44 protein-coding genes (1 of these 44 running past the window's edge) are annotated in these 50501 nt (G+C 34.3%); 24 read left to right on the forward strand and 20 right to left on the reverse strand.

The window, feature by feature from the left end; all coding sequences use genetic code 11:
• On the reverse strand, positions 1 to 461 hold the 5' portion of the coding sequence (locus AC5YGG_RS14070) for a C1 family peptidase (RefSeq protein ID WP_496145098.1). 742 nt of this gene lie to the left of the window's left edge; only the first 461 of its 1203 coding nucleotides appear in the window; it begins with the start codon at positions 459 to 461; its stop codon lies off the left edge, out of view.
• Positions 462 to 788: 327 nt separating this feature from the next.
• Here AC5YGG_RS14070 and AC5YGG_RS14075 point away from each other — a divergent pair, with 327 nt between their 5' ends.
• The 8 genes from AC5YGG_RS14075 to AC5YGG_RS14110 all read left to right on the forward strand — a co-directional run bounded on the left by AC5YGG_RS14075 (position 789) and on the right by AC5YGG_RS14110 (position 8538).
• Positions 789 to 2807 carry a vWA domain-containing protein gene (locus AC5YGG_RS14075; protein WP_496145099.1) on the forward strand — a complete coding sequence of 673 codons (2019 nt, stop codon included), beginning with the start codon at positions 789 to 791 and terminating at the stop codon, positions 2805 to 2807.
• A gap of 117 nt (positions 2808 to 2924) precedes the next feature.
• The gene (locus tag AC5YGG_RS14080; protein ID WP_496145100.1) at positions 2925 to 3428 is read left to right on the forward strand and encodes a GbsR/MarR family transcriptional regulator; all 504 of its coding nucleotides are present in this window, start codon (positions 2925 to 2927) and stop codon (positions 3426 to 3428) included.
• A gap of 181 nt (positions 3429 to 3609) precedes the next feature.
• Positions 3610 to 3975, forward strand: a complete 366-nt coding sequence (locus tag AC5YGG_RS14085; RefSeq protein WP_496145101.1) for a hypothetical protein — start codon at positions 3610 to 3612, stop codon at positions 3973 to 3975.
• A 5-nt stretch (positions 3976 to 3980) separates the two neighbouring features.
• Positions 3981 to 4793 carry a DCC1-like thiol-disulfide oxidoreductase family protein gene (locus tag AC5YGG_RS14090; RefSeq protein WP_496145102.1) on the forward strand — a complete coding sequence of 271 codons (813 nt, stop codon included), beginning with the start codon at positions 3981 to 3983 and terminating at the stop codon, positions 4791 to 4793.
• Between the two features lie 38 nt (positions 4794 to 4831).
• Entirely contained in the window at positions 4832 to 5323 is a 492-nt protein-coding gene (locus tag AC5YGG_RS14095; RefSeq protein ID WP_496145103.1) for an SRPBCC family protein, read from the forward strand.
• 55 nt (positions 5324 to 5378) lie between these two features.
• Positions 5379 to 6083 carry a YqjF family protein gene (locus AC5YGG_RS14100; RefSeq protein WP_496145104.1) on the forward strand — a complete coding sequence of 235 codons (705 nt, stop codon included), beginning with the start codon at positions 5379 to 5381 and terminating at the stop codon, positions 6081 to 6083.
• A 59-nt stretch (positions 6084 to 6142) separates the two neighbouring features.
• Entirely contained in the window at positions 6143 to 7042 is a 900-nt protein-coding gene (locus tag AC5YGG_RS14105) for a TIGR01777 family oxidoreductase (RefSeq protein WP_496145105.1), read from the forward strand.
• Positions 7043 to 7092: 50 nt separating this feature from the next.
• A complete protein-coding gene (locus tag AC5YGG_RS14110; protein ID WP_496145106.1) occupies positions 7093 to 8538 on the forward strand; it encodes an alpha-L-fucosidase in 1446 nt (481 codons plus the stop codon).
• A 54-nt stretch (positions 8539 to 8592) separates the two neighbouring features.
• On the opposite strand, the gene AC5YGG_RS14115 is transcribed toward AC5YGG_RS14110, so the two are convergent.
• The gene (locus tag AC5YGG_RS14115; protein WP_496145107.1) at positions 8593 to 9492 is read right to left on the reverse strand and encodes a hypothetical protein; all 900 of its coding nucleotides are present in this window, start codon (positions 9490 to 9492) and stop codon (positions 8593 to 8595) included.
• Positions 9493 to 9809: 317 nt separating this feature from the next.
• Between AC5YGG_RS14115 and AC5YGG_RS14120 the strand changes: the two genes are divergently transcribed.
• The 3 genes from AC5YGG_RS14120 to AC5YGG_RS14130 all read left to right on the forward strand — a co-directional run bounded on the left by AC5YGG_RS14120 (position 9810) and on the right by AC5YGG_RS14130 (position 12771).
• Positions 9810 to 10073, forward strand: coding sequence for a hypothetical protein (locus AC5YGG_RS14120; RefSeq protein ID WP_496145108.1), 264 nt, complete (start codon positions 9810 to 9812; stop codon positions 10071 to 10073).
• A 227-nt stretch (positions 10074 to 10300) separates the two neighbouring features.
• The gene (gene lpdA, locus AC5YGG_RS14125; protein ID WP_496145109.1) at positions 10301 to 11689 is read left to right on the forward strand and encodes a dihydrolipoyl dehydrogenase; all 1389 of its coding nucleotides are present in this window, start codon (positions 10301 to 10303) and stop codon (positions 11687 to 11689) included.
• Positions 11690 to 11970: 281 nt separating this feature from the next.
• Positions 11971 to 12771, forward strand: a complete 801-nt coding sequence (locus AC5YGG_RS14130; protein WP_496145110.1) for a patatin-like phospholipase family protein — start codon at positions 11971 to 11973, stop codon at positions 12769 to 12771.
• Between the two features lie 115 nt (positions 12772 to 12886).
• Here AC5YGG_RS14130 and AC5YGG_RS14135 read toward each other — a convergent pair whose 3' ends face one another.
• From AC5YGG_RS14135 to AC5YGG_RS14185, 11 genes are all read right to left on the reverse strand, one after another.
• Entirely contained in the window at positions 12887 to 13327 is a 441-nt protein-coding gene (locus tag AC5YGG_RS14135; protein WP_496145111.1) for a hypothetical protein, read from the reverse strand.
• A 246-nt stretch (positions 13328 to 13573) separates the two neighbouring features.
• Entirely contained in the window at positions 13574 to 14278 is a 705-nt protein-coding gene (locus tag AC5YGG_RS14140; protein WP_496145112.1) for an ABC transporter ATP-binding protein, read from the reverse strand.
• A gap of 80 nt (positions 14279 to 14358) precedes the next feature.
• Complete coding sequence (locus tag AC5YGG_RS14145) at positions 14359 to 14916, reverse strand: hypothetical protein (protein WP_496145113.1); 558 nt, start codon at positions 14914 to 14916, stop codon at positions 14359 to 14361.
• Between the two features lie 451 nt (positions 14917 to 15367).
• Positions 15368 to 16372 (reverse strand): hypothetical protein, encoded by a 1005-nt coding sequence (locus AC5YGG_RS14150; protein ID WP_496145114.1) that lies wholly within the window; start codon positions 16370 to 16372, stop codon positions 15368 to 15370.
• A gap of 2 nt (positions 16373 to 16374) precedes the next feature.
• On the reverse strand, positions 16375 to 17469 hold the full coding sequence (locus AC5YGG_RS14155) for an SH3 domain-containing protein (protein ID WP_496145115.1): 1095 nt from the start codon (positions 17467 to 17469) through the stop codon (positions 16375 to 16377).
• Between the two features lie 45 nt (positions 17470 to 17514).
• Positions 17515 to 18642, reverse strand: a complete 1128-nt coding sequence (locus AC5YGG_RS14160) for an SH3 domain-containing protein (RefSeq protein WP_496145116.1) — start codon at positions 18640 to 18642, stop codon at positions 17515 to 17517.
• 10 nt (positions 18643 to 18652) lie between these two features.
• Positions 18653 to 20992: a hypothetical protein gene (locus AC5YGG_RS14165; protein WP_496145117.1), complete on the reverse strand. Its 2340-nt coding sequence runs from the start codon at positions 20990 to 20992 to the stop codon at positions 18653 to 18655.
• Positions 20993 to 21001: 9 nt separating this feature from the next.
• The gene (locus AC5YGG_RS14170; protein WP_496145118.1) at positions 21002 to 21631 is read right to left on the reverse strand and encodes a DUF4280 domain-containing protein; all 630 of its coding nucleotides are present in this window, start codon (positions 21629 to 21631) and stop codon (positions 21002 to 21004) included.
• The gene (locus tag AC5YGG_RS14175; protein ID WP_496145119.1) at positions 21624 to 22643 is read right to left on the reverse strand and encodes a hypothetical protein; all 1020 of its coding nucleotides are present in this window, start codon (positions 22641 to 22643) and stop codon (positions 21624 to 21626) included. Before AC5YGG_RS14175 ends, AC5YGG_RS14170 begins: the two co-directional genes overlap by 8 nt.
• 121 nt (positions 22644 to 22764) lie before the next feature.
• A complete protein-coding gene (locus AC5YGG_RS14180; RefSeq protein ID WP_496145120.1) occupies positions 22765 to 23460 on the reverse strand; it encodes a LytR/AlgR family response regulator transcription factor in 696 nt (231 codons plus the stop codon).
• Entirely contained in the window at positions 23453 to 24517 is a 1065-nt protein-coding gene (locus AC5YGG_RS14185; RefSeq protein ID WP_496145121.1) for a sensor histidine kinase, read from the reverse strand. Before AC5YGG_RS14185 ends, AC5YGG_RS14180 begins: the two co-directional genes overlap by 8 nt.
• 181 nt (positions 24518 to 24698) lie before the next feature.
• On the opposite strand from AC5YGG_RS14185, the gene AC5YGG_RS14190 reads away from it, so the two are divergent.
• Entirely contained in the window at positions 24699 to 25829 is a 1131-nt protein-coding gene (locus tag AC5YGG_RS14190; protein WP_496145122.1) for an acyltransferase family protein, read from the forward strand.
• Between the two features lie 180 nt (positions 25830 to 26009).
• On the opposite strand, the gene AC5YGG_RS14195 is transcribed toward AC5YGG_RS14190, so the two are convergent.
• Both AC5YGG_RS14195 and bla read right to left on the reverse strand, forming a co-directional pair.
• Positions 26010 to 27047, reverse strand: coding sequence for a serine hydrolase domain-containing protein (locus tag AC5YGG_RS14195; RefSeq protein ID WP_496145123.1), 1038 nt, complete (start codon positions 27045 to 27047; stop codon positions 26010 to 26012).
• A 4-nt stretch (positions 27048 to 27051) separates the two neighbouring features.
• Positions 27052 to 27951 carry a class A beta-lactamase gene (bla, locus tag AC5YGG_RS14200; RefSeq protein ID WP_496145124.1) on the reverse strand — a complete coding sequence of 300 codons (900 nt, stop codon included), beginning with the start codon at positions 27949 to 27951 and terminating at the stop codon, positions 27052 to 27054.
• 175 nt (positions 27952 to 28126) lie between these two features.
• Between bla and AC5YGG_RS14205 the strand changes: the two genes are divergently transcribed.
• The 3 genes from AC5YGG_RS14205 (at position 28127) to AC5YGG_RS14215 (ending at position 31243) form a co-directional block, all read left to right on the forward strand.
• On the forward strand, positions 28127 to 29095 hold the full coding sequence (locus tag AC5YGG_RS14205) for an alpha/beta fold hydrolase (RefSeq protein ID WP_496145125.1): 969 nt from the start codon (positions 28127 to 28129) through the stop codon (positions 29093 to 29095).
• Positions 29096 to 29388: 293 nt separating this feature from the next.
• Entirely contained in the window at positions 29389 to 29943 is a 555-nt protein-coding gene (locus tag AC5YGG_RS14210) for a hypothetical protein (protein ID WP_496145126.1), read from the forward strand.
• Between the two features lie 31 nt (positions 29944 to 29974).
• Positions 29975 to 31243: a retropepsin-like aspartic protease gene (locus tag AC5YGG_RS14215; RefSeq protein WP_496145127.1), complete on the forward strand. Its 1269-nt coding sequence runs from the start codon at positions 29975 to 29977 to the stop codon at positions 31241 to 31243.
• 138 nt (positions 31244 to 31381) lie between these two features.
• On the opposite strand, the gene AC5YGG_RS14220 is transcribed toward AC5YGG_RS14215, so the two are convergent.
• The 3 genes from AC5YGG_RS14220 to AC5YGG_RS14230 all read right to left on the reverse strand — a co-directional run bounded on the left by AC5YGG_RS14220 (position 31382) and on the right by AC5YGG_RS14230 (position 36163).
• Positions 31382 to 32845, reverse strand: coding sequence for a RagB/SusD family nutrient uptake outer membrane protein (locus tag AC5YGG_RS14220; protein WP_496145128.1), 1464 nt, complete (start codon positions 32843 to 32845; stop codon positions 31382 to 31384).
• Positions 32846 to 32853: 8 nt separating this feature from the next.
• Entirely contained in the window at positions 32854 to 35808 is a 2955-nt protein-coding gene (locus AC5YGG_RS14225; protein ID WP_496145129.1) for a SusC/RagA family TonB-linked outer membrane protein, read from the reverse strand.
• A 202-nt stretch (positions 35809 to 36010) separates the two neighbouring features.
• Positions 36011 to 36163, reverse strand: a complete 153-nt coding sequence (locus tag AC5YGG_RS14230; RefSeq protein ID WP_496145130.1) for a hypothetical protein — start codon at positions 36161 to 36163, stop codon at positions 36011 to 36013.
• A gap of 535 nt (positions 36164 to 36698) precedes the next feature.
• On the opposite strand from AC5YGG_RS14230, the gene AC5YGG_RS14235 reads away from it, so the two are divergent.
• The 6 genes from AC5YGG_RS14235 to AC5YGG_RS14260 all read left to right on the forward strand — a co-directional run bounded on the left by AC5YGG_RS14235 (position 36699) and on the right by AC5YGG_RS14260 (position 43652).
• Complete coding sequence (locus AC5YGG_RS14235; RefSeq protein ID WP_496145131.1) at positions 36699 to 38201, forward strand: amidohydrolase family protein; 1503 nt, start codon at positions 36699 to 36701, stop codon at positions 38199 to 38201.
• Between the two features lie 233 nt (positions 38202 to 38434).
• Positions 38435 to 39469: an acetoacetate decarboxylase (ADC) gene (locus tag AC5YGG_RS14240; protein ID WP_496145132.1), complete on the forward strand. Its 1035-nt coding sequence runs from the start codon at positions 38435 to 38437 to the stop codon at positions 39467 to 39469.
• 26 nt (positions 39470 to 39495) lie between these two features.
• Positions 39496 to 40857 carry an aldehyde dehydrogenase gene (locus AC5YGG_RS14245; protein WP_496145133.1) on the forward strand — a complete coding sequence of 454 codons (1362 nt, stop codon included), beginning with the start codon at positions 39496 to 39498 and terminating at the stop codon, positions 40855 to 40857.
• Positions 40858 to 40939: 82 nt separating this feature from the next.
• Positions 40940 to 41875: an NAD-dependent epimerase/dehydratase family protein gene (locus tag AC5YGG_RS14250; RefSeq protein ID WP_496145134.1), complete on the forward strand. Its 936-nt coding sequence runs from the start codon at positions 40940 to 40942 to the stop codon at positions 41873 to 41875.
• 64 nt (positions 41876 to 41939) lie between these two features.
• Positions 41940 to 42851 carry a helix-turn-helix domain-containing protein gene (locus AC5YGG_RS14255; RefSeq protein ID WP_496145135.1) on the forward strand — a complete coding sequence of 304 codons (912 nt, stop codon included), beginning with the start codon at positions 41940 to 41942 and terminating at the stop codon, positions 42849 to 42851.
• A 105-nt stretch (positions 42852 to 42956) separates the two neighbouring features.
• A complete protein-coding gene (locus tag AC5YGG_RS14260; RefSeq protein WP_496145136.1) occupies positions 42957 to 43652 on the forward strand; it encodes a type 1 glutamine amidotransferase domain-containing protein in 696 nt (231 codons plus the stop codon).
• A 327-nt stretch (positions 43653 to 43979) separates the two neighbouring features.
• On the opposite strand, the gene AC5YGG_RS14265 is transcribed toward AC5YGG_RS14260, so the two are convergent.
• Positions 43980 to 45458: a contractile injection system tape measure protein gene (locus AC5YGG_RS14265; RefSeq protein ID WP_496145137.1), complete on the reverse strand. Its 1479-nt coding sequence runs from the start codon at positions 45456 to 45458 to the stop codon at positions 43980 to 43982.
• 43 nt (positions 45459 to 45501) lie between these two features.
• Positions 45502 to 45822 carry a hypothetical protein gene (locus tag AC5YGG_RS14270; protein ID WP_496145138.1) on the reverse strand — a complete coding sequence of 107 codons (321 nt, stop codon included), beginning with the start codon at positions 45820 to 45822 and terminating at the stop codon, positions 45502 to 45504.
• A gap of 558 nt (positions 45823 to 46380) precedes the next feature.
• Between AC5YGG_RS14270 and AC5YGG_RS14275 the strand changes: the two genes are divergently transcribed.
• The 3 genes from AC5YGG_RS14275 to AC5YGG_RS14285 form a co-directional block, all read left to right on the forward strand.
• Positions 46381 to 46962 carry a Pvc16 family protein gene (locus tag AC5YGG_RS14275; protein WP_496145139.1) on the forward strand — a complete coding sequence of 194 codons (582 nt, stop codon included), beginning with the start codon at positions 46381 to 46383 and terminating at the stop codon, positions 46960 to 46962.
• Positions 46963 to 47015: 53 nt separating this feature from the next.
• On the forward strand, positions 47016 to 48737 hold the full coding sequence (locus AC5YGG_RS14280; RefSeq protein ID WP_496145140.1) for a phage tail sheath C-terminal domain-containing protein: 1722 nt from the start codon (positions 47016 to 47018) through the stop codon (positions 48735 to 48737).
• 81 nt (positions 48738 to 48818) lie between these two features.
• Positions 48819 to 50501: phage tail sheath family protein (locus AC5YGG_RS14285; RefSeq protein WP_496145141.1), on the forward strand; the 1683-nt coding region annotated here is incomplete at its 3' end.

The raw sequence follows: 50501 nt of genomic DNA on the forward strand, positions 1-50501 counted from the left end.
TTCAGTTTTCCTTGCATTTCCTTGAAATTATTGGTGGTTTGCCCAGGTTTTAATCCTGAATAAACATCCTGAGGAACTGCACCGTATTTTTTGTACATATTAATTACATCATGTAATTCTCCTCCGTCACCCCAGCTGATAGCACCGTTATTTAATACATATAACTTCGCTTTATCATGATAAGAGTTTCTTGCAGTAAAAATTTCAGCAAGATCTACAGGTTTTTTGCCCATTCTCTGCATTTCAGATTCAAGGAAAGAATTTCCTGAGTAGCTCCAGCAAGTTCCTGATGAACCCTGGTTCTTTACAGAAGTAGCTCCAACGTCTTTTAACGTTGTGAACTGAAAATTAGCATTTTGTGAGTGGTTGTTTTTTAACTTATTGATTAAGTCATCTTGGGCAAACATCATACTTCCTGCAGACAAAACAAAAAGTAATGATGCAATTTTCGCGTTTTTCATTACTATAAAAAGATTATTTGTATTAATAGTCGTTCATATTACAGATTTGTTACAACAGGAAAAGTTAAATTTAAAATGAAAGTTTTTTGTTGAAAGATGAAAAAGCTGAGAATGACTTATAAGGCTTAGAAAGTAAATGATGAATTGAAATTTATGGAAGGACATGAATGATAGTGTATTGCAGAGTAAACATGAAATCAGTTTTTGTTTTCTGCTCTATTCTTTTTCTTTGCTACTTTCTAATACTAAAGAGGGAAATTTTTATTTTTTTAAATTATTTATAGGGTTTAGATAAATTTTAATAATTTCCCCCAGAAATTTATAACCATGAAAAAAACTATTATAACCGTTTTAGGGCTTATCTTGTTGGTAAGCTGTAAAACTCAAACTGTTTCAGAACCATCCTCAAAAACTACAAAATACAGTATACGAAAAGATAAAGATCAGGATGGTATCCCCAATAAAGAAGATCATTGTCCTGAAGTAGCAGGTTTAGCTGAGTTTAATGGCTGCCCGGATACAGACGGAGATGGAATAGCTGATAAAGACGATAGCTGTCCGGATGTAGCAGGACCATCTGAAAATAATGGTTGTCCTTGGCTCGATACCGATGGAGACGGAGTGATTGATAAAGATGACGCGTGTCCTACAGTCACAGGACCTCCTGAAAATAATGGCTGTCCATGGCCCGATACCGATGGAGACGGAATTTTAGACAAAGATGATGCTTGTCCTACTGTTCCGGGACCTCCTGAATATAATGGCTGCCCGAAACCAAAATCATTGGTTGCTCTGGAGATCAACAGTTCAACGAGGACCTCAAGACCCAATACTAAACAAGGAAAAAACAATAATAGACAAGAAAGAGAAGTAAGAATCGTTAAAGAAACGATTAAAAATGGCGCCAAAAAAGGTAATTATAAAATTAATTACAATGACGAAGAATATGCATCGTTAGTAGAAAACCCATTTGAGCTGACGAAAAATCAACCTTTGTCAACCTTCTCTATTGATGTAGATAATGCTTCCTATTCCAATATCAGAAGAATGATCAATTATGGAAGTAAGGTCGACAAAAATTCGGTAAGGGTAGAAGAGATGATCAATTACTTCACTTATGATTACCCACAGCCGAAAAATGATCAGCCATTCTCTATTAATACAGAATATAGTGATGCTCCTTGGAACTCTAATCACAAATTATTAAAAATAGGACTTCAGGGCAAAAAAATGTCTATGGATAATCTTCCGCCCTCTAATATTGTGTTCCTGATAGATGTATCAGGTTCTATGGATGCTGAAAATAAACTACCACTTTTAAAATCATCCCTCAAAGTCTTATTAGATCAGCTTAGACCTCAGGATAAAGTAGGAATTGTAGTGTATGCCGGAAGTGCCGGAGTGGTATTGCCATCTACTTCCGCTGCAGAAAAAGAAACCATTATCAAAGCTTTGAATACATTACAGGCTGGAGGAAGCACTGCCGGAGGAGAAGGTATTGAACTGGCTTATAAGCTGGCTCAGGAAAACTTTATCAAAGGAGGAAACAACAGAGTTGTATTGGCTACAGATGGAGATTTTAATGTGGGACCGTCTTCTACAAGTGATCTCGAATCTTTGATTGAGAAAAAAAGAGAAACCGGAATTTTTCTTACCTGTCTTGGGTATGGAATGGGGAATTATAAAGACAGCAAAATGGAAACACTTGCCGATAAAGGAAACGGAAACTATGCCTATATCGATAATATGCAGGAAGCGAATAAGTTTTTGGGCAAAGAATTTACGGGCAGTATCTACACTATTGCTAAAGATGTGAAAATCCAGATCGAATTCAACCCTACGTGGGTGAAGTCATATCGATTAATTGGGTATGAAAACAGAAAGCTTAGAAATGAAGACTTTATTGATGATAAAATAGACGCCGGTGAATTAGGAAGTGGTCATACTGTTACAGCTTTATATGAAATTATTCCTGTGGATGTAGAGTCTGAATTTCTTCCAAAAGTAAATAAGTTAAAATATTCTGCCGTTTCATCAAATACAAAAAAATATGATGACGAGCTTGCTACTGTAAAATTCAGATATAAAAAACCGGATGGAGATACAAGTATGGAGATCAGTGAAGTGATTAATAAAACAGAAGTACCTTCCGAGAAGATAAGCCCTGATTTTAAATTCGCATCATCCGTAGCATGGTTCGGATTGGTTTTAAGAGACTCAAAATTAATTAAAGATAAAGATCTTAATACTATAAGTACACTTGCAAAAGAAGGGAAAAGCGATGATAAAGAAGGATATAGAAGTGAATTTATGAGATTGGTAGAAACTTATAAATCTATTAAGTAACCATAATAACAGGCATTCACATCGAATGTCTGTTTTCTTTTAAAATTAATTTTCAAAAATTATTGAAAATTCAAAAATTATCATTACATTTGTATCAGGAATTTAAAGTAAAACAACATGCAACTTTCAGAAGCCAAAGAAAAATACATTCAAACCTGGGGAACCTTTGCTACCAATTGGGGAATCAATCGTACAATGGCACAGGTACATGCATTGCTTTTGGCAAGTGGAAAACCATTATCTACAGACGAAGTAATGGAACAGTTGGAAATTTCAAGAGGGAATGCCAATATGAATCTTCGGGCTCTGATCGATTGGGGAATTGTCAGAAAAGAATTTATAAAAGGTGACAGAAAAGAATACTTCGTTGCCGAAAAAGATGTTTGGTATTTGTTTAAACAAATCACTAAAGAACGAAGAAAGAGAGAAATAGAACCGGTAATTTCCTTTCTGGAAGAACTTAAAAATATTGAAGATAACGATACGGAAGAAGCTCAGGAATTTATCAAGCTCATGAATGATTTCAGTTCTGTAACCGGTAAAATCAATAATATCATGGATTTGGCTATAAAAAGTGATGATCACTGGCTGGTAGGCAAAATTACCAACCTGCTAAAATAGAACAGAAAGGATGAAAGTCCTTTTTTATTTCAATTAAACTTTCAAAAATTATTGAAAATATAATATTTTTAAAATGTTTGAAAAATGAAAACATTAATCTTTAAGATCTGGATGTACATTACCTTCCGATCAAAGCATAAAAGAACCAGAGGAGATTTTCTTAACCTTTAAAATAAATACCATGAAAAATTTTATTAAATATGATCTTTATGTACAGCTATTCTTCCTTATAATCGGATGTCTTGGCATTGCCATTAAAGGCTGGGATGGATGGATATTGTTTTACTTGATTGTGGGAATTCCTCAGCTAATCAGTTTTTTTATCAAAATTTTTTTAAAAATCAAAATATCACGACTTTTCCTGATTTATGGAATAGCAATACTGCCGGTTTGGATTTCTATACTCTTTATAATAACAATTGGAGCTGATTATCCTATTACAACTACTCCAGCATATATTATTTTAATGGCGGCATTTTTCTATAGTCCTTTTATGGCATTATTGTACATTATTGAAAGTCATAATATGTACCAATCTTTAAAATAAATACCATGAAAACACTCAAAAATCACACATTGATCTACGACAGCGAATGTCCAATGTGTACTATCTATTCTAAAGGTTTTACAAAATGCGGAATGCTTGATGAAAATGGAAGAGAAGCCTTTACAGAAATATCCGTCAGAAATAAAAATCTGGTAGATTTTAACCGGGCAAAAAACGAAATTGCTTTGGTAGATCATGATCATAATACGGTTATTTATGGTCTGGATAGTTTACTTGCCATTATCGGAAATTCCTTTCCTTTACTGGAAAAAATGGCAAGAATACAGCCTTTGTATTGGTTTTTCAAAAAGCTCTATTCTTTTGTGTCTTACAATAGAAAACAGATCATTCCATCTGCAAAAGATAATACAGATCAATCCTGTGTTCCGGATTTTAATTTAAAATACAGATTAAGTTATATCACATTTGTTGTATTATTTTCAGCTTATATTTTAAATCTGTATACTGCGAAAATGGGAATGAATTTTACATCCAGTTTCCTAAGAGAACTGGCAGTCTGTTTAGGACAGATTTTTTGGCAAACTCTCTTTTTAAAAGCGTATTTAAAAGATAAAATCTGGGATTACCTTGGGAATATGATGACCGTTTCTCTAATAGGAACATTGCTCTTAATTCCAGCCTTATTGACCAGTTTCAGTTTGAGCTTTTATATAATTTACTTCGCAATCATAGTATTAACCATGTTTTTGGAACACTTAAGAAGATGTAAAATATTAAAACTGAATTATTTTCCTACCATCTCTTGGATATTATTTCGAATGACTGCCTTGGCAATCATTATTCTCCTAACTATTTAAAAACAACTCAGATAAAACTGAATAAAACCTTTGTCACCATGTCTAGAATTTATTTAGAAACCTATATTAATGCAAATATTCAAATTGTTTTTGATTTAGCACGAAATATTGATCTGCATCAGAAATCTACCTCCAGAACGAATGAAAAAGCAATTGCAGGACGAACATCAGGCTTAATTGAAGAGAATGAAACCGTAACCTGGCGGGCAAAACATTTAGGAATATATCAAACCCTTACTACGAAAATTATCAGTATGGATAAACCTCATCAGTTTACCGACGAAATGCAGAAAGGAACATTCAAATCCCTTCATCATCAGCATATTTTTAAAAGAATCGAAGGAAAAACCCTGATGATCGACATCTTTGATTTTGAATCTCCACTGGGACTAATAGGTAAAGCTTTCAATAGGATCTTTCTCAAAAATTACATGAAAAAATTCCTCCTTGAAAGAAACAAATTAATAAAAACCACCGCAGAATCCACAACAATGAGTCACAACTTGACGACTTACTCCAGGATAGGTTAAAATTCTATCAACCTAATATCATAACATATCACCAAAACCATCAAATAAAAGCATCATGAATTTTTTAAAAGCAGAATGGAGAAAATTAGCCATCATTAATTACGAAATCAATCCTGATATATTGCAGAAATACCTTCCTGAAGGAACAGAACTGGATTTTTATAAAGGAAAATGTTATGTGAGCTTAGTAGGCTTCATGTTTTTAAATACAAAATTATTAGGGGTACCCATTCCTTTCCACCGCAATTTTGAAGAAGTAAACCTCAGATTTTATGTCAAGAAAAATGAAAATGGAATCTGGAAAAGAGGAGTGGTATTTATTAAAGAAATCGTTCCGAAACCAGCTTTGAGCTTTGTAGCAAATTCAGTTTACAAAGAAAATTATCATACGATGCCAATGAAAAATGTGATCCGTGAAAAAGATGATGAATTGTTGATCAGATATTCATGGAAAGATAAAAGCTGGCATTCTATTGAGATAAAAGCAGAAACCAACGCACAGCCGATGGAAGAAAATTCAGAATTTGAATTTATTACAGAACATTATTGGGGATTCACCAAAAAAGAAGATAAAACATCTGAATATGAAGTTTGCCATCCGAAATGGGACTGTTATCAGGTGAAGGAACATCAGCTTGATATAGATTTTCATAAGATCTACGGTAAAGAATTTGAATGTTTGAATGATCAGATCCCAATTTCAGTAATGCTGGCTGAAGGTTCTGAAATAGAAGTGAAAACGAAAAAATATACTATCTAAAACAATAATCAGATTTAAAGCAAACAACATCTTATTTCTGAATTTAAAAATCAACAAAGATGAAAATCATCATAGCCGGAGGTACCGGATTCCTTGGCGAAAATTTAAAGACATATTTTACGGAGAAAGGAAATCAGGTTTATATCCTTACCCGTAAACCTCAACATGAGAATGAAATCTATTGGGACGCAAAAACAATAGGTGAGTGGAAAAGCGTACTTGAAAAAGCAGATATTCTGATTAATCTTACAGGAAAATCTGTTGACTGTCGCTATCATAATAAGAACAAACAGGAAATATATTTTTCAAGAATCAACAGTACGAAAATATTACAGGAAGCTATAGATCTTTGTACCGAAAAGCCAAAAGTGTGGTTGAATGCAAGTTCTGCCACGATTTACGTACATTCAGAAAAACATTTGAATACAGAAAACGATGGAATTACCGGTGATGATTTTTCAATGAACATCTGTAAAAGCTGGGAAGCGGAATTTTTTAAAAGTAAAAATGAAGAAATAAGAAAAGTTGCACTTCGAACTTCTATAGTGCTTGGTAATAATGGTGGCGCATTTCCAAAATTAAAAACGATTACAAAACTAGGTTTAGGCGGAAAACAGGGCAGGGGGGATCAAATGGTAAGCTGGATACATATAGAAGATTTTTGCAATGCTGTAGATTGGATCATTCGGAATGAAACCATCGCCGGACCAGTAAATATAACGGCTCCGGTTCCGATATCCAATGAAATGATGATGTATGAATTGAGAAAACAATACAAGGCTCCTTTTGGGCTTAATGCACCGGTGTGGCAGCTTGAAATAGCTTCCATATTTATGAAAACCGAAACAGAATTATTACTGAAAAGCCGCAATGTTTATCCTGAAAAATTAATAAAAAGTGGATTTAAGTTTTCCTTTCCGACACTGGAGGAAACGATTTATAATCTGTTAAAAATCTAATATTTGTGGATGTGTAAAAGGATAATTAAATTAGCAAAAACTACTTTTACATGCTTATCAGACAAATAGCTAAGACCACATTCCTTTCTCTTACTCTTTCCGGCTCAGTGATTTTTTCACAGGCACACAATGTTTCCGAAGGATATCAGAAACCTACAGACCCTCTTGTTGTTCAGAACTTAGAAGAATGGCAGGATCTTAAGTTCGGACTCTTTATGCATTGGGGAACTTATAGCCAGTGGGGAATTGTAGAAAGCTGGAGCTTATGTCCTGAAGATGAATCCTGGACGCAAAGAAAACCAGAACATGGAGCATCTTATAATGAATATGTAAAGAATTATGAAAAACTTCAGACCACTTTCAATCCATCTCAGTTTAACCCTAAGAAATGGGCAGATGCAGCAAAAAAGGCAGGAATGAAATACGTAGTTTTTACAACAAAACATCATGACGGTTTTGCCATGTTTGATACAAAAGAATCGGATTATAAAATAACATCATCCAAAACACCTTTTTCACGTAACCCGAAAGCAGATGTAACGAAGGAAATTTTCAATACATTCAGGAAAGACGGATTTAAAATTGGAGCTTATTTTTCAAAACCGGATTGGCATTCTGACGACTACTGGTGGTCTTATTTTCCACCGAAAGACAGAAATGTCAATTATGATCCAAAGAAATATCCTGAAAAATGGAACCGTTTTAAACAATTCACCTTCAATCAACTGAACGAAATTACTTCCAACTACGGGAACATCGATATTTTATGGCTGGATGGAGGCTGGGTCCGCCCTTTTCATACCATAGACCCAAAAGTAGAATGGCAGCGTACCATTAAAGTAGAACAGGATATTGATATGGATAAAATAGGTACTATGGCAAGAAAAAACCAACCAGGGATTATCATTGTAGATCGTACCGTTACCGGAAAGTGGGAGAATTATGTCACTCCAGAGCAGGCTGTTCCCGAACATCCACTTTCTATTCCCTGGGAAAGCTGTATTACAATGGGAGACTCATTTTCCTATGTTCCTAATGACAACTATAAACCTTCACAGAAAATCATTGAAACGCTGATCAAAATTATCTCAGGAGGCGGAAACTATCTCATGAATATTGCTCCCGGACCCAATGGAGATTATGATGCTGTGGTTTACGAAAGGCTGAACGAAATTTCAGAATGGATGAATAAGAACCAATCCGCTGTTTTTGCTACCAGAAGTGTTGCCCCTTATCACGAAGGAAATATCTACTATACACAAAGCAAAGATGGCAATACAATCAATGTTTTCCACCTTAATGAAACTTCAGAATATCATGCACCCGCTGAGATCAATTTCTCCCTTCCCGAAGATTTTAATCCAAAATCATTAACAATTCTTGGAATATCCTCTAATAAAATACAATGGGAAAAAGCAGGGAATAAGATCAAAGTAAAACTTCCGGAAAGCAGAAAGAACTTAAAATATGCTACCGTAATCCAGATACAGAAATAAAAAAGAGCAGAATATGAATCCCGCTCTTCAATGAATTATAAAAACTGAAAGCTTTTAATACTTTCTGGCTAGCAGTACGTTCAATAGGAATGTACCAGCCCAGTTACTGTTGGTACCTCCTTCCGTACCCATAAAATCTACACGCGCGACAGATACTGTAAGTCTGGTTTTTCCACCTACATTGGCTAAACTTACAAATGAAGCGGTAAATACATCAGGGTAACTTGAATTGTTTCCAGCCGTAAGGATAGGATACATATTGGTTACATTAAATGCCGGTCCCTGATATTCATAGACAAGAGTCATTCTGCTGCTTTTTGTAAAACCAGTAGTAATTGGTGTAGCATTTACAGCTCCGAATGATGAACTTACAGATGTCTTACTGATGATCCACCATGTGTCAGCCCCAGTTCCGGTATCAAAAGAGGTATTGGCATGATTGGTCCAGTCAGCAACCGCAGTACTCGCATTATTGTGAGGTGGGATAGTAAGCTGTGCTCCATAAATTTCAACATTACTTGGCTTGGGAAGAACTGTGAAAGATAAATCCCACGTTCCGCCGCTGGAATTACTGTTGTTAACCACTTCTGCATAAGCACCCAAAGGAATCACAAAAGAAGAAACAGGCGTGTTATCTATTCTCAGCGTATTACCACCTGTTGCCTGTAGAGTAATGTTTGATGTGGAAATATTTTTGATCTTATAGATCCTTCCCGTATAGCTTGTGGTTCCACTTCCGATAGCAGGAAGTGTAAACGTTGCGTTACCTGTTCCGTTGTATGTAATATAATGGTCAGTTGCCAGAATATTATATGACGTTGCTGTCACTTGTTTATAGCCTGCACCTAATGACCCATTGACAGCTAAAGTACTGTTGGGATTAGAGGTATTAATACCTACCTGTGCGTTTAAAAATACTCCTGCAAATAAAAGAATTGAGATGTGCCTTTTCATTTTTTATTTTTTTAGTGGTTCTATTATAAAATTATTAAAAAAATACATTACAAACATCTTTTATTATTAAATATTAATTAAATAAATCTGTTTAATGATTTTATTCTTTATGCAAGCCCTTTTTCAGGTGCTGTATAATAATGTAACTCCTATTATAGTGATAATCTTATTCTTTTTTTACTTTTTTTATTATGTCATAATATCAATATTCCCTCAGATTTTTATAAATAATGGTATGATATATGTTTATTTATAGGTAAACCTGAATGAACTTACTGGTTAATTAATTAGTTATATCCATCAAAATATTAAACATTATGAAAAAGTTACTTATTTCAACCTTGTTATTATTAGGTTTATCAACAAATGTTTTTGCTCAAAAACATCCGCCTGCTCCGCCACATCCGGCAAAAAGTGAATTAATCAATCTAAAAGCGAAGGAGTTGGATAAAAAATACAATACTGAAAAGAAACTGATCCTGAATCACCCGCTTGCAACCAAACAAATGAAAAGAGATCAGATGAAGGCTTTAAATAAAAGATATCAGGAAGAAAAACGATTGCTTAGACAAGCGAAATAATGCAGATTTATTACACTTATTAAAATTTGATGAGTAAATTTTCACAAAGATAATTTTACGAAATCTATATTTTAAAATAATTTTTATTGAAAGAGAATGCTTTTTGTGTTCTCTTTTTTTGTTGAAAATTAAATGAAAATGGCTTATTGATGGATTTAAAGTTCAATTTTCAGAAACATGAAACATCCAATATTTTTCCTTAAATTCGCATAAAAATTTTTAAAGTAATGAATTACGATATTATTGTCATTGGAAGTGGTCCTGGTGGATATGTTACTGCGATCAGAGCAGCACAATTGGGTTTCAAAACCGCAATTATCGAGAAAGAAAACTTAGGAGGAATTTGCCTTAACTGGGGATGTATTCCAACTAAAGCTTTATTAAAATCTGCTCAGGTTTTTCATTATATCAACCATGCTGAAGATTATGGATTAAATAAAGTAGAAGCAAGCTTCGAATTCCCGAATGTTATTCAGAGAAGCCGTGGTGTTGCCAGCAAAATGAGCAAAGGAATCGAGTTCTTGATGAAAAAGAACAAGATTGACGTAATTCTGGGTACTGCAAAAGTACAAAAAGGTAAAAAAGTTTCTGTTACAGATAAAGACGGTAAAGTAGTAGAACATACTGCAAACCATATTATCATCGCTACAGGAGCTCGTTCAAGAGAGTTACCAAACTTACCGCAAGATGGTAAAAAAGTAATTGGATACAGACAGGCATTATCTCTTCCTGAGCAGCCAAAATCTATGATCGTTGTAGGTTCTGGAGCTATCGGAGTAGAATTTGCTGATTTCTATAATACAATGGGAACTAAAGTAACTGTTGTAGAATTTATGCCAAACATCGTTCCTGTAGAAGATGAGGAAATCTCTAAACACTTAGAGAAATCTCTGAAAAAATCTGGAATCGAGATCATGACAAACGCTTCTGTAGAAAGCGTAGATACAACAGGAGAAGGAGTAAAAGCTAATGTTAAAACTGCTAACGGAAACGTTACTCTTGAAGCGGATATCTTATTATCTGCTGTAGGTATTGCTGCTAACATCGAAAACATCGGTTTAGAAGAAGTAGGAATCCAGACAGATAAAGGAAGAGTATTAGTAAACGAATGGTATGAAACTTCAGTACCTGGTTACTATGCAATCGGTGATATCATCCCAACTCAGGCATTAGCTCACGTTGCTTCGGCAGAAGGTATTACTTGCGTTGAGAAAATCAAAGGTATGCACGTTGAGAAAATTGACTATGGCAATATCCCTGGATGTACGTACTGTCACCCTGAAGTAGCTTCTGTAGGTCTTACAGAAAAACAGGCTAAAGAAAAAGGATATGAAATCAAAGTGGGTAAATTCCCTCTTTCTGCAAGTGGTAAAGCTACTGCAAACGGAAATACTGACGGATTTATCAAAGTAATCTTTGATGCTAAATACGGAGAGTGGTTAGGATGCCACATGATCGGTGAAGGAGTAACTGATATGGTTGCTGAAGCTGTAGTTGCAAGAAAACTGGAGACTACAGGTCATGAGATCATCAAATCTATCCACCCGCACCCAACAGTATCTGAAGCAATCATGGAAGCAGCAGCAGCAGCTTATGGAGAAGTGATCCACATCTAATCTGATATACAGAATTTTATATAAGAAAAGCCCGGAGATATCCGGGCTTTTTTCATTGGGTAACATTCCTAAACATTTAATAAGAAGTGAAAAATTAAACCAGACAGGTTTCCAAAACCTGTCTGGTTTTTCTGTTTTGTATAATAATCTGGAAATAAAAGTATAAGCCTATTCCTTACTATTAAAGGCTTTTACTCCTACTTTTGTTAAAATAAATTTAAATTAAGCATATTTACTAAAATTAATAGCATTATCTCATCATGATTCCTTACATTTATTCTATGAATTTTGAGAAAGTAGGACTTGTTTTGTCAGGTGGCGGTACCAAAGGAATCGCTCATGCGGGGGTATTAAAATTCTTGAAGGAGAAAAATATAGAAATAGACATACTTTCTTGCTGTAGTGCGGGATCTATTGTAGGATGTCTACATGCTGTAGGAAAGACTCCGGAGGAAATCATGGAGTTTTTCAATTCAGTGTATTTCTTCAATTGGAAACATTTTGCATTCAATCAGCCGGGGTTAGTTTCCTCAGTGATTTTCAGAAACTATCTTAAACCTATTTTTCATGATATGAAATTGGGTGATTTGGATATTGAAGTAAAAATTGTAGCCACAGAGCTTGTTTCCGGAACTCAGAAGATTTTTGATAAAGATTTTGAAGTGGTGGATGCTATTATTGCTTCCTGTTCCATTCCAGGAATTACAACGCCTTATATCATTGGAGATGAAATGTATTGTGATGGAGGAGTACTTAATAATTTTCCTGCGGATATTATCCGGGACGATTGTGATAAACTTATTGGAGTTTTTGTATCACCACCTAACGATGCAAAGATTAAGGATCTGAATTCTATAAAAGCAATTGTTTCCCGCTCTTATGATCTTCTTTCATATAGAATAGAAAGAGTAAAATTCGATTACTGCGATTGGTTTATTTCCTCTCAAAAACTATCTACTTACGGAACTTTTGAACGAGGTAAGGACAGATTGGAACAAATATTCAATATCGGATATAAAGCAGCAAAAGAAAGCTACGATGACAGCCGATTCTTTATAGAACTGAGACAATCAGGAACATAAATAAAAAGAAAACTGAAAGAGAAAAGTTCTAGGAATAAATCAAATTATAGATTTACGGCTATGTTTTGATTAGGAACCACCTTTCTTCCAGCTTTCTATCTGAACTAAACTTATATTAATTTTTAACGACCAGCCCGTCCTGACGTACAATCTCGCGATCATTGGTATCATAGACAACCAGCGTATATGGTGCTTTTTTGGCAGAATTAGTTAAATAATTTCTCCAAACCTGATAATTATGACCTTCATTATTAAAATTTATATAATAATTGCCTCCAGTTCCATCAGAAATCATTTCTCCGTCACTGATGATCATACTAGGCTTAGCCGTAATTTTTGTATTCGCATTCCAGGATTGATATAGATATTTTCCGTTAGGCTGTTTATCAATTCTTATTTTAAATTTCTTGGTTTTAATGATGACCGTTTTCGGTACCTGTTGATTCACCGAGTTGGTGACAGATGTTTTGATTTTTAAATCGTTTGAGGTTTCCTTAGCATAAGCAAAAGAAAACTGAGCTAAAGTGAAAGTTCCTAATAAGAGATACTTAATCATACTATAATGGTTATTGGTTGAATGATTAAAACCTCATCAAATATAAAGCCAATGTTTTGTGAGTGAAGAACAATCTTATGTTCAGCCTTATGACCGGATTTTTACGATTTTATGAATAGTATAACTGAAATCCTACAGAAAGGCAAGGTTTATTAGATTTAAACTTATAATTTGCCTTTTTGTAGGATTTAATATTATATAAAATAAAAATTTTTTTTACCTCGTTTTTGAGGTGAAGATATATTTTTATTTGGCAACGGCAGTATAGCTTGCGAAAGCTTCTTCCAGGCTATCAAATTTTCCTTTAAATTCATCAATTGGGCAATCCTGAAGAATATTTCCTTTATGAATAAGAATAACCCTTGAACAAAGCGCTTCTACCTCCTGCATGATGTGTGTAGAAAGTAAGACCGTTTTCTGCTGTCCGATTTCTTTTATAACGTTTCTGATTTCCAAAATCTGGTTAGGGTCAAGCCCATTCGTTGGCTCGTCTAGAATTAATAAATCCGGCTGATGAATAATAGCCTGAGCCAGTCCTACACGTTGTTTATATCCTTTTGAAAGTTGACCGATTTTTTTTGATTTTTCCGGGGTAATGCCTACCAGTTCAATAACCTCATCTACTTTAGATTCAGGGATTTTATGGATGTTGGCAACAAACTGAAGATATTCTTTTACGTACATTTCCAGATAAAGCGGATTGTTTTCGGGAAGAAAACCTATTTTTTTCTTGCTTTCAATTTCATGCGTTGAGATATTCAGCCCATTAAAGATTATTTCACCTTCGTCAATTTTCAATGCGCCTACTATGGATTTCATTAATGTAGATTTTCCTGCACCGTTAGGTCCGAGAAGACCAATGATCTCATTGCTATCAATGGATATATTGATGTTGTTTAAGGCAGTCTGTTCACCGAATTTCTTGGTTAAATTAATTATCTGAAGCGGCATAATTTTTAATGTCTTTCTGCAAAAATAAAATAAAAAAACTCATTCTATTGAATGAGTTTCGCAATATTTTTAAAATATAATTATTTTCTTGCTTTTTTCTTAGTTCCTGAAGCTGGTGCTGCTGTAGAAGCTGTATTTGAGCCCCCTTTATTAGCACTGCCCTGAATGACTGCTGGCTTATCGTACATGGAATACTTTCCGTTTGTTCTTCCGAAGATTTTGTCAACCTGTTTTTGTGTTAAAAACTGAGATTTTCCAACATATTTTCGGTTTTTATTAATGTACTGAATAAATTGTACGGTTGGCTGACCGTAATTTTTTTCATAGTGAAGTTCAATAATATCATTGGGAAGTTCCAAAACTATATTTTCCTCAGGAGCAGATATAAAACCATCGCTGATGAGCTTATATAATCCGGAAACATCTCCATTCAGATTTTGAAATGAAAAGGCTCTGATCGTATTCAGGTTGCTTGTGTTCAGGTCTTGATAATTGACAGTAAATTTGTCTTCTTTTTTATATAAACCAACGGAGTTGTCTTTTCCGATTTCCACCAAACTTTCATTTTTCAATACTTTAATCTGAGAGAAAACTGAAATACCGAACATACATGTAATAAGTAGAATTATTTTTCTCATAGAATGAATTTTAATGTTTTATCAAATTGGTGCACATAAACTTACGAATAAAAAGGCTAAAAAGCAATTTTGTTCGTTTACACAAAAGTAATACTTTTTTTTAATATCTATTAGAAATTGACGATAAGCAGATGCTTTCTGATTTCCTTATATAATGGGTTGTAAATCATTTTTTTATTGCTGATTTCATGAAAATATTTCTACTTTAAGTTGTATAGTATTTTAAATATTATGATAAATGCAATGCATTGAAAAACAGGAAGTAAATTACTATTCAATGAATAATAATTAAAAAATTTTGTGAATCATGTTAAAAATAAAATTTTAAAATAAAAAACGATAAAATGTAATAAATTTTTAGTTTATAACTTGGTTATTTACATTACTAAGGACTTTGCTCCATATTCAATAATATCTGGTGATAGATTGTCATTGTGATATTGTTTCCATATCATTTGGTTGTAATAATATCAAACTTATAAAATACATAAGGTCGTTTAGACTTTTCCCGTGCTGAATTGGTTAAATTTTCCGCAGCATCAATATAAACTGATTCTCCATAATATTTATTCTCTTTTTTGGTAAGCTTGAGAATTAATTTTTGTCCATTTCCAGATACATTTTTTGAAGGAGAAGTATCACTCTCATTTTTTTCATATAACTTTAATGTATTTCCAGAAATATTATAATCACAATCATAATTTATAGAATAACCACCAGGAGCTTCAGATGGAAACTCACTTTCCATTCTAGAATCGTTAATATATTTTATTTCATTTTGGGTTATTTTAATTTCATACCAACCAATCCTGTCTTTTATTTCTTGATATGTAGATAGTTCCGAATTATCTGAATTAATATAAATTCCTTCCCAATTTTCTAATGATGAAGCTTCTTTGTTTTCTTCCTTTGTATTTGATTTTGAAACAATATTTTTTCTCCAGGTCTGTTCATTCAGATTTTGATTCTCATTAAGTATATTTATTGAATCAATTAAAATCCACTTGTTTTGTTTATCGTCAAATGTATAAGCTTCTTCTTTATATTTCGATTTTTCATAATAGGAAGGATCTGCTTTGGCGTAATTAAGGTATTGCTTATCTATTAAAAAAAGATATATTTTGAACTCTTTTTTGTATTCAGCAATGGATAAATTATTCACTCTGGTAGTTTGGGAACTTATTTGTTCATCCGAAATAGGTTGTTTCTTCTTTTGCACAAGATAAATAATAACATTTCCAAAATTATTATTCCCTTTTGGATCATAAATACAACCGTAATCAGCAGTTAGGAAATAATCTTCATCATAAGAGTAATCACTACACTTTAAAAGTTTATCAAAATTGAGTTCTTTCTGATTTGTTGTTTTTTGAGAATTATTTGTTTGTGCATTGTCTTTACAACTCAATAGAAATAAGCCAATTAGAAAAAAGATTATATTTTGCGATTTAAACATATTTATTTTATTCTGCTTTTATGGATATAGCCTTGTTTTCCATCTTTTGTTTCAATAAGCCACCAATCTCCATTTTGATCTAACACATTTACTTTTTCTCCTGATTTTATTTTTTGTAAAACTTCGGAAGTTGTATTTTTATCTTTTCTAAGATTGGTATAACCATCGGGATCCTGAATAGTATATGATTCTGCAGTTTCTTGCTGATTAAATGTATTGTAGGCTTCAGTGGCATTTTTGATTAGGGGATCATTATAAAAGTTGGTGCTTTTTAAACGTTTCATGAGATCTCTGTCTTTATCATAGCAATAAGATAGCATTCCAAATCCCTCATTTTGTTGCCAGTCTTTACTTTCATTCTTTTTGAGCTGTAAATTAAGTAGATAAACTAAAGCTTCATCTGTTTTTGTCTGATTAAAGGGAGTTTTATTATTGGCTATAAACCTGACAAGATCAGAAATTAAATTTGCATTATTATTAAATATTTTAAGAAGCAATTCCTTTCGTATTGTTTGGTCTTTGCTTTTATCATTATAAAATAAAATACTCCAATTAAAATATTTGGGTTGGTCGTCTATTGAAGTAATGTTTTTGATAGCTGTTTTTATCAGTTGATCATCTTTTTCATAGTCAAATAGGATTACAATATCTGCAGCAAGATCTTTTTTCCAGTTTATAATATTTGCAATTGCATTTTTATCATCCTGGTATAGTACCTTGTTTAGATCTAAAACGTCTTCAAAATAGGGAAGTTTTTTATTTTGTTTTATTTCAGTTTTTACATGGTCTAAGTCAGGAAGATCATCCTGACCAATCTTAATGAATTTATAATTCTGACTAATTTGATAGTCAATATATTCGTTATTAACAATAATTTCGCTGTATCCTTTAAAATCAAGATTTTTTGAATTAATGCCTAAATAATCTTTATTTCTGGCATTAAAATCAATGGTTGAAGGATAGGAATATTTTTTGATTCCGAAATACTCTGTAAATAGACATGCTTCTTTATCGTTTCTATTATTCTGTCCCTTAAGAAAAACGGATAGAAATATTAAAACAATATATATAATATGGGAAAATGTTTTTTTTACCATCTTTTTAATTTCATATAGCCGAAATAAAAGCTATGAAAATGTAATTTATTTTATTCTGCTTTTGTGGACGTATCCTTGTTTTCCTTCCTTTGTTTCTACAAGCCACCAATTTCCAGAATTGTCTAAAATATTTACTTTTTCACCTGATTTTATTTTTTGTAAAGCTTCGGAAACTGTATTTTTATCTTTTCTAAGATTGGTATAACCATCGGGATCATTAATTGTTCTGTCTTCATCAGGTCCATTGAATATTTCTAAATTTTCACAAAAAGCTTTTAACCTTTCATAACCATAAAAATTATTATGTTCCATTTTTTTTATGACATTTTTGTTTTTATTGATAAAGCTTTGAACATCGCCAATATCACCGACATTCAATGAACTCTCACATAAAAAGGCAATGTTTTTTTCACATTCTGCATAGTTAAGAGGGCTTTTATACATCATATTCAGAATTTCTCCTAATGAATCATATCCGTTGCCTTCTTTGGCTTCGGAAAGGAGTTCTTTTGTTTTACCTTTATAAATAATTTGTTCAATATCGTTGATTATACCTTTTCTTAAGACAAATTGTTGATCTTTATTTGTTCTTCCGAAAATTAATTCGTGAAAAGATGTTGCATTCGAAAAATCAAAACCTTTAAATGCGAAATCAACAAGATCTTTATCTTCATTATATCCATAATATAAAACCAAATCTTTTATAAGGTAAGGATCTTTCATTTTCAGCATTTTTAAAGCTATATTATCTTTATAAAAAATATACTGGTTATAGTAGTATAAGATATCAGGGGATATAGAATATTTAGCATCAGAATCACTATCCTGTACTAATAAATATGAATTCTTTTTTATGGCTATTTCAGGAAAGTCCGACATTCTTAAAGCAATGATGGAGTTAGTATATTCATCAATGTTAATCTTATAGACTTCTACAATTCTTTTAGAAAATAATTCAGAATCCGGAAACTTATATTTAAAGCTTATTAAGGACTTTGCTCCGTATTCAATAATATCTGATGATAGATTGTCATAATTGAATTGAGTGTTATCACCTTCTTCAACCAAATTATACGGAGCTTTATTTTGTAGATTCATCTGTTTGTTCGTTTTATTTTGTCCACATGATAATGTGAATATTAATAATATTATTAATGGAAAGTTTTTTTTCATATCTTTTTTTTTAAATCCCTGTCCATTTTGTTGTGCCATGAGCCGGATTATCCCACTGTGTTTCTTTGACTTGGCGTGATTCTACAATAAAATGTACAGGTTTATTATCTCCTAATTTAAGATCTGGTATTTCTTTAACGAAATTTTGGACAGGTGTTGTATTTTTGCCAGAATTGAATGTAAAGCAACCTACTGAAAATCGAGGGCAATAATGGTGTAATGCTACTCCTCCTCTTGATCCGTCAGGTCCATTTATTCCATTTTCATCACCTGCTGATTTTGACTCGGAATCGATGACATAAACTAGATACTTCTGACTCTCTAAACCTGGAACTAAAAAATATTCACCCGGTGGAATTTCATTATATTTTCCAAACCTTTTATCCGAATGTTTAAATGTTTCATTAGTAGACTTGGAGTATGTTTGATGAGTATCTCTACTTAAGTATGTTGTATAGTCTGGAGAGGGAAGTTTATTTTCCCCTTTAAGTTTTTTAAATGTTGCTAATGTAATATTTTTATAAACTGTTGTTTTATACATAACCCAGTATATATTTTGTGCAGGATCTTTTTCACTTTTCTTATCTGTACCGGATACTAAAACGACTGTTCCTTTTTCGTTGGAAGTAGATTTGTTTTTTCCTAATGTACATTCATCTACTCTTAAATGAATAACACTTTTTTTAAAAAAATCAGTTGCTACATCTAAGTTTTTTAGACCTACATTTATTTTTTTTCGGACAGATCTTACATTTGTTACATCATTAACCATTAAAGTAGAATTGCTTAATCCCTTGCCTTTCCAATCTGCCAATGCACTGAGAACAGCATACTTGGGCTCTGTTGGCATATCGTAGTAAGTTACAAAATCAAATAAGTCTACATCTTTTATTGTTTTCTGCTTTCTGTTTTCCTCAAATTTAAATTCAGCAAAATGTTTTACTCTTTTTTCCGAAGTTATTAATTTTATATATATCTTGGTGGGTACATATTCTTTAATCAACCCCATTGCAGACTTGTAATTACCTTTACCTGTTAACTGAATTAAACCTTTTCCTCTGAAATTAAAGCCATCTCCGCTAGCTTCATTTCCATTTCCATTTCCAAATCCGTTTTCACTAGCATATAAAAAGTTGAATAGCTTTTTCTGGTCAGGTCTTTCATTGCAAAACTCTTCAATTTGTCCTCTTTTATCCAATAGCTTACCACGATCTCCAAAAGTGGAACTACGGATATTTCTGGGAATGTATTTTACGTTTCCTTCTGCCATCTCTTTTTCTTTAAAGTGGGTTTCAGCTGCAATTTGAGATAAAAAATGAGCTTTCTTTGCGCAGGTGTCTATTCCAAAATCTAATTTATATTTATTAATCCAGTTAACACAATCCATTCTGAAAGTTTTTTCACTATCACCAAATATTGCTTTAATTTCGTCCCATGTAAAATCACTTTTACATCTTGGACAAGTTCCGTCTGGTTGTTTGCTAGCTGGTGGTTGATTTACTTGTGTAGCACTTATTGTATTTTCAATTGTATTGAAGATGTTTCCAATACCTTCAGCAATTATTTCTACTCCTTTTGCTATCACTCCTTTACCTTGGTTGTTCGATGATTGCGTCGGATGCTGTGGAGCCTGTGTTTGAGTGGTTTTTGGGTTTTGCTGTTGTTCGTCTGTTGCTGTTACAGGTGTTTTATTAGTTTCTCCTTTTCCTTCGTACGTTGCGGTTACAAAAAATTTCTTGGTGGCATTATTACCTCCAAAAAAAATCATAAAAGTAGCGGGAGAAGCATACTCTGAGAGATTAAACTGAACTTCTGCAATTCCATGTTTATTTACTCTTGCTTTTTTAGGGTTCTTGTATTTTTCAAATTCTGATGCTCCTTCTTCCCATAAATAAAACGTGAACTCTTTACCCAATAAATTGGAAGTTCTTGCCTGGGCGGTTAAATGCTCATTAAATTTTGCTTTGTTCACATCTTTATTGCCCTTGTTTAGGAGAATAACCCTTCCAATAACAGGCTCTTTAGCTGTTTTGGGAACAACCGTTAATTCAGCAATCAGTTTATTTCGGTTTACCTGAAGAATATCCTTTTCCTCCGAATGAACCATAATTTTGAAAGGTATTCCTACAACGCCTTGTCCAAACTGATACGTGTTTTTTTCGCCGTATTTTACATTGTTTTCTACTTTTTTCCATTGATTGTTTACCAATTTATAAAGCGTCCAAACATATTTTTCTTCTTTTTGGGGCGAGAAAACGGACGAGGTAAAGTTCAGAATGATGGTACTGAGCTCATAGAGGGTTTTCTGTTCTGCTTTTGGCTTTATATCTCCTTGTATTGTTCTCATCATGTTCTGTTTTTAGATTACTTCATAAGAATCAGTTCCAAGTACATCTTCTTGAAATTTTTCAAAGTTTACAATGGGATTATAAATATGTTGTTCATTAGGGTCAGTGTTTTTTACATTACTTTTTCCTATTTCATTTCTTTGTCCGTGTTTTAGAATAGTGATTTTTCCTCCGGTTGTACACATGAGCTCAGAGATTTCTGTAAGGCAGCTTTTACCCATTACTTTTACTTTTTCATAGGTTTTTGTCCATTTTCCTGCTGGAGCATAAGCACAAGGTAAATAACCGCCCGAAGTTGGTTTAAGCTTACAGTTTCCAAAAGGAGTTGCAGAAGGATCAAAAGTCAAATCATCTTCTGTTACGGCAAGATAATCTGCTTGTCCTTTCTCATCATTCCAATAGTGTTTTTGATGGCTGGTAACTTTGAATTTGGGAAACTTAAAACCCTGATTGCATTGGCACATTCCTTTTTGAACAACGAAATATTTTCCGTCATGTTCGCCAGAGCTTTTACTATTTGCATGATCCTGTTTTTCTTCAGAGTCTTCTTTTTTAGAGGTATTGTTTTCATGGGTTTTGCTATCAAAAACGTTCATGAAATCTGCTTGACCTTCTTGTTCAGAATAATTATTTTCATTCATCTTTCGATATTTTTAATTTGTGTTGTAGATATAAATCATCATCATTCCATAATAAAATTTCAGCTTCGGCGTCGGGGAATTTTTTATTTTTGGAATTAAAAATATACCTAAAATTTACTTGACCAATTATTCTATTTTTGTCTTCATTATCTTCATCCCGAACATGTTGCAATAATTCCGAAAGCGTACAGTTTTCAATTATTTTCCCTGAGAAACTTATGTTAATGAGGTCTTCATTGATCTGGTGCTGTGGTGAAAACTCACATTGTATGGGAAAAGAATTCAGTATCACGAATACTTCTTTCACAAATTTTTCCTTTTTCCAAAATAATTCAAAATCAGAAAACATCAGCTGGTATAATAATGTAGAGCGGAACTGTTGATAAAAATTGCCGTCTTTACTGAGTTCTTTTTGAAAAATATCCAGATATTTTTTTGAAATATCATCCGTGTAAAACTCTTCAATTTCTATTCGTCTGCTTTCAAATTTTTTCTCTAAATCTTCTGTTGTCGCTACAAACATTTCGCCTTTATTAGAAATAGGAATTCGGATGGGAGAAATGGCTTCCATGCATGCTATACCCAAATTACTGGTTTTTTTGTCCGGTTTTGTCTGGTTTATAGTATGTCCGGATTGTTTGATTTCTGCAATGAAGGATTCTTTTATTTCTTTAAGATTCAACTCAAGAAAATATTCATATTCCATCTTTTCTTTCCCTATTTGCTGGAAAGTCTCTTGGACTGTATATTTTTCTTCATAGATTCCTGGCTGCAAAGACTTTGGTGGGAGTTTTTCTGAAATATCATTCCAAAGTTGTTCCGGGCTTTTATATTTTTTAGGAATCACAATTTTTTGAACACCCAAAAAATTATAGAACCACGGTAAGTTGACTTTTCTACAATTTTCATTGTGAAAGTCTCTGAGTTGTACATCAGTCATTCCTGTCTTTTCTGCAATAGTAGAAAGGCTTTCACCTGATAATACATCATGTATTAAAAATTCTTCATTCATTTGTGTTGGGTAGATTTTATATATCTATTTTCAAATATAATAAAAATACCTATAGTTCAGCTGTTTAACTGATGAAATCGCAATCATACATCATCGGACTGTGATAAAATCGATGGATAGATTATAGTAAACGATTTTTTAGAATAAGAGAAGTAAAAGAATCAAATTCCTGCTTGTAACTTCTTCCAACAGGAATCTGGTAGGTTCCAAGATGAAGTTCATTATTATTGAAAGCGGTAACAAATGCTGTATTGATGATAAACGACCTGTGAATTCTTATAAAACCTTTTGAGGCTAAAAGCACTTCCAGATCTGTTATTTTACTTTTTGAAACGAGATTTTCACTGGTAGATAAAGTGATTTTAATATCATTTCCCTGACTTTCAAGATATATGATGTCTCTAAGATGAATTTTCCGGTGCATTCCGTCTGTCTTAAGGATGATAAAATTATCTTTTGTATCAGTAATATTTCTTAATACACGTTCTACAGATTTAAAAAAACGTTCGAAAGTTATTGGCTTTAAAATATAATCTACGGCTTCCAATTCGAATCCTTCGATGGCGAATTCCCGATAAGCGGTGGTAAAAATAGTTCTGGGCTTTTGGGGGAGGGATTTCAGAAAATCAATTCCATTCAAGTGAGGCATCTGAATATCCAGAAACATCAGGTCTACGGTTTTGTTCTGAATAAGATGGTAAGCTTCCATGGCATTTTTAGCTTTCCCTATCAGTTTTAAATGATCAATGTTGGAAATATGATTTTCCAGTAATGTGGCAGCCAGAGGTTCGTCATCTACAATAATACAGTTAATCATATTGTGAGGGAGTAATAATTTCAACACTAAAAATATTGCTTTCTTCGGAAATAGTACAGGTAAAATGTTCCTGATAATGATATTCCAGTTGTTTTTTTATATTTTGGAGTCCAATTCCCTGATCATTATATTTCAATGGTTTGCTGTACGAGTTTTCAATTTTAAATACAGAATGCTTTTCATTGGTTTCAAGTTCTATTTTTATGGTGGTGGGGTCTGAGCTCTTTCCTGCACCATGCTTAAACGCGTTTTCCACTAAGGTAAGATATAGTAATGGGGGAACGGAATTGGAGGTGTTTAGAATAATTTTTCTATCAATTTTCAATCTTTCATCATGGTAACGAAGGCTTTCTAATGCGATATAATGATTTATAACTGCTATTTCCTCAGCAACAGACACCCATTTTTTCTGCCCTTTGTATAGAATATAATCCAGAATATCTGAAAGCTGGCTGATAGAAGTAGATGTTTGATCAGAATTGCTGAGGGAAAGAGAATAGATATTATTCAACGTATTAAAGAGGAAATGAGGATTGAGTTGTGATTTGAGAGATTTCAATTCAAGTTCGGCTTTTTCTTTTTGAAGTCTCACGCTGTTTTCTTTTTCATCTTTATACCGAATAATAAACATAATTGAAATGAAGATAAAAGCCCCACTGATGATAGGGAAGGTATAATGAAACAAAAGGTATTTTAAATCCGTTAAAATATTCAGCAGACTGTCTTTGGATTCATTAGTGAAAAGAGGTTCCGCGATATGAACAATAAAGATTCTGTTGATTACAGAAATAATATACAGGCTGATGATAAGATAGATCGAAAAAAGGAGATATTTTTTTCGGTCAAAAAAATGACGAACCAGAGTATAATAGATAAAATTAGCTCCTAAAATTTGAAAAATCCAATGACAAAAGTTGTAAATGATCAGCTGTTTAAAGATCACGCCATTATAATCGTCATAACTTCTTGCTGCTCCGAATAAAAATAAAGCCATCCAGAAAACCAGCTGAAAGTAAATGTTTTGTTTGGTATAAGGAGTTGCTTCGGATTTCATCATCATCAAAAATATAAAAACTTGAGAGATTCCAGATCGAAGCCGTGTGAAGTGTTATAAAATATTGACAAAAAGCATCATTTTCAGTGCCAACAACATATTTTACGATTGATATTGATTATAAAGCTTTCTAAACTTAACTGTGAAGAACATTCGGAAGTTTGATAACATTTGCAGAAAAAATATGATAACAAAACATTCTGAAAGATTTAACGGATTAGATCATCTGCGGGCATTGGCAATTGTATTGGTTTTACTCTATCATTATCGTGCCTTTAAACATCCTGTATGGATTGAAACAGTGGGAAGGTTCGGATGGACCGGGGTGGATCTTTTTTTTGTTTTAAGTGGTTTTCTGATCTCAGGACAATTATTTAAAGATATGAAAAATGGGGGAAGTATAGATGTAAAGACATTTTATATCAAGCGATTTTTCAGAATTTTTCCGTCTTACTTTTTTACTCTTTTTCTATATTTTACCTTTCCTGTTTTTAGAGAGCGGGAAGCTTTACCATCTTTGTGGAAGTTCGTCTCATTTACGCAGAATTATGGATTGGATGTAATCAATCAGGGAACATTTTCCCATGCTTGGTCTTTATGTATTGAAGAACAGTTTTATTTTATTCTTCCATTGATATTGGTCTTTATGCCCAAGAAACTATTTAAATACTTTGTAATTCTCATGATTCTGAGTCTCGCTTTTTCTTTGACGATGAGGATGATAATATGGAGTAGTTCTGTGGATGGAATAGATAATAATTCTTTAGAATTCTGGCGTTTATGGTACATGAAAATCTATTATCCAACCCACACGAGACTGGATGGTCTTGGTATAGGTGTTCTCATCGGATATCTGATGCAATATTCTGACCGTTTTAAAAAGATCATTAACCATCATGGAAATCTACTGTTGCTTTTTGGAATATTGATGCTGAGCATTGCATTCTGGATTTGTATGGAACAATCTTCAGAGGCTGCTTCTACTTTTGGCTTTACGTGGGTTGCGGTAAGTTATGGTATTATTGTGCTGGCTGCAGTTTCAGAATCTTCTTTCCTTTCGAAAACCAAGTCTTATATTACCGCTGAGCTCGCCGCGTTGTCTTATGCCATTTATCTTTCCCATAAAGGAGTTATTCACATCGCTCAAGATATATTTGAATATTTGGATCTTGAAAATTCTGATACGATATCTCTTGTCGTGTGTTTATTGGCATGTGTTGCAGTAGGATTGCTGTATCGGGTTATGATTGAAAAGCCGTTTGCAAATCTTAAAAGTGAAATTTTAAAAGTAAAAGATAAACCTGTGAAAAAATAAACCCTATAGATTATAAAAATTCGTGCATTCGTGGCAACAAAAAGCCTTAGAAGCAATGTATTTATACCACGAATACACGAATAAAAATTGCAAATAAATAATTATGCTTTATCTATGCAGCTGTGAAAATAATAACCCCCAAAGATTAAAAAAATTCGTGCATTCGTGGCAATAAAAAGACTACTTAGAAGTAACACTTTTCAGTACTATATTTTTAATAGCAGCTTCCTTTAAGCTCCAATATTCACTGTTTTTAGGCATCTGATTTTCAAGAATAATCAAACTTGTATCTGTAGAAGGAAAATATACATTAAGACATGTAAACCCGTCACCAAGCCCTGTCACTGCATAATAATTAAGCCCTGCCTCTTTGATGAATCGTATATTGTAGCCAAATCCCATATTTTCTTTTCCGAAAACGTTGTGCTGAGAAGAAGTAGAAGGTGTAAGGATCAGTTTCTGGAATTTCGGGGAAAGAAGTTTTCCTTTAAATAATGCCTGATCCCATTTTGCAAGATCTTCTACAGTAGAAATAACGCCGCCTGCCGGGGCGAATTTATCATTTAAAAATGACTCTTTCACTTTTTCGTACTGATTATTTTCACTTCTGAATCCGGGAATTAATGCCTGATTGTCTTTACTGTTGTATATAAATGTTTTGTCCATTTTCAGTTTCTTGAAAAGGGAATTGGCAAGTTCTGTAAAGCTTTTACCGGTTGTATTCTGAAGAATTTCTCCTAATACCATGTAAGAAAGATTTCCATATTTGAACTGTGAGCCAGCTTTGAATGCAGCAGGTTTGTCAAGATCTGTAATTCCATGAGTATGGTTCAGGAGATTGTGAATGGTGACCGTGTCAGACCAAGGTTGAGTGAGAGACGGAAGATATTTTTTTATCGGAGTCTGAAGGTCCAGTTTTCCCTGTTCAGCTGCCTGTAAAACTAAAACAGCAGTTATCTGTTTTGAATTGGACATAATTTCAAATTGGTCATCAGTTTTTACAGGAGTCTTTTTTTCAAAATCTTTATATCCGTGAGCCTTTAAGTATTTTGCTTTTCCATGTTGTGATACCAAAACGACTCCGTTGAATTTCAAAGGAACAGAAGCTGTTATAACACTATCGATCTTCTTGGAATAGGATTCTGTTTTTTGTGCTTTTGCAGTTAAGGACAACAAGGTGAAAGCAGTAAGTGTCGAAATTATTTTCAGTTTGGTCATGGATTTATTTTTTATTGTAATAATCATAGGTTGCTTTGGAAATATCAGCAATGATTGCTTCTGAGTTGTCAAAGGTTTCGTAAGTATCATGAACAAAGACAGCAATGTATATTTTCTTTTTATTCGGAAGCTCAATGATTCCGAAATTGTTGATGGCTCCGGTCATTCCTTTGTCGTTTGTAAAAGAAGTTCCGGTGCGGTGAGCAACTTTGATGTTTTGTGGTAGCTTTCCTTTCAGTCTTTTAGCACCGGATGCGGTATTCAGCATATTGGTATAAAGCCATTTTGTATGTTCTTTATTTAGTATTTTTCCGTTATAGAACTCTTGTAATAGTCTGATGGCTTCATTAGGTGTTGTTTTGTTAATAAATTGAGAATCCCAGTCTTTATGCATGTCTTCTTCATCATTTTTAATGATAACATCTTTGCTGTTAATGAATTTTTCAACGTATTCGGGACCACCTATTAATCTAAGAAGAATATCTGTTAAATTGTTATCACTGTATATAACAATCCATTTTAAAGCCTCTTCAAGAGTCAGTTCAAGATTTCCTTCCGGATATTTTTCTTTAAAAGGGCTGTATGTGTTTTCCAAGAGTTCTTCCTTTTTAATGAAAATTTTCTGTGGTAAAGAAAGCTCTCCTTTTTCTACTTTATGAAGAATGGCTAGAGCAATATGAAATTTAAAAGTGCTCAACATAGGGTAGAGGTTGTTTCCGTTGATCTGAGTCACTTCTTTTTTGGGAGTACCGGATATGAAAATCGAAACCCCTACATCCGCTTTTTTATTAGCAATAATGGATTCGATGATCTTTTTAAATTCCGGATTGGTATTGGTTTGTGAAAAAAGAGGAAGGCTTAAAAACAGAATAAGCAGCGTGAAAGTAACTTTCTTTAATTTCATTTGAAATAGGTTAATAATAGTTTTTCGTATTCAAATATATGTATTTCCTATGTCTCATTTGATGTAAAGCTATTATTTTTTGATAAACTATTACTGTAAAGGGACAACAATTTATTATATTCATTCCCGCGGAAATTAAAATATCATTTCCGGAATAACTTAAAATCTAATCACTATGATCAAACAATTCCTTTTGCTGATTCTGTTCTTTTTTTCTACAGGATGCTGGTCTCAGATAAAAGAGAAAAAAACAATACGGATTGATACTACGGAAGCTGTTCCGATAGGAGGAATAAAGCAATTTATCAGCATAAAAGGGAACAACCGGGAGCAACCTGTCCTTCTCATTCTGCATGGAGGTCCGGGAAAGTCATTGATTAATTTTTCAGAAGGTTTTACGGATCAATTACAGAATGAATTTGTTGTGGTGAATTGGGACCAAAGAGAAACGGGCGGAACCTTAAACCTAAATAAAACCAAGGATAGTCTGACCACCGATCTGCTTAAAAAAGATGCTTTGGAAGTTGTATATTATCTAAGGAAGAAGTTTCATCAGAAGAAAATATTTCTACTGTCCCATTCGTGGGGATCTGTAATGGGATTTGATATTGCAGCCAGGCATCCGGAATTGCTCTATGCCTATATTCCTGTAAGCCCTGTGATTGATGCTCATAAAAGTGCCGATTTATTTGTGAACGATCTAAAAAAATGGGCTTTAAGCACCGGAAATAATAATGCTGCTGAAGAACTAAAACAGGTAAAGCTTCCCTTTAAAGATAAAGATGATTTTTTTCTGGCTCAAAAATGGTTGTTTGTTCATAACGGAGTAAAAGGAGCAGATACAGAAGACTTTAAAAAAAGCTACTATCAATGGATGAATACTTGGTTTCCGGTTTGGAAGGAAAATGCAGAAACCAATCTGTTTAAGACCATTCCGGAAATTAAATGCCCGGTTTATTTTTTTATAGGAAGTGGTGATAATCAGTCTTATTATACCATTGCCGAAGAATATTATCAATTTTTAAAAGCAAAAGATAAAAATATCTTCTGGTTCAGGGAATCCGGACATACTATATTCAATACGGAGCCTGGAAAAATTCAGGAAATAATCATTAAGGAAATAAAGCCTAAAGTATTGAAATAACAGAAATGTTTTCCTTTACATACTTTTTAGAAATAATAAACGTTTAGCTTTCATGGGCTTTATGATTATAAGCATAAAACCTATCAAACATTAGTTTGTATTTTCACTGATCAGATAAGTAATAAGATTAATACTATTGATAATCAAATTGTAGGAATGGCATCATTTAATAATGGTGTCATTTTTTTCTTTGTAATAATAATGGTGGGAGATTCATGCTTTTTTTATAAATTACTCCAATATCTGATGGATGATAATACGGAAGTTGATTAGCAGATTTATAAACGATTTTTATGAAACATAGAGTAGTGCCTATTGCCTTCGGATTAAACTCATTTTATCTGTCATTTTTATATTTCCGGCTGTTCTGGATCTCCAGTGGTAAAGTTACCGGGGAACTTCTGACTTATAAATACATGTTGTATTCTGTGTTTATGGTTTACCCTTTATTTATGATTTCAGCGCTTATTTTCTCCAAACAATTTAAAGGCGGCTTTTTCGTTAAGCTTTTAGTCTGGGCATTAATGGCTGCGGTCCCGCTTCTGTATTTTTATTCTTTCGATTTGTTTGATGAAAAGCCACTTTTCTATGGATATATCCTCACATTAATTCAATGTCTTTTTCAGTCGAAAATGATTAAAGATGAAGAAATGGCAGCCAGAGTTGCGGGTGTTTTTGCGGCAAAGCTTCTCCTGTGGTTTGTGACGCTTATCCTTTCTCTGTCTTTCCTGATAGGGTATTCAGACAGGGATATTTTGATGAATATGCTGTTTGGTGGCTTCTACTACCTGTTTGCCGGGATTCTTGATATCGTGATTGTACGGTATAAATTTCTCACCGAAAAGTAAAAGGTTTAATAATAATAAAAAAAAATAGATAATGCTTACAATATTCCGTTTAACCGTTTTGCCTGTTATGATTTTATTATCTGCCATGAGTTATGGGCAGGCGCATAGTTCGGCATTTGAAAATCTGTATACTCAGATCAAAAAGAAGAATTTTTTTAAAGCTCGTGAAATCTTTGCTGCAACTCAGAAAAAACTGCCGGCAGAATATCAGTATTTTACAGAAGCGGTCCTTGATAATGCTTTCAATAAACCTGAAGAATCCAATTTGAAGATTGAAAAGTTAGAGACAGGAAAAGCAGGCTTACCGGATTCTCTTATGCTTACAATCTGGCGTCTTAAAGAAGACAATTGCATGAAACAATATGATTATGCGGGTGCCAAAAAAGCGGCAAATGCCACCTTGGATAAATATGCCCAACTGCTTACAGAAGAAGAAAAAGACGATGTGAAAAATACTCTGAAAATATGGACAGCACTCGAAAATATACCTCAACAGAAGGTTTCCATCAATGGAGATACCCGTCTTAAAATGGAAAAAGATGTAGCCGGACTTAAAAATTTAAAAATAAATGTGGGCGAATATTCGATGAACTTTATTTTTGATACAGGAGCGAATATTTCCACGATATCTGCTTCTGCTGCTCAACGTTTAAAATTGGAAATTATTCCTGCAGATATTGATGTGGATGCCATTACAGGAAAATCTGTAAAAGCCAGTCTTGCTGTATGCAAAAAAATGGTTTTAGGAAATATTGTAGTGGAAAATGCTGTATTTCTTGTATTTGGAGACGATGCGCTCAGCTTTCCGCAGATTAATTACCAGATCAATGGGATTCTTGGTTTTCCGGTAATTGAGGCATTGAAAGAAGTGCAACTTACTCAGGATGATTATTTTATAGTTCCCGACAAGGAAACTACGATTAATTCCTCTTCCAATATGGCGATTGACGGCTTATCACCACTTATTTTTATTGATGGAAAGCACTTTTCATTTGATACGGGAGCAGATCATAGCATTCTGTATGCTCCGTTTTATCTGGAAAATAAAAAGAATATTGATGCAAAATACCAGTTGACAAAGATAGGAATGGGTGGAGCTGGAGGAAAAATAGAACATGACGGATTTAAAATAGATCATACCTTTCACATTCTGGGAAAACCTATTGTATTGAAGGATATCAGTGTTTTGAAAACCAAAATCAATAAAGAAACCGTGTATGGGAATATCGGTCAGGACGTGATTAAACAGTTTAAAAAAATGACCCTGAACTTTGATCATATGTTTATCAAATTTGATTAAAAAACTTCTTCATGATACCCGATCCATCTCGTGTTGAGGTGGATTTTTTATTTAAATCCTGCACAAAAAAAGACACCGTTTACTGTTAAACGGCGTCTTGCTTGAAATATATTAAAATTGTTTTTGCTGATGTTCTATTTATTCATTCTGTTTGATTTGCGGGTTATTATTAATCTCTTTATTCGGGATCTGGAATCTGAATTTATCCGTTGTAAGGTTAAACTTTCCAAACGTGTGGTTACTTCCTGTGTATACTCTTTCCAAAGGAATATTTAATCGTTTCATATCAAACCATGCATATCCTTCGCCCCAAAGTTCAATTCTTTTTTGCAGGATGATCTCATTAATCAGTTCATTCCCTGTTTTTGTAGATAAGGTATACGCCTGATCTCTTTTTGAAGCAATTGCGAATAATACCTGTCTTGCCTCAGCTTCTCTGCCTTGTCTTGCCAATGCTTCAGCTTCCACATAATATAAAGATGAAGCTCTGATATAAATGTAATCTCCTTCAAAAAGGCTTGGATCTTTAAACTTCCAGCTTACATAGGCAGGATAATTTTTTGTTTTTCCGTTAAATGTATACTTTGCACTCTGGCTGCCATTGAATACTTTTTTACGGTAATCCGTAGCAGGAATTGCTTCATACAGACGTTTGTCAATCTGCTTATAAATTTGAGCCGCTCCCGCATATCCTTCATTGGTATTATCAAACATAGAGAAGAAAGACGCATAATAATTTCCAATACTTATCGTAGAAATTGTGTTATGGAATCCCCAGATCACTTCAGGATTATTAATGCTTGAAAACCCTGTATTGGTATAATCATCCTCTGTCATCAAAGCAATACCCTGTTTTCCTTCACCGGCATATCTTGCGGCTTTTGTATAATCTCCCGTTTGTAAAAAGACCTCAGCGGCAATCGCTTTTGCCGTTCTCTGATCAATCTGTGCTCTCGAAGGACGTGCAAAACCATCCAAAAGATCGATGGATTCTTCTATATCCTTAGAAATTTGTGTATACACCTCAGCTACCGTTGATCTCGGAAGCCCCTGGCTTGGGTTTGCACTTGTAAGAACCAATGGAAGCCCCGGCTCAGACTGATGAGATTTGTAATCATTTGCATAAAAACGAACCAGATAAAAATAAGAATATGCTCTTAATGCTAATAACTGACCTTTAATTGCCTTATTTTTAGCCCCGGAATCATTCTTTAAATCATCAAGAAGCTTATTAATTACAAATATCCTTGAATAAAAAGTAGTCCATACGATTTCTGAAGCGATGTTACTGGCATTGGTGGCTTCATAATTATAAAACATTCCCAAATGCTGGTTTTTCGCCTGGATCACGTCATTAGACATTAAATCTGCGCCTGCTTTTATTCCCATAATTCCGAAGTCTGAGTGAAAAGTAGTTCCTCCCGCACCATTACTTCTAAGGTCAAGGTATATTCCACCAAGGATCTTTTCCGGCTTTGATTGATCGTCGTTCAATTGTTCACCGGAAATATTTCCTTCTGGCAAAGTATTAAGATCATTGGCACAGCTACTGGTAAGAAGTCCTACGGCTATAGCTGCTATAAAGTACTTTATCGTTTTCATAATTTTTTTTAAAATGTTAATTTAAAACCTAGGGAAACACTTGATAATAAAGAGTATTTGTAAGCATCGGATACTCCCGTTAATGAAGCCCTCGGATCATATCCTTTTCTTTTGGACCACAGGTAAAGATTATTTCCTGTCACATACACCTTTAAGCCTGATAAACCAGCCTGTTGTGCAAAGTCGTCCGGCAGCTGATAAGATAATGTTACATCCTGAAGACTGATATAATCAGATTTAATCAGATATAAGGTAGAGTTCTCATTCTGGCTGGTTGAAGTAAGATCTACACGTGGTAAAGCCGCTGATTTGTTCTCAGGAGTCCAGGTTTTATCCAGATCTGTAGAATAATTTGAAGCATAAGAATCAGAATGGAATAAGCTTCTGTAAATATTGTCATATCCATATCCGCCAAACTGATAAGCAAAATTCAGAGATAAGCTAAGCCTTTTGTAGGTAACATCAGTTCCAAATCCACCATATACCTTCGGAATTGCTGATTTTCCGGTGTTATAATCAGTTGCCTCCTTAAAATTATTAGTAACAGTTCTTTCTATCTGTTGAGTAGATGGATTTACAGAATTTTTATACCATAAAGCATCTCCGTTTAAAGGATTTACCCCTGCAAACTCTTTCAGATAATAGGTATATCTGTCACCGCCTTCAGATAAGATAAACAATCCTGAAACCAGACCTGTAGCTCTTTGCTCAGCAGGTAGTTTTGTGATCTTGTTTTTGTAATGAGTCGCATTCGCATAGAAATTCCACTGAACATTTTCATTGCGGAGAATATCCACACTGATATTAGCCTGAACCCCTCTGTTATACATATCTCCGATGTTTCCGTACTTCACATACGATCCGGAATTTGAGATAGGCAAAGGAAGTGTATAGATCATATCAGATACCTTTCTCTCAAAATAATCTGCATTTACATTCACTCTGTTGTTCAGCAGGGAAAGCTCAAATCCAGCATTGAAATTTTTTGAAGTTTCCCACTTCAGATCTCTGTTTCCCTGTTTTTGTAGCGAGAGTACAGGTTTCCCATCACCAAAATTGTTGATTCCATAGATATCCTGATAAGCATAATAATCCCTGGTAAGATTATTCAGAAGAATATTATCATTTCCCTGCTGTCCGTAAGAAGCTTTTAATTTCAGAGCATTAATGACGGTGTTGTCTTTAAGAAAGTCTTCTTTGGCAACATTCCATGCAAGTCCCAGCCCATAAAAATTACCCCATCTGCTTTCCGGTGCAAAAACTGAAGAACCATCTCTACGAACATTAGCATTAAAGAAATATTTATTGTCATAATTATATAACAACCTTGAAAAATAGCCTTCTACAGCATATTCATAACCATTTCCTGATAAATCCGTGATTTTTACAGCATTATCAAAAGACGTTGACGTAGGTAATAAAAGTTGTTGCTTTGACCCGGAAAATCCTTCATTTTTTGTTTTGTTCAATTCATGACCCACAAGAATATTGAAGCTGTGTTTCCCGAATTTTTTCTGATACGTAAGCAATTGCTGATGATTCAGAGTATAATTAAATATAGATTCCTGGGTAATCGTACCTCCTACAGATGAAGAAGTTCCACCTACTGTATTTCCAAACTGAAGATTTCTCAAATTTTCAAGATAAGCCCCGAAATTGTACGTAAAATCTAGTCCGTTGATAATTTCATAATTTAATCCAAGATTGGCATTGGTAATATTGCTGACGGTTTGAGATTTATCCTGCTGAAGATTTCCTACAGGGTTTTCAAAAACGGCATATGATCTGGAAGCCCCATTAGGTCCCTGACCATCTCCATAGTCATACAAAGCATTCCCATGGGTGTCGTAAAGCCTCTGGTAATTGTCGTCCCTCAGAAAAACAGGATAAAAAGGAGCTATATTTCTGGCAAACTGAAATGGATTTGAAAAGCCTCCCGTTTCCCCAAAATTCTGCTTGCTGTACGTATAAGAAAGTGCAGAAGTCAATTTTAATTTTGGAGTGATAGAGTAGTCTACATTTGATCTGATCCCGAATCTTTCAAAACCTGATGAAATAAGATACCCTTTATCATCCAGATAATTTAATGAAGTATATGATTTCACCTGATCACCACTGGCATTGATTCCAACAGTTGCCTCCCTCCTTAAGGCAGGCTTAAAAAGTAGTTTTTTCCAATTATCCTGATATAATAGTTGAGCATTAGGATTGAATGTCCCATCTGCCGAAATTAATTGATTAAAAGGAACATTATACACATTATATCCCAAACCGTTCAAAGCCGTAAGTCCTACTGCATGAGGAGATGTTCCCGAAGGTATAGCTCCCGGCTGCGTTAATTTTGCAGCTTCCCCGATTCTGGCTCTGTTATAATAAGCTGTATAATAATCCTGAGGCGAAGTATATACAGAATAATCCGCAATAGACCTAAAGTTTACTCCGGTTTTTACATCCGCTTCAATCGTTAATTTTTTATTTTTCCCTCTTTTCGTATTTACAATAATGACACCGTTGGCACCTCTGGAACCATACAGAGCATTAGATGAAGCATCCTCAAGAAAAGAAATACTTTCAATATCTGCTGAAGAAATACTGTTCAGATCACCGTTATACGGAATACCATCCAGTACAATTAACGGATCACTTGAAGCGTTGATGGAACCTATTCCTCTCATTCTTATCGTGGGTTTGGAACCTGGCTGTCCGGAAGAAATTACCTGTACACCAGCAACCTTACCGCCAATTCCCTGAAGAACGTTCCCGTTTTGAAGATTAGAAAGATCTTTAGCCTTTAAAGACTGTACAGACCCGGTGATCTCCTCCTTTTTTTGCTTTCCAAAGGCTACCACCACCACTTCTTTGATGGAAGTCTCCTGGGAAAGACTGTCTTTTTTCTGTGCAAAGCCATATTCTGCGAATAAGAGTACAGCCAATACACCAAGTTTGCATTGTTTTTTTCTCATTATATTAATCTTAGGTTTAAAAAATTGAATTGAGTATCACTCGTTACCTTTCCCGATTAGGAAAAATAGATTCCCAGCCTCCTTTTTGGGGGAGGTGTCAGAAAGAAAATGTTAAAATAGAGGAGGTGTTACCCGGATTAATCTGGCATAAAGCTTATCGGGGCTTTAATTCCTACAATAATGTGCATATTTCTTTGGGAATTTATGGCATCATCATTTTACACATCATAGAAGCAGAACACATATCCTTAGAAGTCGTATTATGCTGTGAATGTTTACTTACTGTACAACATTTTTGCTGTGCAGCTGTAACTATGATAGTGTTTAAGTAAGAATTAAAGTCATTCTTATTCATGAGAATAGAGTTTATTTTTTTTAACTGGGTCAAAATTATTTAATAATTCATAAAACTTTGTTAAAAGCGGATATGAGATAAATCATATTAGTCTACTAATTTAGTGGGGTAATTAAAAAATACAATGTTTTACTGGATAGTTTTGAATGTAATGTATTGGTTGTTAATAATTTGTGTTTTGTTTTTGATTTGATAAAAAATTCTTTAAAAGTTTAAATTTATGGGATGAATAAAAATTAACAAACAAAGTCTATTGTTTTTGTAGACTTTTTATGTATTTTACGCCCGATTTCTTTTTAGGAAGCTTTATCCCGCTATCCACTCATACTCCTCACGCCAGCGCTATGGCTAACGCATGTTGCGGGGTAACCGTTCCTATCGGGGCTAGGGGATGAAGTACAGATGATGAAAATTTGTCATTTAAAGTTTTTATCATTTGTTTTTTCAGATAGAAGCACTTTTACCAGAAAATTAATTATATTTTTGAAAACTGTATAGACAAACGTTTTTTGTTCAATACAGGTTACTAATTATTATGAGAAAATACCTTACCTATATTTTATTGTTGGGATTTCCTCTGTTGGGAGCCCAGAAAAAGATTGAAAAATCTTCATATCAACAGGATTGGACGCTATTAGAGCAGGCAAACCAGAGATCCTCTTTCGATGCAGATATAAAACTATCCGATGCTGAACAGATATTGGATAAAAAATTATTCCAGCTCAGAAAGCAACTTCTTCACGATACAGAAAGCCAAAAAATATCCATCTATAATAGTTCTTTTAATCAGTTAAAACCATTAATAGAAAATAGCAGACTGTTCAATATTTTACAGTTAATGCCAAAAGGAGGTTTATTACATACCCACAGCGGAGGAGTAACCGATGCAAAATGGATCATCACAGCAGCAAGAAAATATAAAGAATGTTATGTCTATGATCAAAAGGACAATGATCAGTTTATTTTGGGGCAATTGGCTTTTTTCGAAGCAGGAAAAGTACCGAATGGATTTGTAAACCTTGATCAGAAGCTAAAATCCAACCCGGGTTTTGAAAATGAATTGCTAGAGCTTCTCCTTTTAAAACGTGACAATCTTTGTTCCTATACCGATTACTGGATTGAATTTGAGAAACGTTTTAAACGTATCAATCTGTTATTACCTTACCGCCCATTCTTTAAAGAATACTATCTGAAAGGTTTTCAGGATCTGGCTAAAGATAAAGTGCAGCATGTGGAGATCAGGTATGTTTTTGACGAGCTTTATGATTTTCAGCACGGAAAATATCCTTTAGAAAAGACAATTACAGATTTACAGGATATTGTTAAACAAATGCGTCAGTCCGAACCACAGTTCAGCCTGAAGTTAATTTATTCAAGCTTTAAGTTTTTAGACTCTGCAAGCATTGAAAAGCAGTTGGAAATTGCCCTTAAGCTTAAAAAGGAATTTCCGGATATGATCTCCGGTTTTGATCTTGTTGCAGACGAAGCAGCAGGAAACAGCATCAATTCCTTCCAGAATAACTGGACAAAATTGAATGAAATGACCAGGAAATCAGGATTGGAAATGCCACTATTTCTTCATGCTGGAGAAAGCAATTCTATTTTTAACAAAAATGTGCTGGATATTACCTTATTGAACAATCCTAGAATTGGTCATGGGCTTAATCTGATCTATTTTCCAAAATCTATGGAGCTGATCAGAACCCAAGGTAAGCTGGTTGAGGTAAGCCCGATCAGTAATCAGATTTTAGGCTATGTAAGTGACTTGAGAAATCATCCTGCAAGAGTTTTGCTGAGTAACGGAATACAGTGTTCCATTAATAGTGACGACCCTTCGGTATATGGATATGAAGGTCTTAGCTATGATTTTTGGGTAGCTTTTGTATATTGGGAACTGGATGTGAAAGCATTGAAAAAACTGGTTTTTAATTCAATTAATTATTCTTCTTTGAGTAAAAATGAAAAACAGCAGTCTATCCAGTATCTGAATACACAATGGAATGATTTTGTACAAAAAGCCAATCAGGAACTGAAGTAAACCTGATAAAAAATTACTTTTATAAAGAAAAAGCACCATTTCGAAAATGGTGCTTTTTTTTCTGAGACTACGTTTCAGAAATACAACCAATCTGTTTTCGCGATCTCAACGAATAAATATCAGCCCAACTATCTGAAAATTACAAAACAGAGATTCTGTTACAACTTCCCTTAATTGAGATACTTCATTCACGCCTGTTCTTCAGAACTTTGTCCTAACAAAAACAACAGGATATGAACCCTTTAAAAATAGCGGTTACCGCAGCAAGCATAAGTATTTATTCCAGTGGAATGGCTGCAACTTATAAAAGTAATATAAACACAGCAGATTATAAAAACCAAATCACAATGGATACAATCAAACCCAATCAGACCATTATTGATCTTGCAGGTCATAAAGTTCCGGTATTAAAAAACGGACTCTACGACAGATTTCGTTCAAATCCACCATTATCTGTCATTGAAAAAGAAGCTCCGGAAATTGATTTAAGTTGGTTCAAAACCATTCAGAAGCAGAAAAAAGAAGTTGGATTTACCACCTATTCGCCGAATTTTTATTACAGCAACAGCAGTATTACAGCGATTTATACGGCTGATATGAAAACATTGAAAAAACTGATTCCTGAAGAAGTTCGTGATATTGTTAAGCCTATTTCTATTACTCCGGGTAGAGGATTGATCGCTATTACAGCGTATGCTTACCATTACTGTGATAATGATTCTTATAATGAATTATCTGTTTCTATAGTGACCACTAAACCTGATTCAGGAAACTGGGGGATATTTTCTTTGCTGGGCGAAGTGAAAAATAAAAACCTTTGGGGATATGTTTTGAAACTTCCGGTAGATACAGAGCTGGCAAGAGTTCGTGGAGTAGTAGGATATAATTTACCGAAATGGCTGATCCCGATTGATTATAATAATAAAGAAAACAGTTTAGGTTTTGATTTCTATGATCAGTCCGGAAAGATAGATTTTTCAATAGAGGGTAAAAAGCTGGATATTGTAGAAACCAAGCCGGAAATTGTTCGTTCCAATTTCATAAATATAGATGCAAGAGGAAAACTTACACATGGATATACGGATGTGAGAGCTTTAAAAAAGGCTACGAGCAAAAAGAAAGAAGATGTAAAGCTTATTCTTACTGATGGACCTTTGTCTGCATTTATCAAATCATTAAATCTTGGAAAACTGATGCGTTACGACTATCAGCCGGAATTTCAGGCAGCTTTGTATACTCCTGAGCGAGTAGAGGATTCAAAAAAATAAAATTTGAACAGTTAAAGACAAAAACAATGGATTTTGCTACAATATTTCAGTCACAGAAGGAATTTTTTAATTCACATCAAACGAAGAATGTTGCATTTCGGAAAGAAACTCTCTTAAAGCTGAAGAACCTTTTAAAAGCTAATGAAGAAAGGCTTTATGATGCTATTTACAAAGATTTCCGAAAAGGCAGATTCGATACTTTTCTTACAGAATTGAATCTGGTGTATAATGAGATAGATTTTTTCCTTAAGAATCTGGATACGCTGAGTAAGCCCAAAAAGGTGAAAACATCTCTTAGTTTACAACCTGGAAAAAGCCACATCTATTATGATCCGTTGGGAGTTACTTTGATCATCGGAGCATGGAATTACCCTTATCAGCTGACATTAAGCCCAATGGTAAGTGCTATTGCAGCAGGAAATACAAGCATTATTAAGCCCAGTGAGCTGCCTGAAAATACAATGCATCTTTTGGCTGAGCTTATCAATAATAATTTTCCGATGGAATATCTGTACGTAGCAGAAGGCGGAATCCCGGAAACTACAGAATTACTGAATTTCCGTTTTGATAAGATCTTCTTTACCGGAAGTCCTAAAGTAGGTAAGATCGTATATGAAGCCGCTGCGAAGAATCTGGTTCCGGTGACCTTGGAATTGGGAGGGAAATCTCCGGCAATTGTTACAGAAACAGCAGATTTAGAAGTTGCAGCAAAACGTTTGGTATGGGGAAAATTCCTAAATGGCGGACAAACCTGTATTGCTCCTGATTATCTCTTCGTACAGGAATCTGTAAAACCGAAACTGCTGCAGCTGATGAAAGAAAAGCTGGATGAGATCAATTATTCAGAAAATGCAGAACATTATACAAGCATTATCAATAAAAGGAATTTTGAGCGTGTACTTAATCTTATTGATGAATCAAAAATAATATACGGCGGAAAATATAATGCGGAAACACTTTACATGGAACCTACTATTTTGGATCGTGTAAGCTGGGAAGATGCCGTTATGCAGGAAGAAATCTTTGGTCCGGTTTTCCCTGTTATTTCTTATACAGATTATGATGAAGTACTGAAGAAGATAATAGAAGGTGAAAAGCCCCTTGCTGCTTATCTCTTTACAAAGAATAGAGAAGAAAAAGACAAGCTGCTGCATTGGGTTTCTTTTGGAGGAGGATGTATTAATGATACTTTAATGCATATTACCAGTGATTATCTTCCGTTTGGCGGAGTCGGGAACTCAGGAATCGGAAACTATCACGGAGAATTTGGCTTCCTTACATTTTCGCATCAGAAATCAGTGGTTGAAAAAACGAATTGGGGCGAACCAGACTGGAAATATCCGCCGTATACAGATAAAAAAATGAACTGGCTGAAAAAGGTAATGTAGATCTATTTAAAATTGAGATGAAAAGTGATAAATTCGTATGAATAATGATCTCAATTCTTCAGTAATTTAAAATTAAAATAATATGCAAACAATATTAGGTGCCAATGGACAGATTGGTGAAGAACTGGCAAGAGAATTAAAAAGAAATTTTACATCGGATATTCGTATTGTCAGCAGAGATGCAAAAAAAGTAAATGATACAGATGAGGTATTTTCTGCAGATTTATCCATCCGCGAAAAAGCTATTGAAGCTGTAAAAGGCAGTGAGATTGCTTATTTCACTTTAGGACTCCCGATAAGTTCGGATCTTTGGGAAAAGCAGTTTGCCCTTATCCTCCGTAATGTGATTGACGCATGTAAAATTAACGGGACAAAATTGGTGTTCTTTGACAATACTTATATGTATCCGCAAGATGACAGAGTGCTTACAGAAAGTACAGCCTTTGATCCGGTAGGCAGAAAAGGCGCCGTAAGAAGAAAAATGGCGGAAATGGTTTTGAAAGAAATAGAATCCGGTGAATTGCAGGCTGTTATCTGCCGCGCTCCCGAGTTTTATGGTCCGGGAAAGACACAGAGTATTACCAATACACTGATTTTTAATAATATCAAAGAAGGTAAAAAGCTGAAAGTTCCATTAAGTGCCCATAAGAAAAGAAGTCTTATCTGGACTCCTGATGCCAGCCGTGCCACAGCATTGATTGGAAATACTCCCGATGCTTTCGGGCAAACATGGCACCTTCCTGTTGATAAAAGCCATCCGACCTATCAGGAATTTATCAGAACAGCTTCCGAAATTTACGGTAAAGACCTGAAATATACTGTAGTTCCCAAATTTTTCTTTACAATCGGATCTTTCTTTAATCAAAGGGTAAAAGAGCTGCTGGAATTGCTTCCAAGGTATGAACATGATAATATATTTGATGATTCAAAATTCAGAAACAGATTTCCTGATTTTCAGGTGACCAGCTATAAACAGGGAATAAGTAAGATTAAGAGTGAACAATTTCCTGGGAAATAATAAGATCAGTGGATTTTGTTTCAAATCAAATAGACATAGGCTAACAAAAGGTAATGTGTAAATAATGAAGACTCCAATAAAAGTAAATTCAATAAGTGCTTTACATAAGGCATTAGGACTGAAAAAACCATCCAATCCTCTGATCAGTGTGTTTAATTTTGATGACGTAAAGCTGGATCCGGAAACAATTCTCAGTTCAGTTATCACAGATTTTTATGTAGTGGCTCTCAAAAAAGACTGCGCAGGAGGAAAGTGTAAGTATGGACAGCAATATTATGATTTTGATGAAGGTATTATGTATTTTATTGCACCTCATCAGGTATTGCAGTTTGAAGATATATTACTGAATAGCGTAAAAGGATTTGTATTGGTTGTACATCCTGATTTTATTCAGGGGTATCCTTTAGCATCGATGGTGAAAGACTATGGCTTTTTCTCTTATGCAACGAACGAAGCGCTGCACCTTTCTGAAAAAGAAGAAAAATCTATTATGGACATCATTGATAATATAGAGCAGGAAATAGAAACTAATATGGACTCTTTTACACAGGATCTGCTGGTTTCTAACCTTGATCTGTTATTGAAATACTGTGACCGTTTTTATAACCGCCAGTTTTTAACCAGAAAGAAAGTAAACAACGATCTGCTTTCAAGACTTGAAAATCTGCTTGATGATTATTTTAAAAATGAGAAATTAAGTATCAATGGTATTCCCACCGTTCACTTTGTAGCCGAGCAAATGAATCTGAGTGCCAATTATCTAAGCGATATGCTTCGGGTGCAGACAGGGCAGACCACACAACAGCATATTCAGAACAGATTGATTGAAAAAGCAAAAGAATTACTGTCTACCACGGAAATGTCGGTTTCTGAAATTGCCTATCATTTAGGATTTGAACATCCACAATCTTTTCATCGCCTGTTTAAAAACCGTACTTCTTTCTCACCGTTGGAGTTCAGGGCTTCATTTAATTAACTTTTAGCAATTATTGAAATTCAGAGATTGCGTTACAAATTTCCCTGATTTTGTTATATCGATTATCATCTTTATTCTGAAATTTGTTATACTAAAATGAATGCTATGAATACTTTAAAGATCCTGATTATCGTTACCAATGTAAGCATGTATGCCAGCGGACATCTGAAAACCGGTCTATGGTTGAGTGAACTTACCCATATTTATCATTCAGCAAAAGAAAGAGGATATGATATTGATATTGCGAGTCCGGAAGGAGGTAATATTCCCATTGATCCTGAAAGTCTTAAATTTTTTACACTCGATAAAATTTCTACAACCTATTGGAATGACGTTTCTTTCAGGAAAATTTTAAATAATAGTAAAAGCCTGGAAGAAGTTGAGAACCAACAGTATGATCTTGTATATTTAGCAGGCGGTCATGGCACAATGTATGATTTTCCTGATAATTCAACCTTACAATCTATTATTAAAAACCAATATGAAAGTGGAAGAATAGTAGCCGCTATTTGTCATGGAGTCGGAGGATTACTGAATGTAAAACTTTCCAATGGTGAGTATCTGATTAAAGGAAAAGAAATGACAGGATTTGATTGGTTTGAAGAAACTATCGCAAGAAGGAAAAAAGAAGTCCCTTTCAATCTGGAAGCTGCGATTAAAGAACGTGGAGGTGATCTGAAAAAAGCTTTCATACCCATGACTTCTCATGTTGTGGTGACCGATAACCTCATCACAGGACAGAACCCATTCAGCTCAAAGGAAATGGCAAGAGTGGTTATACAGCAACTTGAGAGAAAGTAATTGAAAATACACTGTAAAACAGAACCGTAATCACTGAAAGATTTTGTATAAGTTTGTTTCAGGACGGCTATTGAAGGAAACTTATATAACAGGAGTACAAATATGAATAGCGCCACTTTTAAGTGGCGCTATTCTTTAATATCTCTTTAAAATTCACTTTTTCTCTGAAGAATTATTTGACTTTAGAATATTGATGCAGGATCTTCAATAAAGAATTTTCTCTACATCTTTAGATAGTGATAGAACACGAGAAGAGATAGGTGAATCTATTAAATTGATATTGTTTCAGATTCAAATCAATCGGAGAATGTTATTTGTAACAGACAGTTACCAGTTTACATACATGAATTTTTCCTGCCACGGCAGCCTAATAAGACCAATTCCCCAGGAAAGTTTTTCAAGAAGAATATCCTGTGTTTTCCTTTCCATTGTAAGCGTATAATCATAATCTGTGATGACAAGCTTTCCTGATCGTTGAAAAAATTCGTTTTGTAATAATTCTACTGATGATTTCTTCATGGAACTCCAATTATGCTGAACACTTTCTATCACATTTTTAGCCTGTTTTTTATGCTTTCGCGACAGTTTGATGTGTCTGTTAATCGTTTGGTGTAGCGGAATATTACACAAGAATTTTTCAAATATCATATCACATTCGGGAGCGTTGGTCTTTCCGGTAGCAATATAGTGGAGCAGATGCGCACATAATTCAGGATCAGTAAGTTCTCTGGTTTCTGGATGAATAAGATCACAATGCTCAAACAGTGGTTTGATGAATGGATGGATCAAAATAAGCCCTGCGTTTTGAACATATTGTCCCTCGTTTTGGTCTGTGCCTTCTTGAACCTCCAAATCCTTTTGATAATCAGCTTCCATTGCACTGACTATATTCTCAGACTTCTCTATAGATTCGGTTTTACTGTTTTCCGGAATTTCATTTTCCTGAATATCAATACTTTTAATAAAAGGGAATATCTGAACAACTGTCTTCCTGTTTTTAAGGTTGGCTTTTGTTGTTTGCGAACCAGCTTGTTCCATTTTTGAAATCTGTTGTAAAAGATACTCCCGAAGACTATTATTACCTGATGCATTCAAATACTTTGATATTATATTCAAGATCAGACGCCATATGATGATTCTGTTTGTATGATTCTGTTTTGATATATGATGTATTATATTCGGTTCCAGGTTGATTTCCAGATCTTTATTTTTCAAAACAGTCAGGCATAACTGTGCAATCTGTTCATCAGAAAACTGATTGATAATTCTGTTTCGGACATTTTCCTTTGATAAAACAGGAACAATCTTTTTTTGAAACTGATCAGCAGCAACAAGCTGATCAAAAACTACCGATTCCAGAATGGAAATACTACTGTTCTCAGAATTCCACCATGGCATAGATCCTTTTTCTAAAAAATGAATAAACGCCTGAAGTAACTTTTCTTCACTATCCATAAGATATGCTTGAAAGGTATTTTCTGTTTCCTGATTTTGCTTTTGAATTCTATGTTCAATATCTATAGATTTGGTAATTTCTGAAAGTTCTTCCTTAAAGACCTGAGTGATTTTGTCTTTTAATTCGCTATTTAATGTACTGCTTTTTACATCCACATTTAATTCTAACCTGGGAATTTGTAAGGTATTTCCAGTTAGTTTATATTCTAACGTATTAATATACTGTTCTATTTGAGGGAAAACATCAATAGATAAAAAGCTATTAACGTCGTCTTTTATACTCAATGCCTTTTCTTTATTATTGACGTTAATTTCAATAAAAACTTTCTGAATTATATGATCCTGATTCACATCCAATAGGTTTAAATTATCAATATTGATAGCCTTAAACGGACTATTTCCTGTCAAACTCGCCTCCCCAGAAACCTGCCGGACACAGGCTTAATCTTGATTTTTGCTTTGCGCTTAATCTGCATCCGCAACCTCTTACAAAACCATCTTTTGGAGCATCTGCAACCTCCAGTGTTTTAGGGTCAAGCCATTTCATCGCGTTGCAATTATTACCGTTTTTTAGAGGGCATGCATTACAGATCTGTTCCCTTAGTGAGAAAATAACTTCCTCATTTTGATCCGCCATTCCCAATTTTGAACGCAGTTCATTGAAATGACCGTCAATAATTTCATTACGCTTGCTAAAAAGATTTTTAATATTCATATGATTAGTTTTTAAAATTATTGGGTCAAAATTATAAAGAAGAGAAGCCATTTTTCGAATAATTAGACGGGTCTATTCTGTCTTTGCAGTAAAACACAAAAATCATTTCCTGATAATGCGGGTTTCCAAATTCTAAGCAATAAAAACATAAAAAGGTCTAATGAGAAACCCTCTTTTTAAAAAATTAATATCTCTGACCATACATCATTTCATTTGATGATTTATAACGAAGAAAAAGTAAGGATCAAGAAAATTACCGATTCCATGATTGAGCAATGCTATGTTGAAACGAAGTAGTTTTTTAAAAGAAAACTCAATGCAGTTATGGTGATCAAATTTGACCATCATATGACAGCGAAACTCTCATCGCTAAAATTATATTTTTAAAATATGTTTTTAATTATATGATTTATAGAATGTTTTGTGTTTTTGTTTTTGTCATTTTTTATGAAAATTAAAATCCTATTTACTGCAAAGACTGTATTGAGGGGGCAAAATATTTGTCTTTTGAGGGGTCGTGATTGTATGTTTGCACCATAATAATTAAGCAAAGAAATTATGATCTATAAAGTATTAACAGTTTTAAAAAATCATTTAAATGCTCCGGGCGGTTTACATGATGACTCTGTAAGTGAAGTAGCAGTTGTAGATGACATTGCAAAACATGAAGGTGACAGCCAAAGTACTGATAACAAGGTGGTCATTAGTCTTTTGAGTGTTGAAGAAGAATCAACATTGAAAAACAGATCAAGATATCAGCAGGTTGTGATAGATAAAAAACCAGTCCGGTATGATAAGGAGAGTGCTCCGGCTTACATAAACCTATATGTAGTGGTCTCTGCAAACAGAAATATGTATAGCAAATCTTTAGCAGATATTTCAAAAGTAATTGAGGTATTCCAAAAAAATAATGTTTTAGAATATGTGGATAATGGAGAACCTAAAAACAACTTTACTTTCAGAATCGAGCTGCATTCCGTTCCATTTGATCAATTAAGCTACATCTGGGGATTACTGGGCGGAAAAATAATGCCTTCTGTGCTATATAAAATCAGTGTGGTGAAAATTGTTGCTCCGGATGAAGCAGTTGAGGTTAAATTAATTGATAACGTTAATATAGAAAGCATTAATGTTGATTAATTCCCTCCAAAAAAACTAAAAACAAAAACTAATAACCCTTTAAATTTTTAAACATGTTAAATTCAGCAACACCAGGTGTTTCTGTTGAAGAAACTACAAAACTTCCCTACTCAGTTGCATTTATTGAAACGGCTATGCCTGCATTTATTGGGTATACCGAAAAAATCCCTGCTGGTTACCAAGAACCGCTCAGAATCAGTTCTCTTCTGGATTATGAGCAGAATTTTGGGAAAGCAAAGAAAGAAAATATCCAATTAAAGGATGTAGAAGGTAAGGGAACAACACTTGTGGCTCCTGATGCGCAATTCTTAATGTATTATTCGCTTCAGATGTATTTTGCCAATGGTGGCGGTCCATGTTATATCATTTCTGTAGGAGACTATACTTCACAGGAAGTGCAGTTAGCCTCTCTGGAAGCAGGGCTGAATATGATAGATCATAAAGTTATTAAAGAACCTGTTCTTATTATTTTTCCTGATGCCATCTCATTAAACAAAGAAACCGACTTTTATCTTATCTATAATAAAGCCATTGAAAAAGCAGAAACCGATAAGAAAAATAGATTTGTCATATTAGATACTTATTTCGGAAATTCTATTACCGAATCAGAAAACCTTACTACGGTTGAATCATTTGGAAGTAAAGTGAAATTAACGAATCACGCTGCCGCTTACTTCCCTCACTTAGAAACTATCCTGAATTATAGATTTGATGAAACTGAAAATACAATCACTCATACCGGTTTACAAAAAGCAGGACAAGATAGTAGTGCCTTTTACTCAGGTGAGATTGCCGCTTTAGACGAATTGAAACGTTTAGCAAGTGCAGAAATTGCAAGCGAATCTGCCAATGCTTTAGTTCTTGCTGATTTGTTAGGTCAGGCTATTGCAATTGCTGAAGAAGTAAACGAAGCTGCTGATCCGGGTGAGAAAAAAGATATTTTAGTAACAATGATTACCGAGGCAAAAGCAGTATTTGATGCCATCTATGACGGAATAATTGATGATTTCGTTATGCCTGAAGAAGTAAACGAAAATACACCTGTCTTCAGCGGAGAATTTGAATCATTGAAAAATGCCATCCTGGGAGTAAGAGATGAAAAAGGAGATGCAAACGGTTTGACACTTAAAAATTTAGAACTATCCAATTCCGCATTATACAATCATGTAAAAAGAGAAATGATGTCATTGCATGTTGTATTACCTCCATCATCAGCAATTGCAGGTGCCTATGGCAGAGTAGACAGTACAAGAGGAGTATGGAAAGCTCCGGCAAACGTAAGTCTTAATTATGTCATTCATCCCACTGAAAAAATTTCTGATAAGGAACACGCCGCTTTAAACGCTGCAGACTTTGGAAGATCAATCAATGCCATCAGAACCTTTACAGGAAAAGGGACGTTAATCTGGGGAGCCAGAACTCTTGACGGAAAAGACAAGGATGATAACGACAAAGATAATGAATGGAAATATGTTCATGTACGCCGTTATTATAATATGATCAGACAGGCAATAAGAGAAGCGCTGGATAAAAACTTTATCAATGAGCCTAATATTCCTTATACCTGGTTATGTGCAAAAACAATGTTGGAAAATTTCCTTCATCAGCAGTGGATGGAAGGGGCATTAGTTGGGAATACTCCGAAAGAAGCTTACAAAGTAACAGTAAAAGGACTTGAAGGTACAGGAACAATGAATGTAAACCTGGAAATAGCCTTAGTACGTCCGGCAGAATTTATTACCCTTACTTTCTCGCACAAATTACAACAATCCTAAAAACATAAAAATCAATCACGAATAAGTATTCGAAGTTATGCTTCGATGAATAATTAATTATTAACATAAAATTTTTTTAAAATGAATTACAAAACCCCTGGAGTTTACGTGGAGGAAGAAACTAAATTCCCACCTTCCGTAGCGCAAGTTGAAACGGCTATCCCTGCTTTTATCGGATATACAGCAGCTGGTCAGAAAAATAAACCAATGAGAATTACATCTATGTTGGAATATGAGCAATCTTTTGGAAAAGCAAATCCGGAAACCTTCGCTGTTGATTTCAAAGACGGTGTTGCCACTGCAATGCAGACTAAGGTAAATGATTTTAAGATGTACTATGCTATGCAAATGTATTTTGCCAATGGTGGTGGTCCTTGTTATATTATTTCTGTAGGAGGTTATGATGCTAAAGTAGCCGTAGAATCTACCACAAGCACAGAAACTTTATCATATGGTCTTGAATTGTTAAAAAAAGAAGATGAGCCTACGCTTATTGTCTTTCCTGACCTTCAAGGTCTAGTTCCTGCCGATACTGATATTGCTGCTGCTACAGCTGCTGCTCAGACTGCAGAAATCAATAAAGGACTGGCTGAAGACGTAAATCTTGCTGCAAAAGCGGTTGCAGATGCGGCAAATATTGAAGGACCTACTACAGTAAAAGATGTTGTGGCTGCAGTAGTTGCTAAAGCAAAAACGTATGAAGTTACAGATGAGAATAACGCTAAACAAGTAGCTAAAGCTAAGGCTGCTCAAGCAGTTGTTAATGCTGTAAAAGTAGCTGCAACACCTTCGAATGCTACTGTTGGCGATGTTAAGATTGCCGCTTCAGCAGCTGCTTTTATCTATAATAAAAACCTGGAGACAGCTAAAACCGTAGCTAAAAATGCTGGTGATGTTAAAGCTGAAGTTTTGAGCAGAGCTGGTAATGCTGTTGCTATTAATGAAGCATATTCTGTGTACAATAGAGCTTTAGATCAGGCAGAATCATTAAAAGACAGATTCGTTATTATGGATGTTCTTGGAGATGCTGATGCCTTCAGAGATGGAGTAGTATCTACAGGCTTACAATATGGAGCAGCTTACTACCCGAAATTGAACACCGTTTTAAGTTATGACTTCGAAGATCTTTTTGTTTTAGTAACAGGAATAGATGATAGCGGAAATTTAGCCGAATTAAAATCAAAAAACTCCGAGCTTTATAATCAGGCTAAAAAGGCAATTGAATCTAAAAAAGTGATTTTAGCGCCATCGTCTGCCATTGCAGGAATGTATGCTAAAGTAGACAGTACTTCAGGAGTATGGAAATCACCAGCCAACTTAGGTCTTAACTTAGTAGAATCACCTACTGTAAAGCTTTCAACAAAAGATCAGGATTTGCTTAATGTAGATGCAGAATCAGGAAAATCCATTAACGCGATCAGAGCGTTTGCAGGAAAAGGAACACTCGTTTGGGGAGCAAGAACATTAGACGGAAACAGCAATGAATGGAGATACATCTCTGTAAGACGTTTCTTCAACATGGTGGAAGAATCCGTGAAAAAAGCTACAGAACGTTTCGTTTTTGAACCGAATACAGCCAATACATGGGTTCGTGTACAATCAATGATCGAAAACTACCTTGATCAGCAATGGAGAGACGGAGCATTAGCGGGAAGTAAACCGGAAGAAGCCTTTTATGTAAGCGTTGGTCTGCACAAAACAATGTCTGCACAGGATATTTTAGAAGGAAGAATGAATATCGAGATTGGTATGGCTACAGTACGT

This window comes from Chryseobacterium sp. CS2K3 (assembly GCF_059515185.1).

Bases quoted from the DNA above. Each gene is read 5' to 3' on its own strand.
- AC5YGG_RS14140 (WP_496145112.1), bottom strand. From the start codon at position 14,278: ATGCCGCTTCAGATAATTAATTTAACCAAGAAATTCGGTGAACAGACT.
- AC5YGG_RS14155 (WP_496145115.1), bottom strand. From the start codon at position 17,469: ATGGTAAAAAAAACATTTTCCCATATTATATATATTGTTTTAATATTT.
- AC5YGG_RS14145 (WP_496145113.1), bottom strand. From the start codon at position 14,916: ATGAGAAAAATAATTCTACTTATTACATGTATGTTCGGTATTTCAGTT.
- AC5YGG_RS14170 (WP_496145118.1), bottom strand. From the start codon at position 21,631: ATGAATGAAAATAATTATTCTGAACAAGAAGGTCAAGCAGATTTCATG.
- AC5YGG_RS14260 (WP_496145136.1), top strand. From the start codon at position 42,957: ATGAATACTTTAAAGATCCTGATTATCGTTACCAATGTAAGCATGTAT.
- AC5YGG_RS14230 (WP_496145130.1), bottom strand. From the start codon at position 36,163: ATGAATAAGAATGACTTTAATTCTTACTTAAACACTATCATAGTTACA.
- AC5YGG_RS14275 (WP_496145139.1), top strand. From the start codon at position 46,381: ATGATCTATAAAGTATTAACAGTTTTAAAAAATCATTTAAATGCTCCG.
- AC5YGG_RS14175 (WP_496145119.1), bottom strand. From the start codon at position 22,643: ATGAATGAAGAATTTTTAATACATGATGTATTATCAGGTGAAAGCCTT.
- AC5YGG_RS14210 (WP_496145126.1), top strand. From the start codon at position 29,389: ATGAAACATAGAGTAGTGCCTATTGCCTTCGGATTAAACTCATTTTAT.
- AC5YGG_RS14120 (WP_496145108.1), top strand. From the start codon at position 9,810: ATGAAAAAGTTACTTATTTCAACCTTGTTATTATTAGGTTTATCAACA.
- AC5YGG_RS14115 (WP_496145107.1), bottom strand. From the start codon at position 9,492: ATGAAAAGGCACATCTCAATTCTTTTATTTGCAGGAGTATTTTTAAAC.
- AC5YGG_RS14105 (WP_496145105.1), top strand. From the start codon at position 6,143: ATGAAAATCATCATAGCCGGAGGTACCGGATTCCTTGGCGAAAATTTA.
- AC5YGG_RS14095 (WP_496145103.1), top strand. From the start codon at position 4,832: ATGTCTAGAATTTATTTAGAAACCTATATTAATGCAAATATTCAAATT.
- AC5YGG_RS14130 (WP_496145110.1), top strand. From the start codon at position 11,971: ATGAATTTTGAGAAAGTAGGACTTGTTTTGTCAGGTGGCGGTACCAAA.
- AC5YGG_RS14100 (WP_496145104.1), top strand. From the start codon at position 5,379: ATGAATTTTTTAAAAGCAGAATGGAGAAAATTAGCCATCATTAATTAC.
- AC5YGG_RS14090 (WP_496145102.1), top strand. From the start codon at position 3,981: ATGAAAACACTCAAAAATCACACATTGATCTACGACAGCGAATGTCCA.
- AC5YGG_RS14160 (WP_496145116.1), bottom strand. From the start codon at position 18,642: ATGAAAAAAAACTTTCCATTAATAATATTATTAATATTCACATTATCA.
- AC5YGG_RS14190 (WP_496145122.1), top strand. From the start codon at position 24,699: ATGATAACAAAACATTCTGAAAGATTTAACGGATTAGATCATCTGCGG.
- AC5YGG_RS14240 (WP_496145132.1), top strand. From the start codon at position 38,435: ATGAACCCTTTAAAAATAGCGGTTACCGCAGCAAGCATAAGTATTTAT.
- AC5YGG_RS14180 (WP_496145120.1), bottom strand. From the start codon at position 23,460: ATGATTAACTGTATTATTGTAGATGACGAACCTCTGGCTGCCACATTA.
- AC5YGG_RS14235 (WP_496145131.1), top strand. From the start codon at position 36,699: ATGAGAAAATACCTTACCTATATTTTATTGTTGGGATTTCCTCTGTTG.
- bla (WP_496145124.1), bottom strand. From the start codon at position 27,951: ATGAAATTAAAGAAAGTTACTTTCACGCTGCTTATTCTGTTTTTAAGC.
- AC5YGG_RS14215 (WP_496145127.1), top strand. From the start codon at position 29,975: ATGCTTACAATATTCCGTTTAACCGTTTTGCCTGTTATGATTTTATTA.
- AC5YGG_RS14075 (WP_496145099.1), top strand. From the start codon at position 789: ATGAAAAAAACTATTATAACCGTTTTAGGGCTTATCTTGTTGGTAAGC.
- AC5YGG_RS14110 (WP_496145106.1), top strand. From the start codon at position 7,093: ATGCTTATCAGACAAATAGCTAAGACCACATTCCTTTCTCTTACTCTT.
- AC5YGG_RS14195 (WP_496145123.1), bottom strand. From the start codon at position 27,047: ATGACCAAACTGAAAATAATTTCGACACTTACTGCTTTCACCTTGTTG.
- AC5YGG_RS14250 (WP_496145134.1), top strand. From the start codon at position 40,940: ATGCAAACAATATTAGGTGCCAATGGACAGATTGGTGAAGAACTGGCA.
- AC5YGG_RS14185 (WP_496145121.1), bottom strand. From the start codon at position 24,517: ATGATGAAATCCGAAGCAACTCCTTATACCAAACAAAACATTTACTTT.
- AC5YGG_RS14270 (WP_496145138.1), bottom strand. From the start codon at position 45,822: ATGAATATTAAAAATCTTTTTAGCAAGCGTAATGAAATTATTGACGGT.
- AC5YGG_RS14245 (WP_496145133.1), top strand. From the start codon at position 39,496: ATGGATTTTGCTACAATATTTCAGTCACAGAAGGAATTTTTTAATTCA.
- AC5YGG_RS14280 (WP_496145140.1), top strand. From the start codon at position 47,016: ATGTTAAATTCAGCAACACCAGGTGTTTCTGTTGAAGAAACTACAAAA.
- AC5YGG_RS14085 (WP_496145101.1), top strand. From the start codon at position 3,610: ATGAAAAATTTTATTAAATATGATCTTTATGTACAGCTATTCTTCCTT.
- AC5YGG_RS14165 (WP_496145117.1), bottom strand. From the start codon at position 20,992: ATGATGAGAACAATACAAGGAGATATAAAGCCAAAAGCAGAACAGAAA.
- AC5YGG_RS14135 (WP_496145111.1), bottom strand. From the start codon at position 13,327: ATGATTAAGTATCTCTTATTAGGAACTTTCACTTTAGCTCAGTTTTCT.
- AC5YGG_RS14255 (WP_496145135.1), top strand. From the start codon at position 41,940: ATGAAGACTCCAATAAAAGTAAATTCAATAAGTGCTTTACATAAGGCA.
- AC5YGG_RS14225 (WP_496145129.1), bottom strand. From the start codon at position 35,808: ATGAGAAAAAAACAATGCAAACTTGGTGTATTGGCTGTACTCTTATTC.
- lpdA (WP_496145109.1), top strand. From the start codon at position 10,301: ATGAATTACGATATTATTGTCATTGGAAGTGGTCCTGGTGGATATGTT.
- AC5YGG_RS14080 (WP_496145100.1), top strand. From the start codon at position 2,925: ATGCAACTTTCAGAAGCCAAAGAAAAATACATTCAAACCTGGGGAACC.
- AC5YGG_RS14220 (WP_496145128.1), bottom strand. From the start codon at position 32,845: ATGAAAACGATAAAGTACTTTATAGCAGCTATAGCCGTAGGACTTCTT.
- AC5YGG_RS14150 (WP_496145114.1), bottom strand. From the start codon at position 16,372: ATGTTTAAATCGCAAAATATAATCTTTTTTCTAATTGGCTTATTTCTA.
- AC5YGG_RS14205 (WP_496145125.1), top strand. From the start codon at position 28,127: ATGATCAAACAATTCCTTTTGCTGATTCTGTTCTTTTTTTCTACAGGA.